This is a genomic window from Sphingobacterium composti (assembly GCF_009829075.1).
Taxonomy (GTDB): Bacteria; Bacteroidota; Bacteroidia; order Sphingobacteriales; family Sphingobacteriaceae; genus Sphingobacterium; species Sphingobacterium composti.
In genome coordinates this window covers 1-56977 of record NZ_WUQZ01000013.1, presented here as the reverse complement: position 1 = coordinate 56977, position 56977 = coordinate 1, and the positions used below count along the sequence as shown (strand labels likewise).

62 protein-coding genes and 1 rRNA gene (1 of these 63 cut by a window edge) are annotated in these 56977 nt (G+C 35.1%); 41 read left to right on the top strand and 22 right to left on the bottom strand.

The genetic code is table 11. The annotated features are described in order from the left end of the window. Positions 1 to 590 carry the 3' portion of a thiamine-phosphate kinase gene (gene thiL, locus GOQ17_RS09960; RefSeq protein WP_159637208.1) on the top strand. It extends 451 nt beyond the left edge of the window, so the window shows 590 of its 1041 coding nt (coding positions 452-1041); its start codon lies beyond the left edge, outside the window; the stop codon is at positions 588 to 590. 41 nt (positions 591 to 631) lie between these two features. Next, positions 632 to 2590, top strand: a complete 1959-nt coding sequence (locus GOQ17_RS09955) for an acetoacetate--CoA ligase (protein WP_236537117.1) — start codon at positions 632 to 634, stop codon at positions 2588 to 2590. Here the strand turns inward: GOQ17_RS09955 and GOQ17_RS09950 are convergent. Together GOQ17_RS09950 and GOQ17_RS09945 are read right to left on the bottom strand one after the other, a co-directional pair. Next, complete coding sequence (locus GOQ17_RS09950) at positions 2576 to 2992, bottom strand: hypothetical protein (protein ID WP_159637206.1); 417 nt, start codon at positions 2990 to 2992, stop codon at positions 2576 to 2578. The two genes, GOQ17_RS09955 and GOQ17_RS09950, sit on opposite strands and share 15 nt — an antisense overlap. Positions 2993 to 3042: 50 nt before the next feature. Then, positions 3043 to 4650, bottom strand: coding sequence for an acyl-CoA carboxylase subunit beta (locus GOQ17_RS09945; RefSeq protein WP_159637204.1), 1608 nt, complete (start codon positions 4648 to 4650; stop codon positions 3043 to 3045). A 136-nt stretch (positions 4651 to 4786) separates the two neighbouring features. Here GOQ17_RS09945 and GOQ17_RS09940 point away from each other — a divergent pair, with 136 nt between their 5' ends. Genes GOQ17_RS09940 through GOQ17_RS09930 form a run of 3 tightly spaced genes read left to right on the top strand, consistent with a single transcriptional unit; the run spans position 4787 to position 7471 of the window. Next, positions 4787 to 5935, top strand: a complete 1149-nt coding sequence (locus GOQ17_RS09940; protein ID WP_159637203.1) for an acyl-CoA dehydrogenase family protein — start codon at positions 4787 to 4789, stop codon at positions 5933 to 5935. Then, positions 5928 to 6764, top strand: coding sequence for a hydroxymethylglutaryl-CoA lyase-like TIM-barrel protein (locus GOQ17_RS09935; protein WP_159637202.1), 837 nt, complete (start codon positions 5928 to 5930; stop codon positions 6762 to 6764). The genes GOQ17_RS09940 and GOQ17_RS09935 overlap by 8 nt, the downstream gene beginning before the upstream one ends. A gap of 5 nt (positions 6765 to 6769) precedes the next feature. Continuing rightward, complete coding sequence (locus tag GOQ17_RS09930) at positions 6770 to 7471, top strand: enoyl-CoA hydratase/isomerase family protein (protein WP_159637201.1); 702 nt, start codon at positions 6770 to 6772, stop codon at positions 7469 to 7471. A gap of 4 nt (positions 7472 to 7475) precedes the next feature. Here the strand turns inward: GOQ17_RS09930 and GOQ17_RS09925 are convergent, their stop codons facing one another. Next, a complete protein-coding gene (locus tag GOQ17_RS09925) occupies positions 7476 to 8252 on the bottom strand; it encodes a segregation and condensation protein A (protein WP_159637200.1) in 777 nt (258 codons plus the stop codon). Between the two features lie 146 nt (positions 8253 to 8398). Between GOQ17_RS09925 and dxs the strand changes: the two genes are divergently transcribed. Then, the gene (gene dxs, locus GOQ17_RS09920; RefSeq protein ID WP_159637198.1) at positions 8399 to 10327 is read left to right on the top strand and encodes a 1-deoxy-D-xylulose-5-phosphate synthase; all 1929 of its coding nucleotides are present in this window, start codon (positions 8399 to 8401) and stop codon (positions 10325 to 10327) included. 369 nt (positions 10328 to 10696) lie between these two features. Next, the gene (gene dnaA / locus GOQ17_RS09915) at positions 10697 to 12124 is read left to right on the top strand and encodes a chromosomal replication initiator protein DnaA (RefSeq protein WP_159637197.1); all 1428 of its coding nucleotides are present in this window, start codon (positions 10697 to 10699) and stop codon (positions 12122 to 12124) included. 111 nt (positions 12125 to 12235) lie between these two features. Here the strand turns inward: dnaA and GOQ17_RS09910 are convergent, their stop codons facing one another. From GOQ17_RS09910 to GOQ17_RS09885, 6 genes are all read right to left on the bottom strand, one after another. Next, entirely contained in the window at positions 12236 to 12628 is a 393-nt protein-coding gene (locus GOQ17_RS09910; protein WP_159637196.1) for a hypothetical protein, read from the bottom strand. Between the two features lie 173 nt (positions 12629 to 12801). Beyond that, the gene (locus GOQ17_RS09905) at positions 12802 to 13206 is read right to left on the bottom strand and encodes a DUF4890 domain-containing protein (protein WP_159637195.1); all 405 of its coding nucleotides are present in this window, start codon (positions 13204 to 13206) and stop codon (positions 12802 to 12804) included. 65 nt (positions 13207 to 13271) lie between these two features. After that, positions 13272 to 14309 carry a tetraacyldisaccharide 4'-kinase gene (gene lpxK, locus GOQ17_RS09900; protein WP_236537116.1) on the bottom strand — a complete coding sequence of 346 codons (1038 nt, stop codon included), beginning with the start codon at positions 14307 to 14309 and terminating at the stop codon, positions 13272 to 13274. Next, complete coding sequence (locus GOQ17_RS09895) at positions 14306 to 14764, bottom strand: gliding motility lipoprotein GldH (protein WP_159637194.1); 459 nt, start codon at positions 14762 to 14764, stop codon at positions 14306 to 14308. The genes lpxK and GOQ17_RS09895 overlap by 4 nt, the downstream gene beginning before the upstream one ends. Positions 14765 to 14787: 23 nt before the next feature. Continuing rightward, on the bottom strand, positions 14788 to 16170 hold the full coding sequence (locus tag GOQ17_RS09890; RefSeq protein ID WP_201288597.1) for a PSP1 domain-containing protein: 1383 nt from the start codon (positions 16168 to 16170) through the stop codon (positions 14788 to 14790). Between the two features lie 10 nt (positions 16171 to 16180). Beyond that, entirely contained in the window at positions 16181 to 17326 is a 1146-nt protein-coding gene (locus tag GOQ17_RS09885; protein WP_159637192.1) for a DNA polymerase III subunit, read from the bottom strand. 123 nt (positions 17327 to 17449) lie between these two features. Here GOQ17_RS09885 and dnaN point away from each other — a divergent pair, with 123 nt between their 5' ends. The 18 genes from dnaN to GOQ17_RS09795 all read left to right on the top strand — a co-directional run bounded on the left by dnaN (position 17450) and on the right by GOQ17_RS09795 (position 31596). Continuing rightward, positions 17450 to 18574: a DNA polymerase III subunit beta gene (dnaN, locus tag GOQ17_RS09880; protein ID WP_159637191.1), complete on the top strand. Its 1125-nt coding sequence runs from the start codon at positions 17450 to 17452 to the stop codon at positions 18572 to 18574. Between the two features lie 13 nt (positions 18575 to 18587). Next, positions 18588 to 19247: a DedA family protein gene (locus GOQ17_RS09875; RefSeq protein ID WP_159637190.1), complete on the top strand. Its 660-nt coding sequence runs from the start codon at positions 18588 to 18590 to the stop codon at positions 19245 to 19247. 27 nt (positions 19248 to 19274) lie between these two features. Beyond that, positions 19275 to 19916, top strand: coding sequence for a DedA family protein (locus tag GOQ17_RS09870; protein ID WP_159637189.1), 642 nt, complete (start codon positions 19275 to 19277; stop codon positions 19914 to 19916). Positions 19917 to 19967: 51 nt separating this feature from the next. Next, the gene (locus GOQ17_RS09865; protein WP_159637188.1) at positions 19968 to 20843 is read left to right on the top strand and encodes a YicC/YloC family endoribonuclease; all 876 of its coding nucleotides are present in this window, start codon (positions 19968 to 19970) and stop codon (positions 20841 to 20843) included. Positions 20844 to 20848: 5 nt separating this feature from the next. Then, positions 20849 to 21418, top strand: a complete 570-nt coding sequence (gmk, locus tag GOQ17_RS09860; RefSeq protein ID WP_159637187.1) for a guanylate kinase — start codon at positions 20849 to 20851, stop codon at positions 21416 to 21418. After that, the gene (gene nadD, locus GOQ17_RS09855; RefSeq protein ID WP_159637185.1) at positions 21418 to 21999 is read left to right on the top strand and encodes a nicotinate (nicotinamide) nucleotide adenylyltransferase; all 582 of its coding nucleotides are present in this window, start codon (positions 21418 to 21420) and stop codon (positions 21997 to 21999) included. Before gmk ends, nadD begins: the two co-directional genes overlap by 1 nt. 59 nt (positions 22000 to 22058) lie before the next feature. Further along, on the top strand, positions 22059 to 22247 hold the full coding sequence (locus tag GOQ17_RS09850) for a CsbD family protein (protein WP_159637184.1): 189 nt from the start codon (positions 22059 to 22061) through the stop codon (positions 22245 to 22247). A 76-nt stretch (positions 22248 to 22323) separates the two neighbouring features. Beyond that, positions 22324 to 23103: a 5'/3'-nucleotidase SurE gene (gene surE / locus GOQ17_RS09845; RefSeq protein WP_159637183.1), complete on the top strand. Its 780-nt coding sequence runs from the start codon at positions 22324 to 22326 to the stop codon at positions 23101 to 23103. After that, a complete protein-coding gene (locus tag GOQ17_RS09840) occupies positions 23103 to 23369 on the top strand; it encodes a hypothetical protein (RefSeq protein ID WP_159637182.1) in 267 nt (88 codons plus the stop codon). The genes surE and GOQ17_RS09840 overlap by 1 nt, the downstream gene beginning before the upstream one ends. 209 nt (positions 23370 to 23578) lie before the next feature. Continuing rightward, the gene (locus GOQ17_RS09835; RefSeq protein WP_159637180.1) at positions 23579 to 24454 is read left to right on the top strand and encodes a menaquinone biosynthesis family protein; all 876 of its coding nucleotides are present in this window, start codon (positions 23579 to 23581) and stop codon (positions 24452 to 24454) included. Between the two features lie 123 nt (positions 24455 to 24577). Next, positions 24578 to 27859 carry a preprotein translocase subunit SecA gene (gene secA, locus GOQ17_RS09830; protein ID WP_159637179.1) on the top strand — a complete coding sequence of 1094 codons (3282 nt, stop codon included), beginning with the start codon at positions 24578 to 24580 and terminating at the stop codon, positions 27857 to 27859. A 36-nt stretch (positions 27860 to 27895) separates the two neighbouring features. Then, entirely contained in the window at positions 27896 to 28354 is a 459-nt protein-coding gene (locus tag GOQ17_RS09825) for an SPOR domain-containing protein (protein ID WP_159637178.1), read from the top strand. A gap of 21 nt (positions 28355 to 28375) precedes the next feature. Beyond that, a complete protein-coding gene (locus GOQ17_RS09820) occupies positions 28376 to 29557 on the top strand; it encodes a M20 metallopeptidase family protein (RefSeq protein WP_159637177.1) in 1182 nt (393 codons plus the stop codon). A 6-nt stretch (positions 29558 to 29563) separates the two neighbouring features. Then, positions 29564 to 30127, top strand: a complete 564-nt coding sequence (locus GOQ17_RS09815; protein ID WP_159637175.1) for a thiamine pyrophosphokinase — start codon at positions 29564 to 29566, stop codon at positions 30125 to 30127. Between the two features lies 1 nt (position 30128). Next, positions 30129 to 30617 carry a GNAT family N-acetyltransferase gene (locus GOQ17_RS09810; protein ID WP_159637174.1) on the top strand — a complete coding sequence of 163 codons (489 nt, stop codon included), beginning with the start codon at positions 30129 to 30131 and terminating at the stop codon, positions 30615 to 30617. A 54-nt stretch (positions 30618 to 30671) separates the two neighbouring features. Next, on the top strand, positions 30672 to 30986 hold the full coding sequence (locus GOQ17_RS09805) for a rhodanese-like domain-containing protein (protein WP_159637173.1): 315 nt from the start codon (positions 30672 to 30674) through the stop codon (positions 30984 to 30986). A gap of 76 nt (positions 30987 to 31062) precedes the next feature. Further along, positions 31063 to 31359: a hypothetical protein gene (locus tag GOQ17_RS09800; RefSeq protein ID WP_159637172.1), complete on the top strand. Its 297-nt coding sequence runs from the start codon at positions 31063 to 31065 to the stop codon at positions 31357 to 31359. Continuing rightward, positions 31360 to 31596, top strand: a complete 237-nt coding sequence (locus GOQ17_RS09795; RefSeq protein WP_159637171.1) for a DUF6358 family protein — start codon at positions 31360 to 31362, stop codon at positions 31594 to 31596. Positions 31597 to 31638: 42 nt separating this feature from the next. On the opposite strand, the gene gcvT is transcribed toward GOQ17_RS09795, so the two are convergent. The 5 genes from gcvT to GOQ17_RS09770 form a co-directional block, all read right to left on the bottom strand. Beyond that, positions 31639 to 32718, bottom strand: a complete 1080-nt coding sequence (gene gcvT, locus GOQ17_RS09790; RefSeq protein ID WP_159637242.1) for a glycine cleavage system aminomethyltransferase GcvT — start codon at positions 32716 to 32718, stop codon at positions 31639 to 31641. Positions 32719 to 32840: 122 nt separating this feature from the next. After that, on the bottom strand, positions 32841 to 33536 hold the full coding sequence (locus GOQ17_RS09785) for a pseudouridine synthase (protein WP_159637169.1): 696 nt from the start codon (positions 33534 to 33536) through the stop codon (positions 32841 to 32843). After that, complete coding sequence (locus GOQ17_RS09780; RefSeq protein WP_159637168.1) at positions 33536 to 33904, bottom strand: hypothetical protein; 369 nt, start codon at positions 33902 to 33904, stop codon at positions 33536 to 33538. Before GOQ17_RS09780 ends, GOQ17_RS09785 begins: the two co-directional genes overlap by 1 nt. A 23-nt stretch (positions 33905 to 33927) precedes the next feature. After that, positions 33928 to 34419, bottom strand: a complete 492-nt coding sequence (locus GOQ17_RS09775; RefSeq protein WP_159637167.1) for a DUF4112 domain-containing protein — start codon at positions 34417 to 34419, stop codon at positions 33928 to 33930. A gap of 1 nt (position 34420) precedes the next feature. Then, positions 34421 to 35134 (bottom strand): SIMPL domain-containing protein, encoded by a 714-nt coding sequence (locus GOQ17_RS09770; protein ID WP_159637166.1) that lies wholly within the window; start codon positions 35132 to 35134, stop codon positions 34421 to 34423. Positions 35135 to 35273: 139 nt separating this feature from the next. Here GOQ17_RS09770 and GOQ17_RS09765 point away from each other — a divergent pair, with 139 nt between their 5' ends. After that, entirely contained in the window at positions 35274 to 35465 is a 192-nt protein-coding gene (locus GOQ17_RS09765) for a cold-shock protein (protein WP_132778007.1), read from the top strand. Between the two features lie 71 nt (positions 35466 to 35536). Here the strand turns inward: GOQ17_RS09765 and GOQ17_RS09760 are convergent, their stop codons facing one another. Continuing rightward, entirely contained in the window at positions 35537 to 35929 is a 393-nt protein-coding gene (locus GOQ17_RS09760; protein WP_236537115.1) for a DUF805 domain-containing protein, read from the bottom strand. 146 nt (positions 35930 to 36075) lie between these two features. Next, on the bottom strand, positions 36076 to 36798 hold the full coding sequence (recO, locus tag GOQ17_RS09755) for a DNA repair protein RecO (RefSeq protein ID WP_159637165.1): 723 nt from the start codon (positions 36796 to 36798) through the stop codon (positions 36076 to 36078). A gap of 301 nt (positions 36799 to 37099) precedes the next feature. Here recO and rpmB point away from each other — a divergent pair, with 301 nt between their 5' ends. The 5 genes from rpmB to rimO all read left to right on the top strand — a co-directional run bounded on the left by rpmB (position 37100) and on the right by rimO (position 40449). After that, the gene (gene rpmB, locus GOQ17_RS09750; protein WP_132778010.1) at positions 37100 to 37333 is read left to right on the top strand and encodes a 50S ribosomal protein L28; all 234 of its coding nucleotides are present in this window, start codon (positions 37100 to 37102) and stop codon (positions 37331 to 37333) included. Between the two features lie 72 nt (positions 37334 to 37405). After that, positions 37406 to 37588 carry a 50S ribosomal protein L33 gene (gene rpmG / locus GOQ17_RS09745; protein WP_002998409.1) on the top strand — a complete coding sequence of 61 codons (183 nt, stop codon included), beginning with the start codon at positions 37406 to 37408 and terminating at the stop codon, positions 37586 to 37588. Positions 37589 to 37635: 47 nt separating this feature from the next. Then, entirely contained in the window at positions 37636 to 37797 is a 162-nt protein-coding gene (locus GOQ17_RS09740; protein ID WP_149914076.1) for a DUF4295 domain-containing protein, read from the top strand. Positions 37798 to 37943: 146 nt separating this feature from the next. After that, complete coding sequence (gene ftsY, locus GOQ17_RS09735) at positions 37944 to 38906, top strand: signal recognition particle-docking protein FtsY (protein ID WP_159637163.1); 963 nt, start codon at positions 37944 to 37946, stop codon at positions 38904 to 38906. 205 nt (positions 38907 to 39111) lie between these two features. Beyond that, the gene (gene rimO, locus GOQ17_RS09730; RefSeq protein ID WP_159637162.1) at positions 39112 to 40449 is read left to right on the top strand and encodes a 30S ribosomal protein S12 methylthiotransferase RimO; all 1338 of its coding nucleotides are present in this window, start codon (positions 39112 to 39114) and stop codon (positions 40447 to 40449) included. A 476-nt stretch (positions 40450 to 40925) separates the two neighbouring features. Here rimO and GOQ17_RS09725 read toward each other — a convergent pair whose 3' ends face one another. Beyond that, positions 40926 to 41588, bottom strand: coding sequence for a response regulator (locus tag GOQ17_RS09725; RefSeq protein WP_159637161.1), 663 nt, complete (start codon positions 41586 to 41588; stop codon positions 40926 to 40928). Between the two features lie 104 nt (positions 41589 to 41692). Then, a complete protein-coding gene (locus tag GOQ17_RS09720) occupies positions 41693 to 42517 on the bottom strand; it encodes an N-acetylmuramoyl-L-alanine amidase (RefSeq protein WP_159637160.1) in 825 nt (274 codons plus the stop codon). A 151-nt stretch (positions 42518 to 42668) separates the two neighbouring features. On the opposite strand from GOQ17_RS09720, the gene rlmN reads away from it, so the two are divergent. After that, complete coding sequence (gene rlmN, locus GOQ17_RS09715; protein ID WP_159637159.1) at positions 42669 to 43724, top strand: dual-specificity RNA methyltransferase RlmN; 1056 nt, start codon at positions 42669 to 42671, stop codon at positions 43722 to 43724. Between the two features lie 39 nt (positions 43725 to 43763). After that, positions 43764 to 44447 (top strand): ComF family protein, encoded by a 684-nt coding sequence (locus GOQ17_RS09710; RefSeq protein WP_159637157.1) that lies wholly within the window; start codon positions 43764 to 43766, stop codon positions 44445 to 44447. 117 nt (positions 44448 to 44564) lie between these two features. Here the strand turns inward: GOQ17_RS09710 and GOQ17_RS09705 are convergent, their stop codons facing one another. Continuing rightward, positions 44565 to 44960 carry a VanZ family protein gene (locus GOQ17_RS09705; RefSeq protein ID WP_159637156.1) on the bottom strand — a complete coding sequence of 132 codons (396 nt, stop codon included), beginning with the start codon at positions 44958 to 44960 and terminating at the stop codon, positions 44565 to 44567. 166 nt (positions 44961 to 45126) lie between these two features. Between GOQ17_RS09705 and GOQ17_RS09700 the strand changes: the two genes are divergently transcribed. The 7 genes from GOQ17_RS09700 (at position 45127) to GOQ17_RS09670 (ending at position 53502) form a co-directional block, all read left to right on the top strand. Beyond that, entirely contained in the window at positions 45127 to 45471 is a 345-nt protein-coding gene (locus GOQ17_RS09700) for a PadR family transcriptional regulator (RefSeq protein WP_159637155.1), read from the top strand. A gap of 17 nt (positions 45472 to 45488) precedes the next feature. Next, positions 45489 to 47234: a PspC domain-containing protein gene (locus GOQ17_RS09695; protein ID WP_159637154.1), complete on the top strand. Its 1746-nt coding sequence runs from the start codon at positions 45489 to 45491 to the stop codon at positions 47232 to 47234. 185 nt (positions 47235 to 47419) lie between these two features. After that, a complete protein-coding gene (locus GOQ17_RS09690; RefSeq protein WP_159637153.1) occupies positions 47420 to 49831 on the top strand; it encodes a TonB-dependent receptor domain-containing protein in 2412 nt (803 codons plus the stop codon). Between the two features lie 70 nt (positions 49832 to 49901). After that, on the top strand, positions 49902 to 50489 hold the full coding sequence (locus GOQ17_RS09685; protein ID WP_159637152.1) for an LOG family protein: 588 nt from the start codon (positions 49902 to 49904) through the stop codon (positions 50487 to 50489). A 13-nt stretch (positions 50490 to 50502) separates the two neighbouring features. Next, the gene (locus GOQ17_RS09680; protein WP_159637151.1) at positions 50503 to 51246 is read left to right on the top strand and encodes an acyl-[acyl-carrier-protein] thioesterase; all 744 of its coding nucleotides are present in this window, start codon (positions 50503 to 50505) and stop codon (positions 51244 to 51246) included. A 52-nt stretch (positions 51247 to 51298) separates the two neighbouring features. Then, positions 51299 to 52129 carry an SMP-30/gluconolactonase/LRE family protein gene (locus GOQ17_RS09675; protein WP_159637150.1) on the top strand — a complete coding sequence of 277 codons (831 nt, stop codon included), beginning with the start codon at positions 51299 to 51301 and terminating at the stop codon, positions 52127 to 52129. 77 nt (positions 52130 to 52206) lie between these two features. Next, entirely contained in the window at positions 52207 to 53502 is a 1296-nt protein-coding gene (locus GOQ17_RS09670) for a UDP-N-acetylmuramoyl-tripeptide--D-alanyl-D-alanine ligase (protein WP_159637149.1), read from the top strand. Here the strand turns inward: GOQ17_RS09670 and GOQ17_RS09665 are convergent. The 3 genes from GOQ17_RS09665 to GOQ17_RS09655 all read right to left on the bottom strand — a co-directional run bounded on the left by GOQ17_RS09665 (position 53497) and on the right by GOQ17_RS09655 (position 56279). Next, positions 53497 to 54117, bottom strand: coding sequence for a trimeric intracellular cation channel family protein (locus GOQ17_RS09665; RefSeq protein ID WP_159637148.1), 621 nt, complete (start codon positions 54115 to 54117; stop codon positions 53497 to 53499). The genes GOQ17_RS09670 and GOQ17_RS09665 overlap by 6 nt on opposite strands. Before the next feature lie 123 nt (positions 54118 to 54240). Then, positions 54241 to 55920: a M56 family metallopeptidase gene (locus tag GOQ17_RS09660; RefSeq protein WP_159637147.1), complete on the bottom strand. Its 1680-nt coding sequence runs from the start codon at positions 55918 to 55920 to the stop codon at positions 54241 to 54243. A gap of 2 nt (positions 55921 to 55922) precedes the next feature. Further along, on the bottom strand, positions 55923 to 56279 hold the full coding sequence (locus GOQ17_RS09655; RefSeq protein WP_159637146.1) for a BlaI/MecI/CopY family transcriptional regulator: 357 nt from the start codon (positions 56277 to 56279) through the stop codon (positions 55923 to 55925). Between the two features lie 597 nt (positions 56280 to 56876). On the opposite strand from GOQ17_RS09655, the gene GOQ17_RS09650 reads away from it, so the two are divergent. Next, positions 56877 to 56977 (top strand): 16S ribosomal RNA (locus GOQ17_RS09650); the annotation flags it as partial.

The following is a 56977-nucleotide window of genomic DNA, read 5'->3' as shown; positions in this document are numbered from 1 at the left end:
CTGAAGAATCAAAAGTAACTTATCGTTCAGGAGCTAAAGAAGGTGATTTATTATGTGTTTCTGGTGATTTAGGTGGAGCATATGTTGGTTTGCAATTATTAGAAAGGGAGAAGAATATATTTTTAGAAAACCCTAATATTCAACCCGATCTAGAAGGAAAAGACTATATCGTAGAGCGTCAATTAAAGCCTGATGCACGTAAAGATGTAGTGGAATTATTGAGTTTTTTAGATATTAAACCTACATCAATGATTGATGTATCGGATGGTTTGGCTTCTGAAATCTTACATATTTGTAACGCTTCAAATGTAGGTTGTAAATTGTATGAGGAAAAAATTCCTTTGGATCCAATGACTTATGAGACAGCTCGTGAATTTGGTTTAGATCCTACTGTTTGCGCATTGAGTGGTGGTGAGGATTATGAATTGTTGTTTACTATTCCGCAAGCAGACTACGATAAAATTAAAGGTCAGTTGGATATTTCTGTAATTGGTTATATAACAGAGCCTTCTGCAGGAAAAGAAATGATTTCAAAATCTGGTCATGTGCATGAAATTAAGGCACAAGGCTGGAATGCTTTTAAAAAGTAAGCTAATAATTTAAGATATCAGAAAGGTCATTGTGAGTAGCAATGACCTTTTTTGTATATTTAGGTGTACCAATTTATAAACGCATGTCGACACCTTTGTGGATTCCATCACAGGAGTATACAGAATCTTCTAGTTTGTATGCTTTTCAGCAATATATTGAAAGTAAATTTAAGTTACAATTTATTAATTATCAGGAATTTCACTTGTGGTCTATTAATCATTTAGAACAATTTTGGCAATCTATTCTAGATTATTTCCAGGTATCCTATTCTGGAAATTGTAATAAAGTTTTATATTGGAATACTGCAGAAAATTTTATTGGAGCGAAATGGTTTGAAGGAATAGAGCTTTCTTATGCTGAACATATTTTCAAATCTTATAAGGAAAATGGAATTGCTATAAAATTTCAATCCGAATACGAAGATTATCAAGAAATTTGTTGGAAGGAATTACAAGAAAAAGTCAGTAAAATCCAGCAATATTTAGTAGACAAGGGTATTCAAAAGGGTGACAGAGTTGTTGGTGTATTAAATAATCGGATAGAAACAATTGCTATTTTTTTAGCTGTCAATTCCTTAGGGGCTATTTGGTCTTGTTGTTCTCCAGATTTTGGGGATAAAGCTATTATAGAAAGATTCGAACAAATCGAACCTAAATTACTTTTTATCGAAACCGAATATCAATACAATGATAAGAAGTTCTCTAAAAGGGAGACTTTTTATATGTTGGTAAGTAGGTTAATAACTTTGCAAGAGGTTATTAATCTGAATGATACTATGTGGAATACGGTATTGGATAATTATGCTCCCAAACCCTTAGAATTCGTTCGAGTACCTTTTTCACATCCAATTTGGATTTTGTATTCTTCGGGAACGACAGGAAAACCAAAGGCTATTACGCATAGTACGGGAGGAAATCTGTTAGAGCATTATAAAGCCTTGTCTTTACATCAAAATGTACAAGCTGGAGAAAACTTCTTATGGTATTCGACTACTGGTTGGATGATGTGGAATTACGCATTGTCATCGTTACTTTGTGGAGCGACACTATGCCTTTTTGATGGCATAATTAATCACAACAACCATCAGACATTTTGGAATTTCCTTAAGCAAGCTCAAGTTCATCATTTAGGTGCAGGAGCTGTTTATTTTAAATCAATTGAGCATTTGGACATCAAGGATTGCCAACCTAAAGTCATTGGTTCTACAGGTTCTCCTCTACCCGCTTCTACTTTTGAAGTCTTGCAAGCTAAATTTCCTAATGTGCATATTATTTCCTTGAGTGGTGGTACAGATGTTTGTTCTGCTTTTTTATCAGGAAATGCGATGTTGACTGTGTATTCTGGTCAATTGCAATGTAAGACTTTAGGTGCCGATATAGTGGCTTATAATGAAGAAGGAATAGAAGTAATGGATGAAGTAGGCGAATTGATTATAAAGCAGCCTATGCCTTCTATGCCTGTTTATTTTTTGAATGATGCTCGTAATGATAAGTACAGAGAAAGTTATTTTGAAAAATTTCCGAATGTTTGGGCACATGGGGATTGGATTAAAATAACTCGTGAAGAAGGAATACTAATTTATGGTCGTTCGGATGCTACATTGAATCGTGGAGGTGTGCGTATCGGAACAGCCGAGATTTATAATACTGTGAATGAATTGGGCGAGGTTAAAGATTCTTTAGTGATTACAACAGATGAGAAGGATGGTTCTTCTAAAATGTTGTTGTTTGTACAATTTGAAGACAATTTAAAATTAGATGAAGAAATCCAAACCAAGATAAAGGCTAATTTAAGAAAGCAATATAGTCCACGACATGTACCGGATTCTATTTTTCAAGTACAAGACATTCCTTATACATTGAGCGGTAAGAAGTTAGAAATACCAGTTAAAAAGATTTTTTCAGGAGTTTCTTTAGAAAAAGCAGTCTCCAAAGATATTATGCGTAATCCTGAATGTTTGGAAGAGTATTTTGTTTTATATAATTTATTGTTTGGTTAAATTATATTCATAAATTGTTCTAGAATTATTATACTTTATAGTCTTTTTTAAAATCAATTTTTTGTCTTTATAGGTACTAAAATATTCACCATTTAAGACAAGTCCTGGATCGAATTCTGTAGTCCAAGGATTTTTATCATCAAATAGTACAGTATTATCCTTTATAATATAAGTTCCACTTCCTCCTGCTGGTACTCTTGGATTTCTATTACCTGTAGATGTATACGTATTATCAATATTGAAAACAACTTCAATATCAGATGCCGATTGTTTTTTACCATCGTAATCAACAGTAAATGTTCCTTTATAAATACCAATTTCTAATTCTTGTATAGTATTGGAATTTTTCTTGCAAGATATCATTACAAGAAGTGTAAATAAAAATATTGCTAACCTTATCATAATTGTAAGTTTAATCATATAACGTATGATAAAAATAAATTGCTACAACCTTAAGTTTGTATCACACCCACATTATATCTCGGAATATCAGCGTTATGATTAGCGGCTTCTATTCCCATTGAGATGATTTTACGCGTTTTTTTTGGGTCAATGACGCCATCTACCCAAAGTCGAGCTGCAGCGTAATATGGACTTAATTGCTCGTTGTATTTATCTTCAATTTCTTTTAATAAGATTTGTTTTTCTTCCTCAGACAAGGTAACTCCTTTAACTTTCAAAGTAGCTTCTTGTATTTGTAATAAAGTTTTTCCGGCAGAAGCACCACTCATTACAGCCATTTGTGCTGTTGGCCAAGCATAGATTAATCGTGGGTCATAGGCTTTACCACACATTGCATAATTACCTGCTCCGTAGCTATTACCTATAATAAATGTAAATTTTGGAACAACCGAATTTGCCATTGCATTCACCATTTTTGCACCATCTTTAATTATTCCGCCATGTTCAGAACGCGAGCCGACCATAAATCCTGTGACATCTTGGAAAAACACCAATGGAATTTTTTGTTGGTTGCAGTTCATAATAAAACGAGCTGCTTTATCCGCCGAATCCGAATAGATTACCCCTCCCATTTGCATTTCCTGCGTTCCACCAGGTTTGTTCGCTTTCACAATCTCTCGCTGATTAGCGACTATTCCTACAGCCCATCCATCAATACGTGCTAAAGCAGAAATCAATGTCTTACCATAATCTTTTTTGTATTCTTCCAATGAGCCTTCATCTACGATGGCTTCCAAAATTTGAAGCATATTATAAGGCTTCAATCTGTCTTGGGGTAAATTTTGATAGATGGTCTCAGCTGCTAATTTGGGTAATTTAGCTTCAATTCTTGAAAATCCAGCTTGAGGATTCGCACCTATTTTATCTACTATATTTTTGATGGCATCCAAACATGATTCATCGTCGGGATACTTGTTATCTACTACTCCAGAAATTTCTGTATGTGTCGTCGCACCTCCTAAAGTTTCGTTATCAATGACTTCGCCAATAGAAGATTTAACCAAATAAGAACCTGCTAAGAACACAGAACCTGTTCCTTCAACTATCAATGCATAATCGGACATAATGGGTAAATAAGCTCCGCCAGCTACACAAGAACCCATGATGGCTGCAATCTGCGGAATACCCATCGCTGACATTTTTGCATTATTTCTAAAAATTCGTCCAAAATGTTCTTTGTCTGGAAAAATTTCTTCCTGCATTGGTAAGTAAACACCAGCAGAATCCACTAAGTAGATGATAGGCAAGTGATTATCCATAGCTATTTCCTGCGCTCGGAGATTTTTCTTGCCCGAAATTGGAAACCAAGCTCCAGCTTTTACTGTCGCATCATTGGATACTACGACAGATAATTTTCCTTTGATATACCCCAAAACAACAACAACACCTGCATTTGGACATCCTCCATGCTCTGCATACATATTATCTCCTGCAAAAGCTCCTATTTCTACATAAGACGAATCTTCATCCAAAAGGTAGATTACACGTTCCCAAGCCGTCATCTTTCCTTTTTCTTTATGCTTTTGAATTTTAGTAATTCCGCCACCTAGATGAAGTTTTTCGCGTTTTTCTTTTAATATGTCTAATAGTTTTTGCATACGTTATTTTTATTAAAATAAAAATTTACAGTTGTTTATCATATTTAATATTATAAATATGATAAAAATTAATATGTTTTTTACGATATTTATAATATCAGTAATTAGCTATATATAAACTTAGGTAAAATTCACGATGTACACGAATTATGAGACAGAGCAATTAGCTTTAGTACGCGATAGTGCTAGAGAGTTTGCAAAAACCCATATCAAGCCTTATGTAATGGATTGGGACGAAAGGCAACATTTTCCAATTGACTTATTTCATAAAATGGGTGAATATGGTTTTATGGGAATACTAGTTCCAGAAGAATATGGAGGTGCTGGACTATCTTATCAAGAATATATTACAATTCTGGATGAAATATCTAAAGTGTGTGGTTCTATAGGGCTTTCCGTTGCAGCGCATAATTCTTTATGTACAAATCATATTTTATCCTTTGCGAATGAGAGACAAAAGAAAAAATATTTGCCAAAGCTGGCCTCAGGAGAATGGATTGGTGCGTGGGGATTGACAGAAACTAGTTCTGGATCAGATGCTGGTGGTATGACAACTGTCGGGGTTAAAGACGGAGATTATTGGGTGATCAATGGTTCTAAAACATTTATAACTCATGCGATCAGTGGAGATGTAGCAGTAGTGATGGTACGTACTGGAGAAAGGGGAGATAAACACGGCATGTCAGCTTTTATTATAGAAAAAGGTACAGAAGGTTTTACTTCTGGTCAGAAAATGGATAAATTGGGAATGCGCGCTTCAGAGACCGCATTTTTGTTTTTTGATAATTGTCGGGTACACAAAGACCAAGTTATCGGTGAAGTCGGCAATGGGTTTGTTCAAGCTTTGAAACTGTTAGATGGCGGGCGAATTTCTATTGCAGCTTTGTCCTTAGGTATTGCACGTGGAGCATACGAATGTGCCTTGCGCTATGCGAATGAGCGTGAACAGTTCAATCAAAAGATATATGATTTTCAAGATGTATCTTTTACAATAGCGGATATGGCTACAAAAATTGAAGCTTCGGAGCTTTTAATTAGACAGGCAGGTTATTTGAAAGATAACAATCAGAAAGTTACGAAAGAGAGTGCGATGGCTAAACTTTATGCTTCGGAAGTCGCAGTAGAAGTAGCTAATCAATCTGTGCAGATTCATGGTGGATATGGTTTTACAAAAGATTATCCTGCCGAAAAATATTTTAGAGATGCTAAGCTGTGTACCATAGGAGAAGGTACAAGTGCTATTCAAAAAATGGTGATTTCACGAGAAATAAAAAAGGATGTTTGATAATATTTCAATAATAGACTGTCCTCGAGATGCAATTCAAAGTAGAACAGTTCTAATACGTCCTGAGAAGAAAATTGCACATATTAATAATTTAATAAAAAGTAATCTATTTGAATATATAGATTTCGGGTCATTTGTGTCCCCAAAAGCCGTTCCGCAGATGGAAGATACAGGTTATGTAGTTCAAGGTATAGAAAAGGTTAATAATACAAAGTTACTGGCAATTATAGCCAATAAAAAGGGTGCTGTGTATGCAAAAAAGTATGCTGAGATTGATTATTTAGGTTATCCTTTTTCGATATCAGAAACTTTTCAGAAAAGAAATACTAATTCTTCAATAGATGAATCTTTTGATACAGTAAAGTCGATAATAGATGCAATAGCTGGAAAACAAGAGCTCGTTGTTTATATATCTATGGCATTTGGGAATCCTTATGGTGATGCTTGGAATGAAGAATTGGTGTTAACTTGGATACATAAAATTAAAAATTTGGGTATAAATAGATTTTCAATTGCGGATACAACAAGTGAAGCTACTCCCAAATTGATCAAATCATTATTCAAAAATTTATACAAAGAATTTCCTAACTTGAATTTAAGTGCGCATCTTCATAGTAACCCAAATGAAACTATGGATAAAATAAATGCTGCTTACGATGGTGGATGTAGACGTTTTGAGGGGGCTTTTTTAGGTTATGGGGGTTGCCCATTTGCGAAAGATGAATTAGTAGGTAATATTCCCACTGAAATGTTATTAGAAAGATTCGATAAAAGTAACTCTATGGATATTAATAGATTAAAAATTAGTTTTTTCGAAATGATAAGTTAAAATCTATGTACAAATATATTAAGGTAGAGAAAAAAGAACATCAGTTTGTCTTGACATTGGCTAGACCTGCTAAAAGAAATGCGTTTACGCCGACAATGGTCAATGAGATTTATCATGCTTTTCAAGAGGCGAATGATGATAATCAAATAAAAATTGTCGTTATTAAAGCAGAAGGACCTATTTTTTGTGCAGGAATGGATTTAAAAACTTTTGAAAATCCTACACTAGATGAAATCAATCCTAATATCACCAATAAAATTATTTCGTTAGGTGAAGTCTTTGATAGTTTATTAAAGCCTTCTATTGCCATAATTGAGGGAAATGTAATTGCAGGTGGATTTTTAATAGTATTGGGTTGTACATATGTTTTTTGTAAACGAGATGTGCAGTTCAAACTACCAGAGCTGGAGATAGGTTTATTTCCTTTTCAAGTGATGGCAAGTCTATTGAAAGTAATGTCAGAAAAGCAAGCTTTACAACTGTGTCTACATACTGAATATTTTGTTGCTGAAAAAGCTAAAGAATACGGTATAGTCGATGGTTTTTTGGAAGAAACAACTATTGAGGTACTTACTTCTTCTTTTGCCAATAGATCTACAAAGGTGTTAAAGTTAGGTTTTGAAGCTACACGAAATCTTCCGACTATAGATTACAGCGAACGGTATAAATATTTAAAAGATGTATTGGATGATTTGAAAGAAAAATAAATAACTATTCTTCTTCTACCATAGATTCCTCAATTGCATTGGGATTTTTTGCGGCTACTTCAAAATTGTTGTACCCCAAACCTACTTCGATTTCTAAGAGCTTTTGTTGTAGCATTTCCAATATTGCTAAGAAATTGAACACAAACTGAACTTTATTTTCTGAGTTTTTTAAGATTATTTGGAAGTCTAATTTCTTATTTAAATCCAATAGTGCAGAAAGTGCATCTTTTTGTTTCTCTATGGTGTAAGGAAACTTAACTACGGTGTGTGTGACAGGAACGACGCGATGTGTAAAATGATACATCATTTTTTCGTATACCATCATCAATTTATACAAATCAAAAGAAGCTAATTCTTCCTCTGATATTTGTCTTTTGGTATGTTTTAGATCAAAAGCAATGTTTGCACGTTGATGTAACTTCTCTCTATTTGCTTCTAATTCTTTTAAATCCACACAAACATCCTTGAATTGTTTGTAAAGGATAAGTTTTTGAACTAATTGTTCTTTTAGGTCAACTTCATTTTCATTTTCGTCCAAATCAGGACGAGGAAGCAACATTTTGGCTTTAATACGCATCAAAGTAGATGCGACAAAGATAAACTCCGAAGCTAATTCAATATTAAGGGAATGCATCTTTTGGATGTAATCCAAGAAATCATCGGTAATCTTTGATATAGGAATATCGTGGATATTAAGCTCATCACGTTCAATAAAAAACAATAATAAGTCAAAAGGACCCTCGAATTGATCTAGCTTTATTTCGTAATTTGTGGCTTCCATATAATGAATCAAAAATACGCATTTAGTAATAATATTTCTTTTTAACGTGAAACTAAAACTTTGGGACTAGTTTTTTGTATATATATACGATAGTTAAAGGAATAAATTTGTTACTTTGTAACTTGTTTTCAAACTTATTTTAAGGTATGCAAATAGAAGCAGGAGCACTTTTAAAAAACATTCTTTATCCTTCGGATTTGCGAAAGCTTAAAGAATCGGATTTAGAAGAGGTTTGTAAAGAGCTCAGACAGTTCATTATTGATATAGTTTCTGTCAACGGTGGTCATTTTGCGGCAAGCTTGGGTGTCGTAGAGCTGACAGTAGCTCTTCATTATACGTTGAATACGCCTTATGATCAGATCGTATTTGACGTTGGTCACCAAGCCTATGGTCACAAAATATTGACAGGTCGTCGCGAACAATTCCATACGAATAGAATATTAGGTGGTATTTCGGGTTTTCCAAAACGTGGAGAAAGTGAATATGACGCTTTCGGCGTAGGTCATTCTTCTACTTCTATATCTGCTGCGTTAGGTATGGCTGTTGCATCTGCGTATAAAGGCGAAACAGATAGACAGCATGTCGCTATCATAGGAGACGGAGCTTTGACTGGAGGTATGGCTTTCGAAGCATTGAATCATGCTGGTATTGAGAAATCCAACTTGTTGGTTATTTTGAATGACAATTGTATGTCTATTGACCCGAATGTGGGGGCATTAAAAGAATATTTGACAAGTATTACCACTTCGAAAAGCTACAATAAATTCAGAGATGAATTAATTTCTATTCTAGCTAAAATTTCCAAAAATGGCCCAGATGCTTACGGATGGGCTAAAAAAATAGAACAAAGCATAAAAGGTACGTTGCTCAAAAATGCAAATCTCTTTGAGTCTTTAAATTTTAGATACTTTGGTCCTGTCGATGGACATGATGTAAATAAATTAGCGAAGACATTAGAAGATTTAAAAAATATAAGTGGGCCTAAGCTTTTACATGTGGTTACTGTAAAGGGTAAAGGATATTCACTTGCAGAGAAAGATCAAACAAAGTGGCATGCTCCAGGTCTATTTGATAAAATAACAGGAGAAATCAAGAAAACTGTATACGAAAGGCCACAACCGCCAAAGTACCAAGATGTATTTGGTCATACTTTAGTAGAGCTAGCTGAAGCTAATAATAAGATCATGGGAATAACACCAGCTATGCCTAGTGGATCTTCAATGAATATCATGATGAAAGCTATGCCGGACCGCGCTTTTGATGTCGGTATAGCAGAGCAACACGCTGTGACGTTCAGTGCAGGGTTAGCGACACAAGGATTAGTGCCATTTTGTAATATTTATTCTTCTTTTATGCAACGAGCATATGACCAAGTGATACATGATGTAGCATTACAGAATTTGAATGTCGTATTTTGTTTGGATCGTGCAGGGTTGGTAGGTGCAGATGGTCCTACACACCATGGTGCTTATGATGTAGCGTTTATGCGTTGTGTTCCAAATTTGACTATTGCAGCGCCAATGAATGAGGAAGAACTACGTAATATGATGTATACTTCACAATTGGATGATATGGGACCTTTTGTGATCCGATATCCTAGGGGAAATGGAGTAATGCCAGATTGGAAGCGTCGATTTAAAGCGTTGCCTATCGGAAAAGGTAGAAAATTAGTTGATGGCGAAGAAGTGGCTATAATAACACTAGGTCATATAGGTAATGAAGCTAGTAAAGCTATAATTGAATTGAATACAGAAGGAATTTATCCTGCGCATTACGATATACGTTTTGTTAAACCAATTGACGAAGATTTGTTACATGAGGTATTTCAAAAATTCAGTAAAGTCATCACGGTCGAGGATGGTGTCTTGCCAGGAGGTTTCGGGTCAGCTGTTTTAGAATTTATGGCAAAAAATAATTACTCAGCTCAAGTTATTCGATTAGGAATACCTGATGAAATTGTCGAACATGGCGAGCAATCTGAACTTTGGCGTATTTGTAATTACGATGCCAAAGGAATTTTTGAAGAGTGCAAAAAATTGGTTAAAACACTTCCTACGCAATCTCAAGTAGGATAATAGCTTAGTCATAAAAATATAATTGAAGAGCCACAAAATTTGTGGCTCTTTTTGTTTTAATATTATGAAAAATATTACTTAATTTAGGTGTAGAAAGTTTTCCACAGACCAATAAATAAACCGTAAGAATTACTTTGATTTCTAATGTATATTGACGTTATGAAAGTAGTGTGGAAAAGTTTGATTTGACATCAAAACATAAGCCTTTGATTACTTAAAAATCATTTAATTAATTGAATATCAATGAAGTGTATTTTTTTTATACTTTCACTTTTTTAGGTCGAAAATTTTTGTCATCTTCGTTGAAAGGGAAAGTTATAAACAATTTTTTTATCAATAATTGGTTATCAAGTTATTAACAATTTAAGAATGGAAAAAACGTATACAAGTGTTTGGAATAATTGTCTTCAAGTGATTAAAGACAACATTCCTGCGCAAAGTTTTAAGACATGGTTCGAGCCTGTGAAAGCGGTTCGATTGGAGGAAAACGTTTTAACTATTCAAGTGCCTAGTTTATTTTTTTACGAGTGGTTGGAGGAGCATTACGTAGGTATCTTACGTAAGACGGTGAAGAAATTTTTAGGTGAACAAGGAAGATTGGAGTATAATATTGTAGTAGAGAAGTCATCTGCCAATACGCCTTATACTACTAATCTACCATCTAATGGAAATGGTGCCGAAGGTAAGAAGCAGTCTATACCTGTCCCTGTAGCATTAAACAAAAATATAAAGAACCCTTTTGTCATTCCAGGACTTAAGAAACTACAAGTAGATCCACAATTAAATCAAAATTACACATTTGAGAATTTTGTTGAGGGTGAGTGTAACCGTCTGGCTCGTTCAGCAGGATACGCAGTAGCGAATAAGCCGGGAGGAACTTCTTTTAACCCATTAATGCTATATGGTGATGTAGGTTTAGGTAAAACGCACTTAGCTCAAGCTATCGGTAATGAGATTAAGAAAAATTTGCCAGACAAATTAGTCATCTATGTCTCTTGTGAAAAATTTTGTCAGCAATTCGTAGATTCATTGAAAAATAATACAATCAATGATTTTGTGAACTTTTATCAAGCTATGGACGTTATTATTATGGATGACGTACACAACTTTGCTGGTAAGGAAAAAACACAAGATATTTTCTTTCACATTTTCAATCATTTGCACCAGTCTGGTAAGCAGATTATCCTTACTTCGGACAAAGCGCCAAAGGATTTATCAGGATTAGAGGAGCGCTTATTGAGCCGTTTTAAATGGGGATTATCTGCCGATATTCAAGTTCCTGATTTGGAAACAAGAATGGCAATCTTGAAAAAGAAAATGTACTCTGATGGTATTGAGTTACCAGAGGCTGTAGTAGAATATGTAGCAACACAAATTGATAACAGCGTACGTGAATTAGAAGGTGCGATGGTATCGTTGTTAGCACAATCTACATTGAACAAAAAAGAGATAGATTTGAACCTCGCTAAATCTATGCTGAAGAACTTTGTGAAAAATACACATAAAGAAATTTCGATGGAATACATCCAGAAATTAGTTTGTGAGTATTTTGAAGTTCCAGTAGAGATGGTTAAATCTAAGGTGCGTAAGCGTGAAATTGTACAAGCGCGTCAAATCTCGATGTACTTAGCAAAGAATCACACTAAATCTTCGCTTAAGACGATAGGTAATTTCTTTGGGGGACGTGATCACTCCACTGTTATCTATGCTTGTCAAACTGTAGAGGATTTGATAGAAACGGACAAGAAGTTCAAGACTTATGTCCAAGACATTCAGAAGAAATTAAAAACTTCTTAGAAAGTGCTTTATATTTAGTGACAAAGAAAAGGCGGAAATTTATTTTCCGCCTTTTTGGGTAATTAATAAAAATTATTGATATTCTAAATAGCAATAAATTATTGGGAGTTTTTAATTGTTTCCTTCTTCGTTATTCTCTTCCTGTTGTTGTCCTTGCTCCTCTTCTTTTTTACCTTGTTGATCTTCGAGGTACTTAGCAAAAGCAATTTTTTGATCATCATTCAATTGTTCCGAAATCTTTTGATGTGCAGCTGCTTTTGTAGCGTCAATTTGTTGTTTTGCAACATCGGCTGTCAACGTCGTATCTGATTTAATAGCTTGTTTCGCATTTACTTTCTCCAACACGATAGTAAATATAGCCGCTTGTTGATCTTCATTTAATGTCAATACCTGTGTCAATTCATCAACTTTTTGTTTTGCTTTTGTTTCAGGATTTACGTCTTGTGCAAATGTTAATGTAATTGCGAATAAAAAGCTCAGACCTGTTAAAATTAATTTTCTCATAGCATTTAAAATTTATGTGTATACTCAATTATTAATTCATTCACTACTATAACTGTCAAAGGGGTGAAATGTTGTGTTTATTGTATCTGTTCTGTTACAATTTAACATGTTTTAACAAAAAAGGGCTTATTTCCACGAAATAAGCCCTTTTTAATATTGATAGATATACTAAACTAGTTATTGGAATTATTGGGACTTTGGCCTCTTTGACCTCCTGATCTTGGACCTCGTTGTTTAGCCAGCTCATCATATTTTTTTATTTGTTCTTCGTTTAAGAAAGTTTTAATCTTAACATTCTGTTTCTCACGTAATGCTTGAAATGATTTCATGTAAGCCTCACGATTGCCAGAATTAACAGCGTTATCTTTAAAAAGCTTTTGTTGCTCAGTGGAGGAACTCAAAATGTATTTGTGAATTGAATCTTGTTGTGTTTTTGAGAGATTAAGTTCTTTGGTCAAACGCTCTACTTGCATTTTGGCTATTTCTTCAGGGCTTCGTTGTTTACGTTGACCACCTTGTTGTGCATTAGCAAGTCCGAGGCTTAATACTAATGCTAAAACTGTAATAATGCTTTTCATAAGTTCAAAAATTTTGTTGATGTTAAGTTTATAATAGACCTTAGACGCAAGCATGAAACAATAGTTTAATTTAAATTTTGAGAAATGTAGTTCTCAATAAAATGATCGAAAGTGATTTGTTGGTGATCCGCAGATTGCAAATGAATTGGGATATAATATAACGGATAGTTATTAAAATAGCTTGTGTCGGTGCGTTGCATATCTTTCTCTGTCGTAAGAATTATTTTATTAGAAGAAGATAATGCGTCGAATTCTGTCTTAATTCTATCAAAATCAGTTGTTTTAAAATTGTAATGATCCGAAAATTTTACCAGTTTGACGGTATTACCTTTATTGATAAGGTATTCCACCAAAGGTTTTGGATTAGCTATGCCACAAAAAAGAACAATTTCTTTGTTTTCAAGTTTATCTTTTAAATACTCTCCTTGTGGATCTAATGGGGTATCATAAGCGATCTTGGTGTAGAAAATTGGAGCAGTATTATATTTTCTAATCAAATGTTCTATATGTTCTTTCTGCTTGCTTGTGATGTGTTCTGGACATTTTGTGATAATGATAAGATCTGCTCTTTTGGTCGAAGAAAAAACATCCCGGAAATCACCAGTGGGAAGCGTAAGAATAGGTTTCATTAAAGAGTTGAAATCAAACAAGAGAATAGAAAATCCAGGATTCAATTTTCGATGCTGATATGCATCATCCAGAATAATAACTTCATGATCATCTTGCAGTTGTTCAATTCCCGCACAACGATCCTCTTGAATAGCAACAGTTATTTCAGGAAACTTTGATTTGAACTGTAGAGGTTCATCCCCTACTTCTAATGCTGTAGAATTTAGATCAACATACCTAAAACCTTTTGTTTTGCGACCATATCCTCGACTTAGCGTAGCTATTTTATACTTATCCTTTAAGAGTCTTATGAGGTATTCTGTAAGTGGACTTTTGCCTGTTCCACCAATAGCAAGGTTTCCAATTACAATGATAGGTGTTTTGAAAGACTTGCTTTTAAGTATTTTTTTGTCGTAGAGAAGATTCCTCAGCCAAATTATACTATGATAAATAAGTGTAAAAGGTAGTAGTATCCAACGCAGTAGAATTATCATTTTTTAATGATTTTGATGCCGACATCAGCAACCTCAAGTAATGGGTTTACGCGCATGTTTTGTTCTAGACCAAAGGTGTATGTTCCAGTATCGGGAAACACAAAATCAGATTTAGCTAAATATTGAATTTCATATAAAGAGCCTGATAATTTACCTGTCCATTTTCCGTCTAGTTCTGCGAGTTTAATTTCTTTACGATATGCAGTATCTATTAAACTATTTCCTTTCTCATGAAGAAGAACATATATATTCGAAAAATCATAAAGATTAGTATGTCTTAAGTTGATGAATACATCATATTTGGCAGTCTTATCATTAATTTTAATATCAAATGAAGGTATTTGATTGTAATTCCAAGATCTATTTGCTATCTCTTTATTTTCTTCAAAATAAGCATCAGTTGTACAAGAAGAAGCACAACAATATATAGCTAACAATGTAAAAAACCGTTTCATACTAAAAAATATAGGTGGTGAAATTATTCACCACCACTGTGTTGTTTATTATCGTTTGATTTATTCCTATTTCGATTATTATTAAATCTCCGTTTTTTCTTTTGCTCAGGAGACTTTTGTGCATTCTCGATAGGTTTTACATCATTATTAACCTTTTTCTGATCTTTTGGCGTATTTCTGGGTCTTTGTTCTTTCGTGTTTTGAATAGGCAACGACCTCTCATTATCAGCCTTATTACCTACAGCTCCTTGTTTTGCTTTTGGTCTTTTCTTTTTGCGTTTTTTGGATTTGTCATCCAATCTTGTCAAGCTATCTTGTCCGACAACATTTTCGTAATCCAAAATCACAGGTTTAGCGACTTCTTTTTGAACTGGAGCAAAATCAAGACTATCTGGTTTATCTCCTTTTTTATTAATTTCGGATAGCTCTTTCACTTTATTAATAGGAAGTGGAATCCAGCTTTCAGCACCAGGATAAGAAAACCACATAATCTTTTTGAAGATGTCTGTTTTTTGCAAATAAGCGACACCGTTTCGAGTTTCTATACGGTCGACATCGTTTGGAATATCTTTTAATGCGTCCATATAACTGTCCAATTCGTAGTTAAGACAACATTTCAATTTACCACATTGACCTGCAAGTTTTAAAGTGTTCAATGAAAGGTTTTGATAGCGTGCCGCCGATGTAGAAACAGTTTTGAAATCTGTCAACCAAGTCGAACAACATAATTCACGACCGCAAGAACCAATACCACCTAAACGACTAGCTTCTTGACGCATTCCAATTTGACGCATCTCAATACGAATACGAAATGCCTCGGCCATTTTTTTGATTAATTCACGGAAATCGACACGTCCTTCGGCTGTGTAGTAGAAGGTTGCTTTTGTCTTGTCACCTTGATAATCCACATCAGAAATTTTCATGGAAAGACCCAAATCCAAAGCTAATTTACGTGCTTTGTGCATGGTTTCCCATTCCAATTCTTTGGCTGCATTGTATTTTGCGACGTCTGCTTCATTAGCCTTCCGGTAGATTTTCTTCTCAACGGTCTCTGGGTTGACATTGTTTTTCTTCAATTGAAGACGAACCAATTCACCAGTTAATGACACATGTCCAATATCATAACCTCCTGTCGAAGGCTCTACTACGACCATCTCGCCCATTTCAAGATAGATATTATCCGTATTGACAAAGTAATCTTTGCGCGATCCTTTGAAACGTACTTCTACTATATTGAATGGTTTATAATTTGATGGCAAATCCATATCGGAAAGCCAGTCATATACATCTAATTTATTACATCCGCTGGTCATGCAGGTACCGTTATTATTACAGCCTGCAGGTACTGTTCCTAATTTGCTGCTAGTACCACAACCTCCGCCAGATGAGCAACTGCCACATCCCATATTTTTCTTTCTATATATATTGAGTCCCTTTTGGGAACGTTTGATATTTGAACAATAAAACTAATTGCAAAGATAAATCTAAAAATAATATTTTAGGATTACCATTTCTTTCGATGCCATAATGTGTTTTTTCTAACAAATCGATAGCTTCTGTCAATTGTTCAAATAGGTATAATTCACTAAATTTTTCGACAAATTTGAGTTCCTCTTCTTTCAAAAATACTAAACTTCGCAAGCCTTGCTGCATCAACATGATTTGTCGAATCATATTAATAGCATAAAGTAAGAAACTTTTTTGATTTTCACGTCCTAATTTGGAAAGATTATCATCCGTAAGTTTCATTAATTCAGCACCTCTATCGGTCACAATAGCACGCATCCATTCTACGAACGTCACAAAATTACTATTATGCTCTTGATGAGAAAGAACATTTAAGGCTTCCTGTATATTGCCATCCGCGATGAAAGCAATTTCGTTGGCTACTGAATTTTCTAAATGATGTTGCTCTATTAGGTAGTTTTTTATTTCGTCGTGACCAATTTTGTTGATTTTGACCAATTGTGTACGAGAAATAATTGTACTTAATATTTTTTCCTGATTTTCTGCTACGAGTAGAAATAGCGTTTTGGCAGGCGGTTCTTCAATGAGCTTCAACAAAGCATTTCCTTCTTTGTCTAAATATTCTGGAAGCCACATAATCAATACTTTATACTCTGCCTCGAAAGCCTTTAAGCTTAATTTTTTGATAATATCGTGTACTTCTTTGATAGGAATATTTGCCTGTTTATTTCCTGCGTCTAATTGTTCACGCCAATAGTCGAGCCCCAAATAAGGGTTTTTGCTAATTCCTTCTCTCCATTCTTGCAATACATCAATGGCAACCGCCGTGTCTTTTGAAGGATAAAAAGGATAAGAAAAGTGCAAGTCAGGATGAATAAATCGTTGATATTTGTGACATGAGCTACATTCTCCGCAGCTATCATTCTCTTGCTTATTCTGACAATTTATATATTGAGCATAGGCAATTGCAAGAGCCAAAGAACCAGAACCTTCGGGGCCTAGAAACAGCTGAGCATGACTTACTCGATTGTTTTTAACCGAATTAATCAGATGATTCTTTACCTCTTGATGTCCTATTATATCTCTGAATTGCATAAATATTTCATCACAAATGTACTAAAATTAAAATTGTATAAATAATGGCTTACTGGCATTTGAGATTCGAATTTTAGATTTTAATTACGTAATATTGCATATAAGTAAAATATCGCAAAAAGCATGAGATTCATTGTATCCACTTCAGTCTTATTAAAACAACTTCAAGCCATCAGTGGCGCGTCAAGTAGCAGTACTGTTCTTCCGATTTTGGAAAACTTCTTGTTTGAAATAAAAGACAATATGCTGACTATATCAGCTACAGACTTACAAACAAGTATGGTTACTTCATTACCTATTGAAGCAAAAGAAGAAGGTCGAGTAGCGATGCCATCGAAAATTTTGATCGATACATTAAAAACATTACCAGATCAGCCTGTTGCTTTTTCTGTAGACACGAAAACACTGGCTATAGAGATTAGTGCTGGTGATGGTAAATACAAATTGAGTGGTGAGAATGCGGAAGATTTTCCAAAAATTCCTGTCGTAGAGAATGTTTCTACAGTGAAATTGGCTTCTTCTATTCTTTCTGAAGCGATAAATAAAACAATTTTTGCAGTTAGTAACGATGAGTTACGTCCTGCAATGTCGGGCGTATTAGTTCAGTTGAGTGAACAGAATATCACGTTTGTTTCTACAGATGCTCACCGATTGGTAAGATACCGTCGTACAGATGTTGGTGCAGAAAAATCTACTTCAATTATTCTTCCTAAAAAAGCGTTGACATTATTGAAGTCGTCATTGCCTTCGGATGATACTACGGTATCAGTGGAGTACAATAATACAAATGCATTCTTCCAATTTGGAAGCATCAATTTGATCTGTCGTCTAGTAGATGAACGATACCCGGATTACGAAGCGGTAATACCTCAGGTGAACCCAAATAAATTAACTGTAGATCGTTCATTATTCTTAAATATCTTACGTCGTGTAGTAATTTTTGCAAACAAAACTACACACCAAGTGCGATTGAAAATTAATGGTTCAGAATTACATATTTCAGCCGAAGATTTAGATTTCTCGAATGAAGCACATGAAAGATTGAGTTGTCAATTTGAAGGTGATGATATGGAAATCGGTTTCAATGCGAAATTTTTAGTTGAAATGTTGAATAACCTGAATTGTGAAGAGGTGGTTTTGGAAATGAGTAGTTCTAATCGTGCTGGTCTTTTAGTTCCTGCTGTTAAAACAGATAATGAAGAGATCCTTATGTTGGTGATGCCTGTAATGTTGAATAACTACAATTAATTTATAGCACGTTTTGGATTTCATATATTCTTTAGTAGATTTTATTCTTCACATTGATGATCATTTGATTCAGATTGTGAATGACTATAAGTATTGGACTTATTTAATTTTGTTTCTTATCATTTTTGTAGAAACAGGGGTAGTTGTGATGCCTTTTTTACCAGGCGATTCTTTGTTGTTTGCAGCCGGAATGTTAGCGGCACAGCCGAATGAATTGAATGTTTGGTTACTGATTGGTTTGTTGCTAATTGCTGCAATAGCTGGCGATTCATTAAATTATTCCATTGGCAAGAATTTTGGAATGCGTATTACAAAATTTAAGTTATTTGGAAAGCAAATGGTGACAGATGCACAAATCGAAAAGACACACTCATTTTATGAAAAATATGGTAGCAAAACCATTGTAATTGCTCGATTCGTGCCGATAGTGAGAACACTGGCTCCCTTTGTAGGCGGTATTGGTCGTATGAATTATGCTACTTTCATTACTTATAATGTAGTCGGAGCAATTTTATGGGTTGTAGGACTGACCTTAGCGGGATATTTTTTAGGTAATATTCCATTTATACGAGACAATTTCTCACAAGTAGTGATGGCTATCATAGTACTATCTGTACTACCAATAGTATACGAAGTGATAAAAGAAAAATTTTTTAACAAAAAGGAAGCCTAAAAAGCTTCCTTTTTGTTTTAATAGCATATGGAATTGATATCTGCTTTAATAGATTTTATATTGCATATTGATAAGCATTTGGTCAGTATCGTCAATGATTATCAATACTGGACTTATTTGATATTGTTTCTTATCATATTTGCGGAAACAGGATTAGTCATTACACCCTTTCTTCCCGGAGATTCAGTTTTATTTGCGATGGGAGCTTTAATAGCAAAACCAGAAACAGATTTAAATATACTTGTTATGCTACTGTTATTAATAGCAGCAGCCATTATTGGTGATTTTGTAAATTATGAAATCGGCAAGAATTTTGGAGTTCGAGTATTCAAAGAGGATGCTAAAATATTTAAGCTGTCTTATCTAGAGAAGACCCAGAATTTCTACGTGAAACACGGCAGTAAAACTATTATCTACGCACGCTTTGTGCCTATCGTTCGCACATTTGCTCCTTTTGTAGCGGGTATTACTAAGATGAGCTATAGTCATTTTGGTAAATACAATATGATAGGTGGAATTCTGTGGGTTTCAATATTCCTCTTTGCAGGTTATTTCTTCGGGCAAATTGAATTCATCCAGCATAATTTTTCATTAGTTGTGTTAGCTATTATTGGTATTTCCTTGCTCCCACCTATATTGGAGGTTTTTAAATCAAAAAGCAGAAGTTAATTGCTATTTGCAAATAATTTCCTTTTACTCTGATAATTCCTACCTTTGCATATGATAAAATCAATGACTGGCTATGGTGTTGGCACGCAGGAAAACGCGAAAGTCAAATACACTGTCGAAATAAAATCCCTTAATTCTAAATTTTTGGAACTAAGTATACGTCTTCCCAAAGTCGTATCGGATAAAGAATTGACACTTCGTGGAGAGTGCAGTAAGCTTATCGAGCGTGGCAAAGTCAATGTTATGATTTCATCAGAATACACAGACCAAACAGCTAAGGCGTCATCTATTAATGCAGAATTGCTCAAAAAATATTACAATCAGTTAAAAGATATTGCATCTGAAGTTGGCGAAAGTAGTTCTGCGTTATTTAATCTAGCGCTTAATATGCCTGAAGTTATTTCAACAAATGATGATGAGGTGGATGAAGAAGAGGGTAAAGTCTTGATGGATGCTTTTTATAGTGCGGTTGATAAATTTAATACTTTTCGCGCCGATGAGGGACGAATCTTAAAGGGTGATTTAGAAAAACGTGTTGACCTCATTCTCGCATACTTGACAGAGGTAGAAGCTGTCGAAGGTGATCGTATTCCTTTGATTCGTGAGCGTCTAAGCCAATATATGGAAGATGCTGTCGGTAAAGAAAATATTGACAAAAATAGATTCGAGCAGGAGATAGTATTCTATATCGACAAATTGGATATTACAGAAGAAAAAGTCAGGTTAAGAAGTCATTGTAATTACTTTATCAAAGCGTTGAATTCAGATGATTCTAATGGTAAGAAATTAGGTTTTATCTCCCAAGAAATGGGTCGTGAAATCAATACGCTTGGCTCAAAAGCAAATAATGCGGATATACAGCAAATTGTCGTTCGCATGAAAGAAGAACTGGAAAAAATAAAAGAACAACTACTAAACGTACTATAATAAGCATGAGCGGAAAGCTAATCATCTTTTCGGCACCATCTGGGGCTGGTAAAACAACGATTGTAAAACACTTATTAAGTAAATATCCAGATAAATTTGAATTTTCTATCTCGGCGAGTACACGTGCTCCACGTGGAGAAGAAGTAGATGGTAAGGATTATTACTTTATTTCTCAGGAAGAGTTTTTACATAAAGTTGCAAAACAGGAATTTATCGAATTTGAAGAGGTTTATGCAGGTACGTATTATGGCACATTGCGCTCGGAAGTAGAAAGAATTTGGGCTTTAGGCAAGCATGTAATCTTTGATATCGATGTGGTTGGTGGCTTGCGATTGCGTTCTAAATTTCCAGAACAAGCGTTAGCTATTTTTGTGAATCCGCCTTCATTAGAGGTTTTGAAAGAACGTTTAGCAGGTCGAGGAACAGACTCAGAAGAAAAATTGCAAGAACGTTATGCTAAAGCCGAGCATGAACTAAGTTTTGCTGATAAATTTGATGTTATTCTTAATAATTTTGAATTAGAAACAGCTAAAGCCGAAGCAGAAAAATTAGTGTTAGATTTCCTTTCTAAATAATGGCGAATAAGAAAATTGGTTTATTTTTTGGCTCTTTTAACCCTATTCACATTGGGCACTTAATCATTGCTAATTATATGGCTAATTTTACCGAGCTCGATGAAGTTTGGTTTGTGGTTTCACCTCAAAACCCTTTCAAAGAGAAGAAATCTTTGGGCAATATGTACGATAGGCTTGAGATGGTTAATCTGGCGATTGAAGGTTCGGACAAACTTCGTGCGTCTGATATAGAGTTCAATCTACCACAGCCTTCTTACACGATTGATACGCTTGTTTATTTGCAAGAGAAATATCCCAATCGTGATTTTGTCTTGATAATGGGAGAGGATAATCTTGAGGGTCTAATGAAATGGAAAAATGCAGAGATTATTTTGCGTGATTATCAGATTGTCGTTTACCCAAGACCAGGGTACGATGGTGGCGAATTGAAAAACCATCCATCGGTGACAATGACCGATACTCCCGTGATGGAATTGTCCTCTACTTTTTTGCGTCAGGCTATCAAAGAAAATAAAAACATAAAATATTTCACTCCAGATAAGGTTGTAGATTTTATCGATAAAAAGGGTTTGTATTTGTAAACAAATTTTAATTCTGATTGTTATACTAATTCACTAACAATAAAATGGAGGTAAAACACATGGATAAACTAGATTTAAAAGGTAAGTGGAACGAAATGAAAGGTAAAATCAAGCAAGAATATGCTGATTGGACTGATGATGATTTAAAATACGAAGAAGGAAAAGATGAAGAGTTATTAGGACGCCTTCAACAAAAATTGGGTAAAGCTCGTGAAGAGGTTGTCGATTGGTTGAAAGGTTTAGGTTAATCATTTTTTCTTCAAAAAAATAAAGCTCCGATACTGAATTTAGTATCGGAGCTTTATTTTTCCTTAACTTTACATTATGACAAATAACAAGCCGACCATATTGGTAGTAAATGACGATGGTATTACCGCACCGGGTATTAAGGTATTATTGGAAGAAATGCAGAAATTGGGCAATGTCGTCGTGGTAGCGCCTGATGCACCACAATCGGGCATGGGCCATGCAATTACCATTGGTAAGCCTTTGCGTCTTGATAAGATAGAACTGTACGAAGGTGTAGAAATGTACAAATGTTCGGGTACACCAGTGGACTGTGTGAAATTAGCTGTTGACCGTATTTTCAAAGATAAAAAACCTGATTTGTGTGTTTCGGGTATCAACCATGGATTGAATTATTCTATCAATGTATTGTATTCCGGAACGATGTCAGCTGCTGTAGAGGGTGCTATTGAAGGGATTCCATCGATTGGCTATTCATTGGATGATTTTTCACATGGAGCAGATTTTTCACACACGAGACCTTATTTGTTGAGCATAGCGGAACAAGTTTTACAAAACGGATTGCCAAAAGGCACCTTATTGAATGTCAATTTTCCACATATTGAAAAAGGAATTCAAGGCGTGAAAATCTGTCGTCAAGCCAATGGTAATTGGGTGGAGGAATTCGAATACCGTAAAGACCCACACAATCGTGATTACTACTGGATGACTGGTCGTTATGATTGGGTTGACCGTGGTGAAGATACAGATGTGTTTGCTATCAATAATGGATATGCGTCGATTGTGCCAACGCAATTTGATATGACTGCTCACCATGCAATTCCAGAACTTAACTCTTGGGCTTTTGATATAAAATAATGCAGCAGAACTCCATATTTACGGGCGTCATTTTGGGAAGTATAGCGCCTTTAGCGGCATATCTTATGATGACTTATACGAGCTTTCAACAACAATTTTTTGCAGAAAAGCCCATTGCATTATATGTGATTGCCACGGTTATTAACTTAATAATTGTGCGTTTTGCTTATCGTGGAGGTAAGGAATCCTTAGCGAAGGGAATCGTATTGATTACATTCGTTGCTATGTTGGTTTTGATTTTCGTCACTAAGTTGAAAGTAGGATAATACTAATTGACAATTGATAATTATTAATTGTCAATTAGTGGGGTTTCTCCTAACGTCGAAATGACAGTATTTTCACGTCATTTCGAACGGAAATAAGTGTAGAGAGAAACCTAATAATTTTAAAACTGTCATTCTGACCAAACCGAAGAATCTGTAAGTAAAAGGATTCCTCTATTGTCGGAATGACATTATAAATAAAATATATTACCATGAAATTAAGTTTAGGGTTTTCGCCGTGTCCGAATGATACATTTATTTTTGATGCATTGATTCATCATAAAATCGATACAGAAGGATTGGAATTTGAAGTCGAGTATCATGATGTCGAAACCTTAAATCAAAAAGCTTTTAACAAAGAACTAACGATAACCAAACTCAGTTATCATGCTTTTGCTTATGCTGTAGAAGATTACGAGTTGCTAGATGCTGGTTCAGCTTTGGGTTTTGGCGTAGGACCTTTGTTGATTACCAAAAATCAAGAATTAGCACAAAAGTTTTCTGCTTATGCAGGAGACGATATGCCCGAAGAATTCAAAACCCTAAAAATTGGAATTCCAGGGAAATACACCACCGCTAACTTTCTATTAGGATTGGCTTATCCGGAATTGCAAAACAAAGAAATTTTAGTTTTTTCGGATATCGAATCGGCTTTATTAAATGGCAAAATTGACTTAGGATTGATTATTCACGAGAATCGCTTTACTTATCACGATAAAGGATTATTTAAAGTCGTGGACTTAGGCGACTTTTGGGAGAAAACGACAGAAAGTCCGATACCACTGGGAGGTATTGTCATTAAACGTGACTTACCACAAGAAATCAAAGAAAAAGTCAATCGCTTAATCCGTCAAAGTGTAGAGTATGCTTTTGAAAATCCAAAATCAGGAATTGACTATATCCGTTCGTACGCACAAGAAATGGAAGAAGCGGTCATGTATAAGCATATTGAACTCTATGTAAATCAATATTCTGTCGATTTAGGTGAAATTGGTAAAAAGGCAATAACTTCAATGTTTAATCGTGCATATCAGTTGAATATTGTCCCTAAAACGGAAAAAAATGTTTTTTTGAAAGGAAATGATTAAAAATCTTATATAAGATTAAAAGTTATCATTACGAATAATTAAATTTGCCCGACGAGTGCCAAAATGTCCTGAATAAGAGTTTGGTTTCAATTTTGCGCATGTGAAAAGAGATAAAATAAAATTATGTTAAAATTCTTAAGTAAATTATTTGGTAGCAAGTCAGAACGTGATATCAAATCTATACAGCCAATAGTCGAGAAGATTAAAGGAGAATATAGTAAGCTAACCAATTTGTCACATGACGAGCTTCGTGCTAAAACAATTGAATTTAAAAGCCGTATCCAAGAATATTTAAAAGAAATTGACGCGGAAATCTCCGAACTGAAAGGCAAAGCTGATGACCAATCAGTGGATATTTCGGAAAAAACTGAGGTTTACGAGAAAATCGATAAATTAAAGAAAGATCGTGATAAAAAGCTTGAGGAGGTATTAGCAGATATCTTACCTGAAGCTTTTGCTGTTGTTAAAGAAACGGCACGTCGTTTTACAGAAAATGAAGTTGTAGAGGTAACTGCGACTGACTTCGATAGAGAATTAGCAGCTCGCAAGCCAAATGTAACTATCGTGGGCGATAAATCACACTGGGCAAACAAATGGTTGGCTGCAGGCAATGAAGTTACCTGGAATATGGTTCATTATGACGTGCAGTTGATAGGTGGTATCGTATTGCATCAAGGTAAAATTGCGGAGATGATGACGGGCGAGGGTAAGACTTTGGTAGGAACATTACCAACTTACTTAAATGCATTGTCAGGTCAAGGGGTACATATCGTAACGGTAAATGATTACTTAGCAAAACGTGACTCCGAATGGAATGCGCCAATTTTTGAATTCCATGGTTTGTCTGTAGATTGTATCGATAAGCACCAACCAAATTCGCCTCAACGTCGTAAAGCTTACCAATCTGATATTGTTTACGGTACGAATAACGAATTTGGTTTTGACTACTTGCGTGATAATATGACGCAAACACCAGATGCTATGGTGCAGCGCAAATTACACTTTGCGATGATCGATGAGGTGGATTCAGTATTAATCGATGATGCACGTACACCATTGATTATCTCAGGTCCTATCCCAATGGGTGACCAGCATGAGTTTTACCAATTGAAACCACGTATTGAGCGTTTGGTTAACGCGCAAAAAGCATATATTAATACCGTATTCAACGAAGCGAAGAAAGCAATTGCTGCAGGCGATACAGACCCTGAAAAAGGCGGTTTAGCTTTATTCCGTTCGTATAGAGGTTTGCCGAAAAATAAAGCATTGATAAAGTTCTTGAGTGAAAATAATCACCGTCAAATCTTGCAAAAAGTAGAAAACTTCTACATGCAAGAGCAAAATCGTCATATGCCAAAAGCAGACAAGGAGCTTTTCTTTGTTATTGACGAGAAAAATAACCAAGTAGAACTTACGGAAAAAGGTATTGAATTAATCACTGCTCAAGGCGAAGATCCGAGTTTCTTCATCTTGCCAGATGTAGGTACCGAAATCGCTGAAATAGAAAAATCAGATGCTTCTTTAGAAGAAAAAGCAGCTCGTAAAGATGAATTATTGCGTGATTATTCTGTTAAAGCAGAACGTATTCACTCGATTAATCAATTATTGAAAGCTTATACGCTATTTGAAATTGATGATCAATATATCGTAGATGATGGTAAGGTTAAGATTGTTGACGAGCAGACAGGTCGTATTATGGACGGTCGTCGTTACTCAGATGGTCTTCACCAAGCAATCGAAGCGAAAGAAAATGTAAAAGTAGAAGATGCGACACAAACGTACGCTACAGTTACTTTGCAAAACTACTTCCGTATGTACCACAAATTAGCAGGTATGACGGGTACTGCATCGACAGAAGCGGGTGAGTTGTGGGAGATTTACAAATTAGATGTGGTTGAAATTCCTACTAACAGAGGAATTTCACGTGAAGACAAGCAAGATTACATTTACCGTACTGCACGTGAGAAATATAACGCCGTAGCTCAAGAGATTCAAACATTGACAGAGGCAGGTCGTCCAGTATTGGTGGGTACGACTTCTGTGGAGATTTCAGAATTATTGAGCCGTATGTTGAAATTGCGTGGTATCAAACATAATGTATTGAACGCGAAATTGCATCAACGTGAAGCAGAAATTGTAGCAGAAGCCGGAAAACCAGGACAAGTTACAATTGCTACTAACATGGCTGGTCGTGGTACGGATATTAAATTGACCGAAGAGGTAATCAAAGCGGGAGGTTTAGCGATCATAGGTACAGAGCGTCACGAATCACGTCGTGTTGACCGTCAGTTACGTGGTCGTGCAGGTCGTCAAGGTGATCCAGGTTCTTCTCAATTCTTTGTATCATTAGAAGATCCGTTAATGCGTTTATTCGCTTCTGAGCGTATCTCAAACATCATGGTGAAAATGGGTGTTGAAGATGGCGAAGTTATGCAACACAGCATGTTGACAAAATCTATTGAGCGTGCACAACGTAAGGTAGAGGAAAACAACTTCGGTATTCGTAAACGTCTATTGGAATATGATGACGTAATGAACTCTCAACGTAATGTAATTTATACTAAACGTAAGAATGCATTATTTGGAGAGCGTCTGGATGTTGACTTGAACAATACTATTTATGATGTTGTCGAAGACATAGTTATCTCAGCAAAGGAAGATGGTTCGTATGATGAATTCCAAATCGAAATAATTCGAATATTCTCAGTTGATCCTGCTATTACAGCTGAAGAATTTGCATCAGCGAGTGTAGATACATTGACGGACAAATTGTTTACTCAAGTCATTACACATTATCAAAATAAAGCTAAAACCATCGCTTCTCAGACATTACCTGTATTAAGAAATGTATTGGCTGAGCGTGGAGATATGGTCGAAAATATTGTAGTTCCTTTTACAGACGGTATTCGTGGCATTCAAGTTTCAACTAATTTGAAGAAAGCTGTTGAGTCTGAGGGTGAAGATGTATTTAGATCATTTGAAAAAGGCATAGTTCTTGCTTTAATTGATGAAGCGTGGAAGGAACATTTGCGCGAAATGGACGATTTGAAACAATCTGTTCAGAATGCTGTCTATGAACAAAAAGACCCAATTATTATTTATAAAATGGAAGCATTTAACTTGTTCAAAGCAATGTTAGCTTCTATGAATAAAGATATTGTAAGTTTCTTGTTCAAGGGTGAGATTCCAGGTCAACAACAACCTCAAAACATTGAGGAAGCAAAACCTGTACCTGCTCAACCAGCAAACGTAGTAGCTACAAAACAGAGTTTGGATTCTCCTACTGGTGTTTCAGAAGAAGATGTTGCGGTTACGCAGCCAATCCGTAAAGAGCAAGCTATAGGCAGAAATGACGAATGTCCTTGCGGATCAGGATTGAAATACAAAAATTGTCACGGTAAATAATCGTAGACAATTCTATTAAAGGAGTTTAAATTAGAGATGTTGTATCAAAAGGGATTGATTTTAGTAAGTGCTATTTGCTTGATGTTTATTCAAGCTAAAGGTCAAGAAAGTAATAGTGTGATTGTTCAGCAAGATTCGCTTATTACTTTGTTGCAGAACTTTAGAGCCGCACATGAAATCAATCCTACAACAGCTCGTCTCATTAGTCTGGGGACAAAGCCTGTTGATAAATCTAAAGCCACGCGCGTAAAACGAAAGGGATTTAGAGTTCAAATATATGCTGGATCTAATCGTAGTGATGCCTATGCTATGCAAGCAAGATTCAAAAATCAATTTTCGGATATGGATACGTACATCAGCTACTCTGAACCTAATTATAGAGTAAAAGTTGGTGATTTTAGAAGTAGAGCTCAGGCAACCGAATTTATGAATAGCATCCGCTCCCTATACAAAAGTGTCTTCATTTTCCAAGAAGATATTTGGGTTTGGGAATAATCAATTAAAAATATAGCCAATATGAAGCATGAAATAAAACAGTTGGCAAAGAAATTCTTTTCCGAAACGATTGAAAACCGCCGCCACCTACACCGTAATCCTGAGCTTTCTTTCGAAGAATATAATACTTCTGCTTTCGTTAAGTCTGAATTAGATAAATTGGGTATTCCTTATGAATCTATGGCAAACACGGGAGTTGTAGGTTTGATAACAGGAGATCTGGCATCAGACAAAGTCATTGCTCTTCGTGCGGATATGGATGCTTTACCAATCACTGAGGTGGAAGGTAGAAGTTATGGTTCTCAAAATGTAGGTGTGATGCATGCTTGTGGTCACGATGTACATACATCCTCATTATTGGGTGTTGCAAGAATTTTAAATGAATTAAAACCACATTTTGGCGGACAGATAAAGTTTATTTTTCAACCTGGAGAGGAAAGATTACCTGGGGGAGCTTCGATTATGATCAAAGAAGGAGTTTTAGAGAACCCAACTCCCGAAGCGATTTTTGGTCAGCATGTGATGCCATTCATCGAGGCTGGTAAAGTTGGATTCCGTTCAGGACAATATATGGCATCTTGTGATGAGTTATTCATGACCGTGCGTGGAAAAGGTGGACACGGCGCACAACCACACCAAAATATAGATCCTATCGCCATTACAGCGCAAATCATTTCTGCTTTGCAGCAAGTAGTTAGTCGCTATGCCGATCCTCGTATTCCAACAGTACTTTCTTGGGGTAAAATCGTTGGCAATGGTGCGACTAATATTATTCCTGATGAAGTTTATCTAGAGGGTACATTCCGAACATTCAATGAGGAATGGCGTGCAAAAGCTCATGAAAAAATGGTGAAAATAGCTGTTGGTATTGCTGAGAGCATGGATGCAACTTGCGACTTTGAAGTACGAAAAGGCTATCCATACCTCGTAAATGAACCCTCGACTACAGCGGCGGCACGTGAGGCGGCGGTAGATTATTTAGGAGAAGAGAATGTTGTTGAACTAGATTTGTGGCCTGCAGCTGAAGATTTCTCTTATTATTCTCAAGTGGCTAATGCTTGTTTTTACCGTTTAGGAACAGGTAATAAAGCAAAGGGTATACAGTCTGCTGTGCACACGCCTACTTTTGATATTGATGAAGATGCTTTAGAGCTAAGTATTGGTTTGATGGCCTATATCGCTTATTCTAAATTGACTAAATAAATTTTCATGTCTTCTCATCATATTGTTCGTGAAAATCAAGAGCCTGCTCTTTTGGTAGCAGAGTTTAATGCTCTACCTGAAGACTATTTTGGGCAACTACTCGAGTGGTCCCCTACTATTATTACGAATTTTGAAAATCTAGATTATTTCCTTTCTCAGGGAATTAAGATTGATGTTTTATATGAGCAAGGAATAGAAGCTATTTTTCAGGAGGAAATTAAGATTATTTCTCGGGAAAAAGATTTTTTGGAAGATACATTGTCCTATCTGATAGAAAATAAATATAAAGCCGTAAACATTCTGTTAGGCGAATTGGATTCTACTATTATTGAATTTGCTGATAGAATCAATATTGTTGTTTTTACTAATGGTGTACGTTACGCTGTTGTGAGGACATATTTTGAAAAATGGAAAGCAAAGGGTGAAATTATGTTTCTAGACATTTCCATATTAAAGTCTTTTACTGGTTTGAGACACTTGAAGGAAAATGTGTTTGAAGTGTTTGAAGATGGATTTGTGGTAGTAGAGATGAATACAGATGATTTTGTTTTCGTAGGAGAATCTATATAATATGATAGAAATTCGTAAAGCAGAACTTGGCGATGCAATAATCATTCATCAACTAGCGCATCGGATTTATTTTCCAACTTATACAGGCATATTGAGCGAATCTCAAATGGTATTTATGTTGGAAAAGAGCTATACTGAGGTTGCTCTGCAAGAATCCATGCAGGCAGACCAAAAGTTTTTTCTAGCTTATTCAGATAATTTACCGGTAGGTTTTATGGCTTTGCGTGAGAAGGATGAAAACATTTTGAGAATAGAGAAGTTATATCTATTAACCGAATGCCAAGGTAAAGGTTTTGGAAAAAAACTAATTGATTTTGCAATAATGGAAGCATTGAATATGGGTAAGATTATTGTAGAGTTGAATGTTAACCGAGGAAACAGCGCTACTTCTTTTTATCACAAGATGGGCTTTGCAGTTGTGGAAGAGGAGGATATCCCTTATTATGGTTATGTATTAGATGATTTCATTATGCAAAAGAAAATTGCATAACTAATACAGATTCCTTTTGGAGAAATATTATATTTGATATTAAAATAAAAAGTCATGAAAGAAGTTACAGTTCTAGAATTAAAAGATATGATGGATCGCAACGAGGAATTTCAATTAATTGATGTTCGCGAGCCTTTTGAATATGAAGTGTCAAACCTTAATGGTCTTAATATTCCGTTAGCGGGAATTTTAATCGAGTCAGATAAAGTATCTAAAGATATACCTGTTATCATTCAATGTCGTTCGGGCAAGCGTAGTGCTCAAGCTGTCATGCTTTTGGAACAACAAGGATATACTAACTTATCAAATTTGCAAGGTGGCATACTCGCGTGGAAGGAAGAAATCGATCCAGAATTGGACGTGTATTAATCAATAGGACGTCAAATAATAAGAATCAATCAGAGAGACGGAAAATCGTCTCTCTTTTATTTTGTACTTTTGTGAGATGAAAAACTGGCACACACAGACTTTGCAGGCGTTTTATTTTAGTCTCATGTTTTATATAGGCGCTACTATTCTACTTTTATTAAAAGCTAGTATTGCTCCTATCCTATTTAGTTTTTCATTGTTGGTTTCGATGATTTGGGTATTTTTAGTGTTGAGAGAAATTTTGCTTTCTACACGTATTACCAATCTCGAACGTTTGATATTAGTGTTTTTTATTATTCTGCTCAATATTTTTTCTGGAATAGTTTATTTCTTATTACTACGTAAAAAAGTAATTGGAGATTTAAATAATTAAATGATGATGAAGAAACAATTTATACTTAATCTTTTACTTAATCTTGGGATTATCTTTTTGGTCATGAGTGGTATTTCCGCTTATCAAAGTGGAAATATGTTGATTCTAGGTCTTGCTATAGCCATATCGATTGTATTGATATACTTGAAAGTTGTCTTACTGAAACATGTAAAATCTGATTTTGTCAAAAAGCAAGAAGAAAGGCAATCTGTTGCTAAGAAAAGTAAAAAGGGTTAATCGATAGCGATTAACCCTTTTTAATGATATTCTGCCTTTAGATTATTTCACAAAAGGACCTTTTTTCACTTCCGCTTTTATTTTTTGGTTACGGATGTTGATATAAATTTCAGTTCCTGCTTTCGAGAATTCCGTATTGACATATCCCAAACCTATAGATTTTTTAAGTGTTGGCGATTGTGTTCCAGAAGTAACACGACCGATTACATTACCTTCAGCATCAACAATTTCGTAATCATGACGAGGAATACCTCTTTCGATCATTTCAAAACCTACTAATTTTTGTGCTGTACCATTTTCTTTCTCCGCTTTTAAGTTTTCGCTGTTCACGAAATCTTTAGTGAATTTAGTTACCCAACCTAATCCAGCGGCTAAAGGCGATGTCGTGTCATCAATGTCGTTTCCATATAGACAGAATCCCATCTCAAGACGTAGCGTATCACGTGCACCTAAACCTATTGGTTTGATTCCAAATGCTGCGCCCGCTTCGAAAATAGCATCCCATACTTTTTGAGCATCTTTATTTGCTACATAGATTTCAAAACCTCCAGCTCCTGTATATCCTGTTGCAGAAACAAGAACATTTTCTACGCCAGCGAATGTACCTTTAGCAAATGAATAATATTCCATTGATGCTAATTCAATGCTCGTAAGGCTTTGTAAAGCTTGAGCCGCTTTAGGTCCTTGTACAGCGAATAATGAAGTCTCATCCGATATGTCCTTCATCTCAACACCGTAAGTGTTGTATTTGCTGATCCAATTCCAGTCTTTCTCGATATTAGAAGCATTTACCACTAATAAATATGTAGTATCGTCAATTCTGTAAGTCAAAAAATCGTCAACTATGCCGCCATTTTCGTTTGGTAAGTATGCATATTGAATTTTACCGTCGTATAGCTTTGAAGCATCATTTGATGATACTTTTTGGATTAGATCTAGTGCTTTCTCCCCTTTCAATATAAATTCACCCATGTGACTCACATCAAATACGCCCACAGCTGTACGCACAGTTTCGTGTTCGTCATTGATGCCAGAATATTGAACAGGCATATTAAATCCTGCGAAAGGAACCATCTTTGCTCCTAAAGAAATATGATGGTCTGTTAAAACTGTATTTTTCATCATCAAAATGCTATAAAAAGTTTTTGTAAAAATAGCTAATATGTTGGTATTTTACGGCTTGTTTTTAATAATATAATAAATTCTGCCTATATACATTTGCAAAAACGAAAAATATTCGTCGTTTAGCGCACAGGATCTGATTGCATGCCTAAAATCTCCAAAACCCGTTTGAATTCTGATTTTATATTCGCTTTAATTTCTATTTTTTCATCAGTCCATGGGTGCACAAACTTCAATACAGATGCATGCAACATCATCGTATCCATTTCAAATCTCTCCTTCCACATTTTATTCTGCTTATTGCATCCATGTGGTCTATCGCCAATAATGGGATACATAATATGAGCAAAATGCCTACGGAGTTGGTGCATTCTACCCGTTTCAGGATTGGCTTCTACAAGCGAATATCTCGATGTAGGGAATTTTCCTTGTGGAACATGTATCTCAGCGGTGGCAATGCGTTTGTAATGTGTGATTGCTTCCTGCGAAGTCCCATTTTCTTTTAATAATGGATAATCAATTGTTCCTTCTTCTGGACAATAGCCTCTTAATATGGCTAAATATCGTTTGTCCATTTTCTTGTCTTGAAATAAAGATTGAGTTTTTTGATCAGTTTCTTTGTCCAAGGAGAACAATAATATTCCCCCAGTTTTGCGATCAAGACGATGCGCGGGGTAAACAGCCTGGCCTATTTGGTCTCTCAATAATTGCAGCGCAAATTCCGAAGCATCATTTGCAATGGAAGAACGATGTACTAATAATCCGTGTGGCTTGTTGATAGCAATTAGATGTTCGTCTCTATACAATATTTCGAGCATTATAGATTTTTAAGTAACCCCACTATTTCATCTGCTTTTTTATCTATTTCTGGACTCAGCCAAACTTTGGTAAAAGCTCCCCCTCCTATTGGCGTGTCTTCACCTTGCCATCTTATTTTTACCAAAGAGAATAAATAATAATTCTCAATAATCACGTTGTTCTGCACAAATTCTTGCACAACACGATCTCCAAATAATGCCATACCCAGTTCTATAGCATCTTGGTTTTCGTATTTGAGCTGGCTCTTCAATAAAGATTTGGCTTTATCTTTTACCGCAGATTCAAATTCTTCTTTCTTGGGATTGGTCAATATCGCGCCAATCATTATTCCTATAAGCACTAACGCAAATATTCTCGTTTTGGACATGGAAAAAGTTTATGTAATGAGTATTAGAATAAATTACCCAATGCAGTGAATAGCCATTCGGCTATCAGCCACATAAAGTAAAATACAGCAACACACAAAAATACTATAATAATGAATATAGTTATCAATAATCCTTTTGCACTTCCTTGATGCTTGCCTTCAAAATAATGTTCCTTGAGTAACCGAACGTTTTTTTTGTTTGCTTTATTGAAAAAGTCAAATACATAACCAAACAAAGGAATAGCCCCCATTATAGCGTCGTATAATACGTTTAAAAGCATTTTGACCGCTACTTTGGAGCCCGCACCATTGCGTAGCATAATTATCACGAGGACAATTGACATGCCGAAGGACACAAATTGTCCTGCATAAGGTATTAAATTCAAAAGAGGATCCAAGCCAAACTTGAATCCTCCGATACTAAATTTATTGTCCAGAATCGTAGATATCTGCTCTATCCAAGCAAAATCTTTTTCTCTCTTCTGGCGTATAAGGTGCTTGTTAGTCTCTTTCAATCTATTTCAATTCAAATACACCATCAATATAGCAAGTCAATTTGATTGGGCGAATATCCAACGACAATTCATTTGACTCTGCTCCTGCGCTATCCATCATTGCTGTTTTCGCATACATGCGAGGTTGAGGTATTAACTCTGCAAAATTAAAATTGCTGTTATCATTAATCACTAACACCTTCCCTACTGAGCCACCGTCGGCCGCGGCTAATATTTCAGCATTTTCGCGCGCATCTTTCACCGCTGCAGTTTTTAATTCTTTCTCTATTTCGCGTTTCTGTGTATGGTCATAGCCCGATATTGAAGTACTTTGCAAACCTTGTGGATCAACTTTGTCCAGCATAGCGTTCAAACCATTCAGGTTCGTTACTTTGATGCGGTATTGACGTGATTGAAGCATTTCATTGTTCTTCTTCTTATTGTCGTAATTGTAGCTATAAATATTTTGAACGGTGAAATCTTCTTTTTTAACACCATTAGCCATAGCTGCATCAAATAGTTGTTTTTCAATAGTTTCAATAAAAACTTTCTTTTTCATATTTCCATCCATATAGAATTCTTTAAGCGAAATAGAAAGATAAATAATGTCTGGTGTTACTTCTTTTTCAGCATAGCCTTTAGTCGCTACTTTGCGATATGATTCTATATTATTCGATTGTGCGTTTGTCATTATTATAGTTCCTAATAACACTGCTATTGTTAGTAATTTTTTCATAAATCGTTTGAAATTAATATTTTTTACTATAACGCATAGACAAAGAAAGTGCCACAATGTTTAATCTTTGTCCAAAAAATAATCTTGGAAAATATTTTTAAAATCATATCTTTAGATATAAATTAAATCTAATACAGTAATGCAAGAAGGTAAAGTAAAATTCTTTAATGAGACCAAAGGTTTCGGTTTCATAGTACCAGCTTCAGGTGAAAGTGAAATTTTTGTTCACGTTTCAGGATTAGTTGACAAAGTTCGTGAAGGTGATGACGTATCTTACGAAGTAGAACAAGGTCGTAAAGGTCTTAACGCGGTAAATGTAAAAGTTATCTAATAGATTCTAAATATATTTATTGTTAAAAAAGCTCGAAATCGTTAATTTCGAGCTTTTTTAGTTTATTGCATTTAACTATTTGTAAATGGATTGTGTGAATTTCTTTGATCTGCAAAAGGATCGTTATTTTCACCACCTTTTGGATCCGCGCCATATTCATTAGATCCAGAATCTCCTTCTTTTACAGATAAATAAATGAAGATTATCCAACCAATACAGCAAACAAACCACCATAAAATATTCCAGCCTGACTTGCCTATATCATGCATTCTCCTAACACCGACAGCTATGGTTGGGATTAATACCGCAAGAGAATAAAAGCCACTCAAATACCCTCCTTTTTGATAGCTTTGTACCCATTCCATGCCTGGAACATTGACCGGCTCGGCTTGGTAGGTGAAACCAAGCATACTGTCGAGTAAAGACAAACCCCATGAAATAATAATATTGAATAATATGAACATCCAAAATTCTTTTCTTCTGGCACGTCCGCTGAAGTTGGCGTAATTATCTCTTACGACCTTTAGATACCATTCCATAATTAAGTTCGATTAGTTAAAAAAATACTTTTTGTTAATCAAAAATAAGATATTTTTCGATTTGGTAAAGCCTAATGAAATATTTCCTCGAGAATTTGTAGAGAATTTACCGTTCCGAAGTTTTCGGTATGTAGTTTATAGAAGTTGATGATTTGTGACAATAAATAAATACGGTCTTCGTGCTTCATTTGAATTAAATGCGACTCTTCGTAAGAAATATTTAGTATCGTATGAAACATGTGGGTGTGTGGCTCCTGTAAGGTATAAGTATGTGCGGGAGCAAAGTTGGTAAATATGCCGTCTACCAAGTCAAAATACGCCAAATGCTTTTCTGAAGCTGTAGGCATATAGCCCAAAAATCGACTCAATTTCATCAAAAAGCAAAGATGGAAATTGTGTATAGGTTTCTCCGTTTGGTCGAGCCAAAGAATAGATTGCTGGATAAATCCAAAAAGTTGAGGTTCGGGTTGTTGCTGTTTTAAAACTTTGTACAATATTTCGTTCAAAAAGAGGGCGATTGAACTCTTGGCAATATCCAAAGGTATTTGTTGTAGAGCCGGTGAAGAAGTCGCTTCTTTAATCCGTTGTAATGCGCCAGATTCTTTGTAATAGACAACCATATCAAGTAGATGTAGCGGTTGCAGCATATTGATATGAATCTTGGCTTTGGGTTTACGTGCGCCATTGATGAGGTACGATTGTAGTCCAAACTCTTCTGTAAACAGCTGTGCCACTACACTATTTTCTGAATAATTTGTAACCTTTAACGCAATCGCACGTGTCTTCTGAAGCATGATTTCCCCTACTCTATTTTTTGACTAAAGTACTAAGTTGTGCTAGTATACACAAGATAGATTTTATGATGTTCTTGAAACTACAATGTGAATTGTTGATAACTATTTTATAGTAAAGCAATATGAGATAAATATTAAAAGCTCTACATTTGCCTATTCCTACCCTTTTTGTATTATTTTTAAAAATAATTCTACCCATATTGTTGTAGATTCCAAAAGAAATTTAGATATTTGCAAACTCTTTGCAGAGAGTGCAAAAGAGAATTGGTGTATAAATAGACAACATTAAAAATAAATAATCATGTCAAGAATTTGTGATTTAACAGGCAAAACGGCATTAAAAGGAAATAACGTATCTCACTCGAACGTTAAGACTAAACGTAAATTCTATCCTAATTTACAAACTAAACGTTTTTACATTCCTGAAGAAGATCGTTGGATCACTTTGAAAGTGTCTACGGCTGCAATTAAAACAATTAACAAAAACGGTATTACTTCGGTAATCAATAAATTTATCAAAAAAGGATACGTTTAATAGATAATCCGCCTGTTAATTTAAAAATATTCATGAACTAATAGTCCGTGAGGATTAAACAAAGTAAAAACAATGGCTAAAAAAGGAAATAGAGTACAAGTAATCTTAGAGTGTACTGAACACAAAGAAAGTGGTCTTCCAGGGATGTCACGTTACATCACTACAAAAAACAAAAAGAACACAACAGAGCGTTTAGAGTTGAAAAAATTCAACCCTGTATTGAGAAAAGTAACTGTTCATAAAGAAATTAAGTAATTAATTTTTGAATTCGTGTAAGCGGTTCAATATAAAAACATAATACCATGGCAAAGAAAGCGGTAGCATCATTACAAAAAGGTGGTGGTAAAGAATTTACAAAAGTTATTATCACTGCAAAATCTGCTAAAACTGGAGCTTATACTTTCAAAGAAAGTATGGTACACAACGACAACGTAAAAGATGTTGTTGCAGCAGCTTCAAAATAAGCAATCAAGATATTCCTTTTTTAAAGTTTTTCTTTAAAAAAAACTGAAAGCCGTTTTGGTATACTCACCGAAAGGGCTTTTTTAGTATGGCAAGATTTCAGTATATTTGAGCTTGAATTTTAAGCATTACTTATCACCAGTATTTCATGGGTTTATTTGATTTTTTCAAGAAGAAACAAGAGGCGCCAGAAGCGCAAGAGGCTTTGGATAAAAGTTTGGAGAAAACTAAAGAAGGTTTCTTTTCAAAAATTACGAAGGCAGTAGTTGGTAAATCTACTATTGATGATGATGTATTGGACAATCTCGAAGAGGTGTTGGTTACTTCTGATGTAGGTGTAACGACTACTTTAAAAATTGTAGAAAGAATCCAAGAGCGTGTTGCACGTGATAAGTATGTAGGTACAGATGAATTGAATCGTCTATTGAAAGAGGAAATTCAAGCTCTTTTAGCAGAAAACAATAGTAACGATTTTGAAAGCTTCGCATATAGCAATCACAAACCTTATGTGATTATGGTCGTAGGGGTGAACGGTGTTGGTAAGACGACTACAATTGGCAAATTGGCGCATCAACTGAAAGAAGCAGGAAACAAGGTTGTACTTGGTGCTGCTGATACTTTTAGAGCTGCTGCCGTCGATCAAATCAAACTTTGGGGCGAAAGAGTAGGTGTACGAGTTGTCGCGCAAGCGATGGGTTCAGATCCGGCTTCAGTAGCTTTTGATACGATTCAGTCGGCTGTTTCGAATGGTGATGATGTAGCTATAATTGATACTGCGGGTCGTCTGCATAATAAAGTGGGCTTGATGAATGAGCTTGGTAAAATCAAAAATGTGATGCAGAAGGTCGTTCCTGGCGCTCCGCATGAGATTTTGTTAGTGTTAGATGCTTCGACTGGTCAAAATGCAATCGAGCAATGTACACAATTTACACAAGCAACTGATGTGAATGCTTTGGCATTGACAAAATTGGACGGTACAGCAAAAGGTGGTGTTGTAATTGGCATTTCAGATCAGTTCAAAATTCCTGTAAAATATATTGGTGTAGGAGAGAAGATAGGTGATTTGCAGCTTTTCAACAAACGTGAGTTTGTAGAGTCGCTATTTAAATAATATTTGAATAAGTCTCTCCAATTACTCCGTCATTCTAATGAAGTGTAACGCAATGAGAAATCGCATCTGTTTAGATTTCTCCTTTATGTCGTAATGACGAAAGATACTTTTACTACCTTTCAAGAAAGAAAATCTGTCTTAAAAATAATTTTTTGAAACATAAATTGTGCACTAATTCATTAATCCGCACAATTCAATCATAATAATGAAAACTAAACATAGTAAATTCGAACCTGTCTTAGCAAAACCTCGTGTGAACGTAGTTACATTGGGATGTTCGAAAAATATTCACGATTCGGAAGTGTTGATGGGTCAATTGAAAGGAAATCAAATTGATGTCGTACACGAATCGAACAATATACAAGCAAATGATATCGTAGTTATTAATACTTGTGGTTTCATTGATAACGCAAAACAGGAATCTATTGATACGATTTTGCAGTTTTCAGAACTTAAAGACCAAGGTAAAGTAAATAAGGTGATTGTAACGGGCTGTCTTTCTGAGCGCTATAAGCCAGAATTGCAGTCTGAAATTCCTAATGTGGATGCTTATTTCGGAACGAATGATCTGCCTGAATTATTATCTACAATTGGTGCTGATTATCGCCACGAACTGTTAGGTGAGCGTCTATTGACTACGCCTTCTCATTTTTCGTACTTCAAAATTGCGGAAGGATGTAACCGTCCATGTTCATTCTGTGCGATACCTTTGATGCGTGGTAAGCATGTTTCCAAATCTATTGATGATTTAGTCAAAGAAGCTAAATTTTTGGCTTCTAATGGAACGAAAGAGCTTATTCTTATCGCACAAGATTTGACGTATTATGGTTTGGATATTTACGGTAAACGTAATCTTTCGGATTTGTTGCGTCACCTTTCGGATGTAGATGGCATCGAGTGGATTAGATTACAATATGCATATCCTTCAGGTTTTCCAATGGACATATTGGACGCTATGAATGAACGTAGTAATATCTGTAATTACCTAGATATGCCATTGCAACATATTTCCGACAATATGTTGACATCTATGCGTCGCGGTACTTCTAAGCAAAAGCAAATCGACTTAGTGAATAAGATTCGTGATAAAGTGCCTGATATTGCTTTGCGTACAACTTTGATTTGTGGTTACCCGGGTGAGACAGAGCAGGATTTCCAAGAAATGCTAGAATGGGTAGAAGAAACTCGTTTTGACCGTTTGGGATGTTTTACGTATTCCCATGAGGAAAAAACACATGCACATACCTTACAAGATGATGTTCCTGAAGAAGTAAAGCAGGAGCGTGTTGAAGCTATAATGGAAGTGCAACAAGGTATTTCATACGATATTAATCAAACCAAAGTTGGTAAAGAATTCAAAGTTTTAGTAGATAGAGTAGATGGAGATTATTTTATAGGACGTACAGAGTATGATTCACCTGAAGTGGATAATGAGGTCGTATTGAATGCGAAAGAAAACTATGCCCGTATTGGTGATTTTGTACGGGTGAAGGTAGATAGAGCCGAAGATTTTGATTTGTATGGGACGATTGTTAAAGTATAAATGAAATAATCTTAAAACTCATATTAGTTAGCACATAACGTTAACAAAATAATAAAGGAGCAACCAAACTGTTTGCTCCTTTTTACTTTAGGAATTAAATTATTAATTGGGATTATTAACTTCAGTTCGAAAAGCCCCCCAAAAAAATCACACACTTTAAAAGGGGGCTTAGTTTGATTGATTTGGAAAACTTAACTTTAAAAGTCCAATTCCTTACAATCAAATTTATCTACCTATCTAAATTTCAAAATTTACTTGTCTGTATATCATATGGATAAACAACTATACAAATAGACGATAAGTTTGCTTATTTTACAACATCTAAACAAGTGATTTTATTAAATCACTTGTTTAGGGGATGCTTAAAAAAGCTATATAAGTACTTTTCTTTAAAAATATTATTTATACAAAGATTGTTTTGAGGCAAGTGGCATTTGAATCCAGTATTTAGATCACGTAGTTTTAATTAGTAAGATCTAAATAAGATTATTTTTATTAGCAAAGGTTATTAATTCAGTAATTTTTTTTACACCGCACTTCGCCATAATATTTTTGCGATGTGTATCTACTGTATTCACACTTATAAAAAGAGAATTGGCAATTTTACTGCTTGATTGACCTTCTGCAATCAGTTTAAGAACTTCTCTTTCGCGATTAGATAAATTAATCTCACGATTAGTTAATTTTTCTTTGTGATTGTCAGCGTTCGTTAAAAATGCATCCAAAACCTTTTTTTGAACATTTTCGTCTAAATAGTTCTGACCATTATAGACTGTTTGAATAGCCGTGACAAGTTCTTGCTTGGCAATATTTTTTAGCACATAACCTTTAGCACCTAGATTTAATGCTTCTCTAATAAGGTCTGTATCATCATAACCCGTAAGCATGATAATTTTTTGATTTGGATATTTTGAGAGGATGGTTTTTAAACATTGAATACCATCAACCATTGGCATATTAAAGTCTAATAAGATTACATCAGGCTTTTCAATTTCTATTGTTTCCAATAAAGAATAAATATGCAAACAAGAACTGATTTTACCAAAGCCCTCTACTTTAGATAATATTAGTGTAAGTCCTTCAACGATAATTCGTTGATCTTCCACTATAAGTATATTAATCTCGTTTTGCTTATGCATGTTTTTCATTAGTCTTGCTCAAAGATAGCAAGTAAATTTAAATATTATAATCGTGAATTTATATTATTTCTTAGAAATAAATCATGAAACAAATAGTCCATATCTTATAAGTATTTCTTAAAAATTGAATACAATATTTTTAAGTCTTGCTCATTCAAATTAGCCGTATTCGCATCTCTTTGAATATAATGATGTTTAAAACCCTTGATCGCTGCATCGAGGTTTTTGACATCGTATCCAATGACACGGAGAGCTAGTCGGACATCAAAGTTTGCTGGAGGAGTCTCTAAATAATCATCATACCAGTATCCAAACCCCGCATCTGCTAACTTTTTCCATGGGAATCTTGAGGGGTCATTTTTGCGTGTTGGCGCATAGTCCATATGCCCTATAAAATTGGCTTGAGGTATCTTATAACTTTCTTTCAAATAGCTTAGTAAACTAATCAACGCTTCAATTTGAGCATCAGGCCATGGATCCGAGATGCCATTATTATCCAGTTCTATACCAATAGATGAGGAGTTAAGGTCGGTATCATTTCCCCATTTACCTGCTCCAGCATGATGTCCACGATACAGATCATTGACCATTTGAACGATTTTCCCATCTCTTCCTATTACATAATGAGAACTTACGCCTGCACGTGCGCTATGAAACGTTTTAACAGTTTGAGCTAAAGAATCTTGAGCTGTGTGATGAATCATCACGTAATTAGGTTTTCTTGTGCCAAAATTAATCGAACCTATCCATTCTTTCTCTGTAGCATTTATTTTCTCTAGTTGCGTAGTAACAGGAGCTTCACGATATAGTTGTGCAAATTCTTTTGCTTTTTTCTTATAAACTTTTTCTGTAGCGGCATATTTGCCTCCTCCACATGAAGCGGCTAAAATCGCAGTAAACATGAATGGTACAAAAAGTGCTTTTCTCATTGTTTTAAATAGAATATGATGCAATATAACGAAGTCACATGAATTTGAAATAATAATTATGAGATAAAATTTTCAATGCATTGAGCGTCATATAAATGTTATACTCCTGCAAAGGAATTATGCAGAAAAAAAAATTAGCTATCTTTGCACCGTGAATACGACAACAAAATTGATAGATATACGTAGTCTTTCCCTTGATCAGATCAAAGAGAAATTAGTTGAAATGGGAGAGCAAGCTTTTCGCGCTAAGCAGATCTATGAGTGGCTTTGGCAAAAATCAGTTATTGATTTTGAGCAGATGAGCAATTTGAGTAAAGCTTTGCGAGATAAGCTAAAAACAAATTTTTCTATCAATTATGTACAGGTTAAGAATTCTCAAGTTTCTTCTGACAAGACCATCAAAAGTAGTTTTGTGTTGTATGATGGAAACATTATCGAAGGTGTTTTGATACCAACACCTGAGCGCATGACCGCTTGTGTAAGTTCGCAAGTAGGCTGTAGTTTAACTTGTAAATTCTGTGCAACTGGGTATATGGATCGTAAGCGTAATCTAAATGCAGACGAAATCTACGATCAAGTGGTGTTGATTGACAAACAAGCTAAGGAAAATTACGGTATTCCACTTAGTAATATTGTATATATGGGAATGGGAGAGCCTTTGCTTAATTATTCAAATATGATGAAATCTATCGAAAGGATTACTTCTCCCGATGGATTGAATATGGCCGCTAAACGTATCACGGTATCAACAGCAGGAATTGCCAAAATGATTAAAAAGTTGGGCGATGATAAAGTTCGTTTCAATTTGGCTTTGTCACTTCATGCTGCTAATGACGACAAGCGTAATGAAATCATGCCTATCAACGAACAAAATTCATTGATGGCATTAGCTGAAGCGTTACGTTATTATTATTCTAAAACAAAAAATCCCATAACTTTCGAATATATTGTTTTTGACAATTTTAATGATGAGTTACAAGATGCAAAAGAGTTAGCAAAATTCTGTAAAAATGTGCCTTGTAAAGTAAATATCATTGAATATAACCCAATATCTCTGGCTAATTTCGAAAATGCGGAAGCCGACAAAATCGATGCTTTTGCTAATTATTTGAGAAGCCAAGGCGTAATAACGAATGTTAGACGTAGCCGTGGTAAAGATATTGATGCTGCTTGCGGTCAATTAGCTATAAAAGAAAAATCAAATTAATTTACTAACTTAAAGAATACTAACTAATTGTATTCTTTTATGGAGTTGAAGAATTGTTTCAACGATTTTGTGCATTTGTTGTTTCCACGGCTTTGCGCAGCATGTAATTCAACCTTGTATGCCAATGAAGAGGTGCTGTGTACCAATTGTATGTTTCATCTTCCTTTTACCGACTTTCATCTAGATGCTAATAATGAGACAGCTAGGCAACTTTGGGGAAAAATAGAATTTGAATCGGCATTTTCCATGCTTCATTTGGCAAAATCTTCGTGGGTCGAAACGTTATTACATAAACTTAAATACAAGAATCAGCCGGAGATAGGTGTTTACTTAGGTAAACTGTACGCTAAGCGAATTGGTGAGTTTATCTCAGGTATAGACCTCATTGTGCCAATTCCCGTTCACAAAGCCAAATTAAGGAAAAGAGGATATAATCAAGCAGCGCAATTTGCTATTGGGTTGAGTGATGGTTTTAATATTCCTTGTAATGAGCAATTGCTCCTTCGTCATATATTATCTGTAAGTCAAATTGAGAAGTCTCGGACAGAACGCTATGATAATGTGAAAGGTGAATTTTCTCTACATTCAAAAGTAAATGTTAAAGATAAACACATTCTTCTGGTGGACGATGTATTAACAACAGGAGCTACAATTTGTGAAGCGGGACAATTGTTAATTGAGAATGGAGCAAAAATTTCTATAGCTACTATTGCTAGAGCGTAAACGTTAGTTATCTCCTTTTGGGTGTGTATGGTTTAGGGCAACCACAATTGTTAACACCGCAGGATTGCATACCAATTGTGATTGTTGCTAAGATTATAATTAAAATTATTAGCTTCTTCATTTCTTAACTCTTTTGCTTTTTCTATATAGTAATAAAAAGGCAAACGTAGCCATTCCAATTCCTATGCAATCCGCATAAATGTCGTACATATCTGCTGTTCGACTAGAAACATGTTTCTGTGCTTCCTCAGTTAGAAATGCAAATATGACTGTACTGACTACTACTTTTGCTATAGTAATCCATATGTTCCCTTTCCATTGTGATTTCATCGCTGACTCCCAGTACAATAGTATAGCGAGAACAAAGAAAATTCCTATATGCACAACCTTATCTATGCCCGGAAAAAGTTCATATTTACGTACGTCAGGTAATTCGTTAGGAGGTAATAATAAGAGGATTAACATAATAACTCCCCATACTATAGCCCAGATATAGCTAAAAAAATATTTCATCGACGCAAAAGTGTTATAAATCAATAAGAAATCCTAATAAATCCTAAATTTTAATAGTTACATCTCAACAAGATAAAAATTATATAATTGAATTTCAGTGTGTTATAAATTTATACACTACTGTGTATTGCAAAGTACCATCTAAAGGATATAACTTTGTATTATTATGATAGCGGAAAATACACAAACGCAGATGCGGAAAGGTATACTTGAATATTGTATTCTTTCAATTATTTCTAAAGGAGAAATATATGCATCCGATATAATAGCGGAATTAAAACGCGCACAATTGTTGGTGGTGGAGGGAACCTTATACCCTTTGCTTACTAGGTTGAAAAATAATGGGCTTTTAAGCTATAATTGGAAGGAGTCGACTTCAGGTCCTCCCCGCAAATATTATCAAATTACACCTGAAGGACTTGAAGTACTGCATAAGCTGGATAACACGTGGAAGGAATTGGTTTATGCTGTAGAAACATCATTACAAGGCAGAAATGAATCTAAAAACTAACGCAAATATCTATTACCATGAACAAAACAATCATAATAAACATAAATAGTATAGTCTTTCATATAGAGGAGGAGGCTTACGAAACATTACGCTCATATATGATCGACATCAAAAAGCATTTTGGTAAATCTTCTGATAGTCAAGAAATTCTTCAAGATATTGAAAACCGTATTGCTGAAATGTTTTCTGAAAAAATCCAAGTAGGACGTAAAGAAGTGATCTCCCTGGATGATGTAAATCATGTAATCAGTCAAATGGGTAAGGTTAGTGATTTTGAAGATGAAGCTGAAGAAGAAACTTCTACAGATCAAGCCGGGTTTGAAGAGTCTACACAATCTCAAGAGCCGCCAATATCTGTTGTAGACAAAAAGCTTATGCGTAATCCAGACGACAAAATTTTTGGAGGCGTATGTAGCGGTTTGGGGGCATATTTTAACATGGATACGAAATGGATGCGCTTGATATTTATTTGCTTCTTTCTGTTTGGTGGATCGGGGATTATGCTGTACATCATCTTATGGATCGTAATGCCATTGGCTGTATCAAGAGCGGATAAAATGGCAATGAAAGGAGAGTCACCTACCTTACAAAACTTTAAAAAGAGTTTTGAAGAAGAGATACAAGGGCTGAATCCACATTTCTCAAAAGCCAAATCAGAAATTGCTAGAGGAACATCTGCTGTAGGAAGTGGCATTTCAAAATTAGGTAGAGTTTTCCTTCGTTTTATTGCCTTCATTATTTTGATAGTTTGTGCATTGACAATTTTCGGATTGGCTATAGCGTGCGTTGGATTTATCACCGGTGTATTGGGTTACCAACGTGAAATGGTATTTCCGGGGACCGAATTTTTGAACACACCACAAGCCATTGTTGCATTGATCGCAGGAACCTTAGCCATTGCTATTCCTTTCCTCGCTTTATTACAGTTGATGCTTCGTGTGCTGTTTAAGACACAGCCATTGAATAATTATCTTTCTTTAGGTTTGTGGGCTACATGGATTTCTTCTATTATTGCAGTGATTTTCTTCTGTTTTATTGGTGCGCAAGAATTTAAGGAGTCTAGCACCATTAAAGTTGAAAAGCCGCTAACTGCTCAAAAGGTATACTACATCGCCGAGAAAGATATTCGATTAATAGAGGCTTCTGAAGTAGACAAAAATGGTAAGAAATTTCAAATTGAATTGAAAGGGAAGAATTTAGAGTTTCTTTTGCGTAGTGATATTAATATCAGTTTTCAAAGTATTGATTCTTTAGCAAAGCCTTATATTCAATACAACTATTTTGCACGCGGTAAATCTTATCAGGCTGCAACCACCAATGCTGCGGAAATTTATTATTTGGCATCCCAACGCGATGATAAGATAGTTTTTGATTCACACTTTAGTGTTGGTCCGAATAAAAAATATAGAGATGAATCCGTATCGGCGATTCTTTATCTTCCACAAGGATCTCGTGTTGTTATTGATAAATCAATAGAGTATAAGCTGAGAAATCTATCTTTTTGGGATTGTCAACGAGCATATGATTCCGATGAAGATATAAAAAGTACCGAGTGGATAATGGGTAGGACAGGATTACAATGTACGCCAAAGTTTCAACCAATAGTGAAGAAGTCAGAGGAAAATAAAGCCGTTGAAGATTTGGTTAAGCAAGCGGAGAAGCATGCAAAGGATGCAGAAGAGCATGCGCGCAAAATTCAAAAAGAAGCGAAAGCAATGGCTGAGCGCATAGAGGTATCCGTAAAAGAATCATCTACGAATTAAAAATACTCTTTTTGTAGCCTTTTAAAATAAAATTAACAGGCTACAAAATTTTTCACCGACCAGATTTGCTCCTTCACCGAAAATCTTCATCTATTAATCTAATACACATTCTCTGGTTTGTATTTTCATTCTAATTTTGAAGCAAAGAAAAAAACTAGAATATTATACAAAAGCTAACCACACCCATGAAAATACTTCTTCGAATTTTAGGATGCATGATCTTATTCACGCAAATTGCAGCAGCTCAACAAAAGACTATTAGCGGTTACATCAAAAATGCGGATAACGCACCAATTGCAAATGCGTCAGTATACTTGGTGACAGAACCTAACCGCGGATTTATAAAATCAACGATAACCGATGAGAAAGGAAAGTTTCAATTATTAGGATTTCCAAAAGGAACATTTAGAATTGAAGCAACCGCGGTAGGTTACGCTAAAGGGGATTCTCCGGCTTTCCAAACTGAAGAAAGCTCTCTTACCATAGATGATATCATCCTCCAAGTAATGACAAAAGAATTAGAAGCCGTAAGTGTCCAAGGGCAATTGCCTCAAATTCAACATACAAATGGCCGATTAGTGATGAATGTAGAAAACTCATCAATTAGTGCCGGAAACAATGCGTTGGAAGTGTTGAAGCGTGCTCCAGGAGTTGATGTCGATAAAGACGATAATATTTCATTAATGGGGCAGCAAGGGGTGAATGTTACGATTGATGGTCGTCAAACTTACATGACAGGTGAACAATTGGCAACATTCTTAAAAAGTACGGATGGTAGTCAAATCAAAAGCATTGAACTCTCGACGACTCGCTCGGCTAGGGATGATGCAGAAGGCACTGCGGGTGTGATTAATATTGTAATGAAGAAGAACCGTTTGGAAGGATTCAATGGTTCATTTATTGCAAGTGGGGCAAGAGGAGAAAAAAATAGAGGTAATACTTCTTTGAGTGTGAATTATAAAAAGAATAATTCGACTTTCTTTACAAACTATTCCTACACGGACAATAATTACAATGAGAATATTCGTATCACGCGTATAATACCAAATGAAGGTGCCGATACATACTTTGATCAAACATCAAAATTCCAAAATGCGGATAAAACGCACAATTACAAATTGGGCTTTGAACAAAAAACCTCTGCGCGTAATACCTTTATGGTCCAATTCAATGGCGCTAACAATAAAGAGGATCAGCTTACTCCGGGGACAACATTGATGTCTCAACCGAATAGTTCTGTGGACTCTGTAATGGTGTCTGAAAATAATAATGACGAAAAATTTAATCGTTATTCTGTGAATATTAATAATGAGTTTGTCATAGATACTACAGGTAAAAAATTGACTGCAGATTTTGACTACAGTACATTCAAGACCAATTCGATATTAAACTATGGGTACTTTTCTTATTTCGGAGATAGAGAAACATTAATGTATGATCCTGAATTTGAAAGAAGTACTTTCGGCGTGGACATCAAAATTTTAGCTACGAAATTAGACTATACCCAAAAACTATGGAAGGGTAATGTGGAAACGGGAATTAAGTACAGTAATGTGCAGTCTGATAATGACGTGTTGTTTGAAAATCTAATTGGCTCTAACTGGCAAAACAACCCTAATCGTTCGAATATTTTTAATTACAAAGAACAGATCGCTGCAGGATATTTCGATTACAGCACAAACATTAATAAGTGGGGGATAAAAGCAGGATTGAGAGGCGAATATACGATCTCGGATGGTCACTCTATAACGCAAAACAAACAAGTAAAACGTGATTATTTTGATTTATTCCCTTCCGGATCGTTGTCTTACAATGCACATGAAAATCATGTTTTTGCGTTAAGCTATTCTCGTAAAGTTTCAAGACCGAACTATCGCAATTTGAATCCTTTCGAATATTATGTAGATAAAAGAACATATAATAAAGGAAACCCTTATTTGAATCCACAATACACGGACGGAATCTCATTCAATTATACCTTGTATAAGCGATTTAATATTGCCTTAGGACACGACATTACGAAGGGCGCAATGGTAGAAAGTCTTGGACAAGATACGCTATTAAAAACAACTTGGATTATTCGTGAAAATTTGGGGGAACAAACGACATCTTATATTAATTTGTCTATTCCTTACCGCATAGGCAAAGTATGGACCATGTTTAATAATATAACTGGTATATATATGCATTTCAAAGGACCAATCTCAGGACATGAAGTGAACTTAGGCTCTGCATTTATTCAAGCTAACATGAATAATAATTTTAGAATCAACAAACAAATTTCTGCAGAGTTGTCTGTACGTTATAATTCGCCATTCATCTATAATATGTATAAAATTCAAACACGCTGGGGTACAGATGTTGGGTTCACGTATAATCTTAAAGATGAGAGAACATCTTTGAAATTGGCAGTGACAGATGTATTCCATACAAATCACAATAATGTTTTTACAGATTTTAAGGAGTTTAATTCTAAAATATATCAATACAGAGATTCGCAAACGGTACGTTTGACACTAAATTATAAATTTGGTAATCTCAAACAATCAATTCGTCGTGTGAACGATAGTAGTGAGGAAAAAGAAAGGGCTTTGTAAGTAAGTATTTTGCGATAAAGATGACCGTAGATTGAAAATATCTGCGGTCATTTTTATTTAGCTTTGTAATATGAAATTCAAGAATATAGCAGTCTTTTGTGCGTCTAGCCCAGGGTTTGATGCGGTTTGGACACAAAGAGCTTATGATTTAGGAGAGCATCTAGCTAAGGAGGGAATTACATTAGTATATGGTGGAGGTCGTGTAGGATTGATGGGTGCAGTAGCTGATGGCGCTTTGATTAATGAAGGTAAGGTTATAGGCGTGATTCCTCATTTTCTGAATAGCAAGGAAATCGGGCATACAGGTGTAACAGAATTAATCGCTGTAGATACTATGCATCAGCGTAAAACTTTAATGAATGATTTAAGTGAGGGTTTTATAGCATTACCAGGAGGTTTTGGTACAATGGAGGAATTGTTCGAGGTTATTACATGGGGACAGTTAGGTTTACACCAAAAACCTGTTGGACTTTTGAATATCAATGGCTTTTATGATCACCTAATTGCCTTTGTCCAAAATATGGTGGATGCAGGGTTATTGAATAAGCAAAATCAAGAAATGCTATTAGTAGCAGATACAGCAGAGGAATTACTCGAAAAAATGGAAAACTACCTTGCGCCTGTTGTTCCAAAATGGTTAAGTAAAGAAGAAAGCTAAGGAGGAGTAAATCATGCCGATATCTAAAGATTTTAAATCAATTCATCAAGTCAAATGGGAAGTTTACTTTTCTCAATGTTATCCTAATGGTGCGTTAAAGTTTCCTGAGTTAACTAATATCTTACAACTAACAGCTGCTGCTCATGCGGATTTAGGCGGTGTCGGTTTTGAAGATTTATCGCAATATAGTCAGTCTTGGGTAATGAATCGTATGCGCATTGAAATTGAAGAAATGCCAAATTTCTCACAAGAGATTGAAGTCAAAACATGGATCGAAGAACTTAAAGGATTCAAATCAACCCGTAATTTTGAAGTTTCACGTGGAGGAAAAAAACTGATTGGTGTATCCACTTTGTGGGCAATATTTAATTTAAAAATGCGTAGACCAGACTTTTTACTTTTTGACACCTCATATATAGAACAGTATCCAGAATTACATGCCACTGAAATACCAAATCAGCGTATAGATTTATCTTTTGAGACATCGGATTGGTATGAACATCAAGTTCAGTTTTCTGATTTGGATATTGTCAATCATGTTAATAACACCAAGTATCTGGAATGGTGTATAAATCATCTAGAGCCGAGCATTATTTTAGACAATAAAATTAGAGCCATTGATTTGAATTATATAAAAGAATTAAGTCTTGGCGATCGAATCAATATTGAAAAGGCAAAATTCGGTAATAGCATTGGATTTAAAATCAGTAAGAATGAACAAATTTGCTTTGCATGTGTTTTTGAATTAAGCGCTTAGCAAATCTTTTTGATTTCGTATATTTACTTTTATCAACCAATAAAAACAGAAAATGAAAAAATTTAATCTATTATTAATGTTATGTGCCCTTCTTGGAGTACAATTAGCATTTTCACAAGACAAGAAAATAGAAGTATTATGGGAATCTAAAGAACAACTTCCTACTCCAGAGTCGGTATTATATTATGCTAAAGATAATGTGTTGTTTGTGTCATTAATTGATGGTTCAGGAAGTGAGAAGGATGGTAAAGGCGGAATTGCGCAATTAAATACCGATGGAACTATCAAAAATGCCGCATGGGTTACAGGATTGAATGCTCCTAAGGGTTTGGCAATTCATAAAGGTTTATTGTACATCGCAGATATTACAGACGTGATTGTCGTAGATGTGGTGACGGGTAATGTGATTGATGAGATTGCGGTGGAAGGTGCTACTTTTTTGAACGATGTAACTGTAGATAATAATGGTATTGTTTATATTTCTGACACTAGAGAGAATAAGATTTTTCAATTACGTAATGGAAAAGTTTCTTTGTATTTAGATAATGTTCCCTCGGTGAACGGTTTGAAAGCGGAAGGTGGTAAACTTCTTGCTCTTACTGGAAAAGAATTTTGGTCGATTGATGCAAATAAAAAGGTAACAGTTTTTACAAAAGGTTTTGATCAAGGTGGTGATGGTTTAGAGCCAGTTGGCAACGGAGACTATATAGTCACTTGTTGGGTCGGTTTAGTGTATTATGTAAAAGCCAATGGAGAAATCCAAAAAATGCTTGATGTGCAGGGTAAAATGAATACTGCTGATTTAGGATATAACCAGAAGGAAGAGGTTCTCTATATTCCTACATTTAATAGCAATAGCGTAGTCGCATATAAATTGAAATAAAAAACGGAGCTTTGCTCCGTTTTTTATTTATACAAGATTTAAGATTATTACATTTGTCTTAACAAACATTGTTGGTTATGCAAATTGAATCTCTTTACAACATCTATAAACAATATCCATTTATATCTACGGATACCCGAAGTATCAAAGAAAATAGCATTTTCTTTGCGCTCAAGGGTGCGAATTTCAATGGAAATGCATTTGCTTCACAAGCTTTAGAGCAAGGAGCGGCATATGTCGTAGTTGATGAAGAAGAATTCATTCAAGGAGAAAAATATATATTAGTTGATGATGTTTTAAAAGCCTTACAAGATTTGGCATTATTTCATCGTAAACAACTTCAGATTCCTGTGGTCGGTATTACAGGCACAAATGGCAAGACTACTTCAAAAGAATTGGTGTATTCTGTTCTTTCACAACAATTCCGTACTTACGCGACGCAGGGTAATCTTAATAACCACATTGGTGTACCATTGACGTTATTGTCAATCGATGATTCTTACGAAATCGCTATTGTAGAAATGGGTGCAAATCATGTTGGCGAAATTGAGTTTTTATCCAATATTGCTCTTCCTACACATGGATTTATTACTAATGTTGGAAAAGCGCACTTAGAAGGATTTGGTTCTTTCGATGGAGTGAAGAAGACAAAAGGAGAGCTGTATGATTTTATCTCTAAAACAGGAGGAACATTGTTTTTACAGGCAGACAATGAGCATTTAGTAGGAATGGTTGCTCAGTGCTCATTCGCAAAAGTGGTAAAATATGGTTTTTCTGAAACTAACGAAATTATAGGCAGGCTAATAACTGCAAATCCTTATTTGTCCATTGGGTGGAGACAATTAGGTTCTTCTGAAAATTTTGAGGTTACAACTAACCTTACAGGTTCTTATAATACCGAAAATATCTTAGCTGCTATAGCAGTGGGATTAGAATTTGGAATAAATCCTCAAAAAATCAAAGAAGGCATATCTTCTTATGTACCTAAAAATAACCGTTCTCAAATCACAAAAACTTCACGCAATATGATTGTTGCGGATTTCTATAATGCTAATGCAAGCAGTATGTCGGCTGCATTGGATAATATGGAAGTCTTGACCGCAGAGCATAAAGTCGTTATTTTGGGTGATATGTTTGAGTTGGGCAATGAGTCCTTTGAAGAACACAAAAATCTAATTGCAAAGGCAAAGAACCTAGGTTTTGAAAGGTTGATTTTTGTTGGAAAGGAATTCTTTAAACATAAAGACATCTCAGCTGAATTTTATGAGACAACGGAAGAAGCTAAGGCTGCGGTTGCTAGTATTAACGACAGTTTCATTTTGTTAAAAGCCTCTCGGGGAATGGCTTTTGAAAAATTATTAGAAGTTTTATAAGTCGTTGTCTTTTTTCATATCGACAACAGGCAAAGACAGATTGTGTTTTACTGATATTATTCGAATCACAAATACAAGAGATGCGCTGATAAAGGCATTCCACCCATTGTCAACTTGCAAATAGTTAAGTAAAACAAACAATAGTGCCCCTGACAAGCAAGCAGAAGCGTATATTTCTTTGCGCAATATTAGGGGAGTTTCATTTAAAAGTACATCGCGAATCACACCACCCATAGCAGCTGAAAACATCCCTAACATAATCGCTGCGATACTGCTTGATTCATAGTCCAATGATTTTTGCGTTCCTACGACCGTGAAAAATCCAATACCAATTGCATCAAATAAGGTTAGTGTTTTTGCTAAACTATAAAGTTGTTTGTTGGCTATAACCGAAATAAACACCCCAAAAAATATAGCAAGCAAGTAATTGCCGTCCTCCACCCAAACAGGTCGTATATTCAGAAAAATATCGCGAAGGGAACCACCGCCAATAGCGGTTACGAAAGCCATAAATGTAGAGCCGAAAATATCTATACCTTTTCTATGCCCAGCCATCGCGCCAGAAATAGCAAACACCATAGTGCCCAAAAGGTCAATAGCATAGATGATATTCATAAAAAAATCCTATATATAACAATAATACATAAAAACAGTAGTAAAAGAAAGCCGAATCTAATTCTATAGAGTCGGCTTTCAGGTACATATCACAGATACGTACTATTTTATTTCAATTTTGACTTAGTTAGAGTTATGTAGTTTTTCCAAGTCTTGAATCTTTCTTTTCCATTCTGGAGAATTAAATGTTTCTTCTAGAATCTTTTGCGTTTTAATTTCGATTTTAGCCATTTTATCTTTCCATTCTGGAGAATTAAATTTTTCCTCAAGTATTTTTTGCGTATTAATCTCTATTTGTGCTATTTTGTCTTTCCATTCTTGAGAGTTAAACTTCTTATCTAATTTTTTTTGAGTGATAATTTCAATCTTGTTCAATTTATTTTTCCACTCTTCAGAATTAAAATATTCATCTAAGCTTTCTTGAGTTTTAAGCTCTATTTTAGCCATTTTCTCTTTCCATTCTGGTGAGTCAAAGTATGCACCGATGTTTTTTGAATTCAAATCCAAATTACTAATCATATCTTTCCATTCTGATGATTTGAAAGTCTCATCGGTTTGTTTTCGAAATTTTTCTATTTCTTCTAGTTGCTTTTTGCGCTCTGCTGTATTCAAGTAATCTTGTACTTCCTTATTATCGGTCAGAGTTACTTCTGAAGTGTCCGTTTTAATAATTATTTTTTTCTTCTTTATAGTCTTTACATCTTCAATAGTATCCAAAGAAGTTGTTATGGCGATTGATTTTTCTATTCTAGTATCAATAGTTTCTTGATTTGGTGACTTTTTGCTTATTTGTTGCTTGCCATCTATTGGGTTCACCCACGCGATAAATATAAATGTAACCGAAGCAACCAATATGGTTAACATTTGATGGTTGAAATGTGTTTTTTTAGTTTCCATGATTTGATTGTTTATTCTTTTTATTCTGTTAAGTAACGTGTTTTTGTTATTTCCAGACAAAGCCATTGTCAATTTCGGGGCGAGTTCTTGACGTAATAATTCAATTTGCAAGAGTGTTCGTGAGTAGCTTATTGGGTTATTGATTCGATTCGTAACGAAATCGTCGCACGAATGCTCTCTTTCTAAGTTGATTCTTCTGCTAATCAGCCACATAAAGGGGTTGAAAAATAGGAGAGTTTCGATTGATACAAGAATAAGATTAAATAAATAATCATACCTTTTGATGTGTGCAATCTCATGAAGTAAAATGGCTTCAGCATCTTCTACTGAAATTTTGTTTATATATGCTGTCGGGAATATAATGATTGGTTTAAGAAAGCCTATTGTGATTGGGGCAGTAATATGATCTGATGACTTTAGTGTTGTTTTGTCTGATATATTATTGTTTGATTTTATTTTTTCGAAGACATTAATCCACTCTAATGGTAAAAATGCTGAGCTAGATTTTTTTAACCTATCTAAGAATTGGAAGCTGCGTAAACAAAGAATAATCTGAGTTATTATCCCTAATGTATAAAGACTAACAATGTATGGGAAAAACTGAATAATAGATAAGCTGTCCGACTGAAGATTATTCAAATGGATGAAGAATTGTTCTTTTTTGATAATCTCAGGTTCTAATGTATTTGCTGTAGAAATGTGAAAATACTTTATAAACGTATTAATAAAGCAGCCCAATAGTAGCACTTGTGCTATATAGGATAGTTTATATTTATTATCCGCATTTATTTTAGGGAAAAATAAAAATGCGCTCGATAAAGCAATATAGATTGCTGCGCCATGCCAAAGGGAATGGAGGATGCTCCAACCTATAGCATTGTTGAAAAGGTTTATAATATTTTCCATAATTATTGTAATTTATCTAGGTATTCCTTTATCAATTCTATTTCCTCTTTACTCGCCTTATGAGTTCCAAGCGCTTGCATTACAAGTCTTGATGTATTGCCTTTATAAATATTGTCAATCATTCGGTCAAGAAATTGTTGCTCTATAGTTTCTTTATTTATAGTCGTACTATACAAATGGCTTTTTGAACTGGTATCACGAATTACCATGCTTTTCTCCAGCATGATTTGCATGAGTTTTAATGTTGTAGTATAGCCTATATCTTTCCTTTTTAGGGACTCATGAACTTCTCTTACTGTACAAGGCTGTTTGTCCCATAGCACTTGCAATATCTCTAATTCGCTTTCAGTTGGTTTCATAATCTCTTCACTTATCTACGAATAATTTCGTACTTCAAATGTACGAAGAGTTTCGTATAACAAAAATTATCATCCAATATTTTGCAAAATTTAACATTTGGCAGAATTCTCTTCCTGTTTTTCAATTTTATTCTCCATTCCCACAACCACTTAGGATAAAACTAAAAAATAAAAGCTCAGAAAGCTTGGAGAGAAGCTAAAAACTTCCCTATCTTTGCACCACTCCGCAAGGGAGTAACGGTTAGAAATAACCATGAAATGCGAGGTTAGAGATAGTTTAAACTGAGAAATCGGGAAAAACGAAAAGAAAAAAAAACTTCAAATAAAATTTGCGGTTTAAAATAAAGTTTCTACCTTTGCAGTCCCGTCGGAAACGAAGGGAAAACAAAAAAAGATAAGTACAGCAGAAATGCTCGAAATATAAGAAGAAGCGCGATGCGGATTCGATAGAAGTTCTTTAAGAAAATGATCATGTAGCGTAACGAGTAGTTTGAGAAAACGAAAGTTAACAAATCAAACCTTAGTCAATAACTAAATAGATATTAAAAAGACAATTCTATTTATATTATAAATAGTTAGAGTCAAAACTTCATTTTTACAATGGAGAGTTTGATCCTGGCTCAGGATGAACGCTAGCGGCAGGCCTAATACATGCAAGTCGGACGGGATCTAAATCTAAGCTTGCTTAGATTTAGTGA

Excerpts from the sequence above, each read along its gene's own strand:
- GOQ17_RS09760 (WP_236537115.1), bottom strand. The coding sequence starts at position 35,929 with ATGTTCATATTATTCAATATTATTATTTCATGGGGTTTGTCTTTACTC.
- dnaN (WP_159637191.1), top strand. The coding sequence starts at position 17,450 with ATGAGATTCATTGTATCCACTTCAGTCTTATTAAAACAACTTCAAGCC.
- GOQ17_RS09890 (WP_201288597.1), bottom strand. The coding sequence starts at position 16,170 with ATGGGATGTGGCAGTTGCTCATCTGGCGGAGGTTGTGGTACTAGCAGC.
- nadD (WP_159637185.1), top strand. The coding sequence starts at position 21,418 with ATGGCGAATAAGAAAATTGGTTTATTTTTTGGCTCTTTTAACCCTATT.
- GOQ17_RS09805 (WP_159637173.1), top strand. The coding sequence starts at position 30,672 with ATGAAAGAAGTTACAGTTCTAGAATTAAAAGATATGATGGATCGCAAC.
- GOQ17_RS09865 (WP_159637188.1), top strand. The coding sequence starts at position 19,968 with ATGATAAAATCAATGACTGGCTATGGTGTTGGCACGCAGGAAAACGCG.
- GOQ17_RS09765 (WP_132778007.1), top strand. The coding sequence starts at position 35,274 with ATGCAAGAAGGTAAAGTAAAATTCTTTAATGAGACCAAAGGTTTCGGT.
- GOQ17_RS09840 (WP_159637182.1), top strand. The coding sequence starts at position 23,103 with ATGCAGCAGAACTCCATATTTACGGGCGTCATTTTGGGAAGTATAGCG.
- GOQ17_RS09700 (WP_159637155.1), top strand. The coding sequence starts at position 45,127 with ATGATAGCGGAAAATACACAAACGCAGATGCGGAAAGGTATACTTGAA.
- GOQ17_RS09655 (WP_159637146.1), bottom strand. The coding sequence starts at position 56,279 with ATGAAACCAACTGAAAGCGAATTAGAGATATTGCAAGTGCTATGGGAC.
- rimO (WP_159637162.1), top strand. The coding sequence starts at position 39,112 with ATGAAAACTAAACATAGTAAATTCGAACCTGTCTTAGCAAAACCTCGT.
- dxs (WP_159637198.1), top strand. The coding sequence starts at position 8,399 with ATGCAAATAGAAGCAGGAGCACTTTTAAAAAACATTCTTTATCCTTCG.
- GOQ17_RS09705 (WP_159637156.1), bottom strand. The coding sequence starts at position 44,960 with ATGAAATATTTTTTTAGCTATATCTGGGCTATAGTATGGGGAGTTATT.
- GOQ17_RS09795 (WP_159637171.1), top strand. The coding sequence starts at position 31,360 with ATGATGATGAAGAAACAATTTATACTTAATCTTTTACTTAATCTTGGG.
- GOQ17_RS09690 (WP_159637153.1), top strand. The coding sequence starts at position 47,420 with ATGAAAATACTTCTTCGAATTTTAGGATGCATGATCTTATTCACGCAA.
- rpmG (WP_002998409.1), top strand. The coding sequence starts at position 37,406 with ATGGCTAAAAAAGGAAATAGAGTACAAGTAATCTTAGAGTGTACTGAA.
- GOQ17_RS09810 (WP_159637174.1), top strand. The coding sequence starts at position 30,129 with ATGATAGAAATTCGTAAAGCAGAACTTGGCGATGCAATAATCATTCAT.
- GOQ17_RS09835 (WP_159637180.1), top strand. The coding sequence starts at position 23,579 with ATGAAATTAAGTTTAGGGTTTTCGCCGTGTCCGAATGATACATTTATT.
- GOQ17_RS09955 (WP_236537117.1), top strand. The coding sequence starts at position 632 with ATGACCTTTTTTGTATATTTAGGTGTACCAATTTATAAACGCATGTCG.
- GOQ17_RS09870 (WP_159637189.1), top strand. The coding sequence starts at position 19,275 with ATGGAATTGATATCTGCTTTAATAGATTTTATATTGCATATTGATAAG.
- recO (WP_159637165.1), bottom strand. The coding sequence starts at position 36,798 with ATGCTTCAGAAGACACGTGCGATTGCGTTAAAGGTTACAAATTATTCA.
- secA (WP_159637179.1), top strand. The coding sequence starts at position 24,578 with ATGTTAAAATTCTTAAGTAAATTATTTGGTAGCAAGTCAGAACGTGAT.
- GOQ17_RS09800 (WP_159637172.1), top strand. The coding sequence starts at position 31,063 with ATGAAAAACTGGCACACACAGACTTTGCAGGCGTTTTATTTTAGTCTC.
- rpmB (WP_132778010.1), top strand. The coding sequence starts at position 37,100 with ATGTCAAGAATTTGTGATTTAACAGGCAAAACGGCATTAAAAGGAAAT.
- GOQ17_RS09660 (WP_159637147.1), bottom strand. The coding sequence starts at position 55,920 with ATGGAAAATATTATAAACCTTTTCAACAATGCTATAGGTTGGAGCATC.
- GOQ17_RS09895 (WP_159637194.1), bottom strand. The coding sequence starts at position 14,764 with ATGAAACGGTTTTTTACATTGTTAGCTATATATTGTTGTGCTTCTTCT.
- GOQ17_RS09820 (WP_159637177.1), top strand. The coding sequence starts at position 28,376 with ATGAAGCATGAAATAAAACAGTTGGCAAAGAAATTCTTTTCCGAAACG.
- GOQ17_RS09720 (WP_159637160.1), bottom strand. The coding sequence starts at position 42,517 with ATGAGAAAAGCACTTTTTGTACCATTCATGTTTACTGCGATTTTAGCC.
- GOQ17_RS09925 (WP_159637200.1), bottom strand. The coding sequence starts at position 8,252 with ATGGAAGCCACAAATTACGAAATAAAGCTAGATCAATTCGAGGGTCCT.
- GOQ17_RS09710 (WP_159637157.1), top strand. The coding sequence starts at position 43,764 with ATGGAGTTGAAGAATTGTTTCAACGATTTTGTGCATTTGTTGTTTCCA.
- GOQ17_RS09940 (WP_159637203.1), top strand. The coding sequence starts at position 4,787 with ATGTACACGAATTATGAGACAGAGCAATTAGCTTTAGTACGCGATAGT.
- GOQ17_RS09910 (WP_159637196.1), bottom strand. The coding sequence starts at position 12,628 with ATGAGAAAATTAATTTTAACAGGTCTGAGCTTTTTATTCGCAATTACA.
- GOQ17_RS09885 (WP_159637192.1), bottom strand. The coding sequence starts at position 17,326 with ATGCAATTCAGAGATATAATAGGACATCAAGAGGTAAAGAATCATCTG.
- GOQ17_RS09850 (WP_159637184.1), top strand. The coding sequence starts at position 22,059 with ATGGATAAACTAGATTTAAAAGGTAAGTGGAACGAAATGAAAGGTAAA.
- GOQ17_RS09675 (WP_159637150.1), top strand. The coding sequence starts at position 51,299 with ATGAAAAAATTTAATCTATTATTAATGTTATGTGCCCTTCTTGGAGTA.
- surE (WP_159637183.1), top strand. The coding sequence starts at position 22,324 with ATGACAAATAACAAGCCGACCATATTGGTAGTAAATGACGATGGTATT.
- GOQ17_RS09785 (WP_159637169.1), bottom strand. The coding sequence starts at position 33,536 with ATGCTCGAAATATTGTATAGAGACGAACATCTAATTGCTATCAACAAG.
- lpxK (WP_236537116.1), bottom strand. The coding sequence starts at position 14,309 with ATGATAATTCTACTGCGTTGGATACTACTACCTTTTACACTTATTTAT.
- GOQ17_RS09780 (WP_159637168.1), bottom strand. The coding sequence starts at position 33,904 with ATGTCCAAAACGAGAATATTTGCGTTAGTGCTTATAGGAATAATGATT.
- gmk (WP_159637187.1), top strand. The coding sequence starts at position 20,849 with ATGAGCGGAAAGCTAATCATCTTTTCGGCACCATCTGGGGCTGGTAAA.
- GOQ17_RS09740 (WP_149914076.1), top strand. The coding sequence starts at position 37,636 with ATGGCAAAGAAAGCGGTAGCATCATTACAAAAAGGTGGTGGTAAAGAA.
- GOQ17_RS09685 (WP_159637152.1), top strand. The coding sequence starts at position 49,902 with ATGAAATTCAAGAATATAGCAGTCTTTTGTGCGTCTAGCCCAGGGTTT.
- GOQ17_RS09950 (WP_159637206.1), bottom strand. The coding sequence starts at position 2,992 with ATGATAAGGTTAGCAATATTTTTATTTACACTTCTTGTAATGATATCT.
- GOQ17_RS09680 (WP_159637151.1), top strand. The coding sequence starts at position 50,503 with ATGCCGATATCTAAAGATTTTAAATCAATTCATCAAGTCAAATGGGAA.
- GOQ17_RS09945 (WP_159637204.1), bottom strand. The coding sequence starts at position 4,650 with ATGCAAAAACTATTAGACATATTAAAAGAAAAACGCGAAAAACTTCAT.
- dnaA (WP_159637197.1), top strand. The coding sequence starts at position 10,697 with ATGGAAAAAACGTATACAAGTGTTTGGAATAATTGTCTTCAAGTGATT.
- GOQ17_RS09770 (WP_159637166.1), bottom strand. The coding sequence starts at position 35,134 with ATGAAAAAATTACTAACAATAGCAGTGTTATTAGGAACTATAATAATG.
- gcvT (WP_159637242.1), bottom strand. The coding sequence starts at position 32,718 with ATGAAAAATACAGTTTTAACAGACCATCATATTTCTTTAGGAGCAAAG.
- GOQ17_RS09935 (WP_159637202.1), top strand. The coding sequence starts at position 5,928 with ATGTTTGATAATATTTCAATAATAGACTGTCCTCGAGATGCAATTCAA.
- ftsY (WP_159637163.1), top strand. The coding sequence starts at position 37,944 with ATGGGTTTATTTGATTTTTTCAAGAAGAAACAAGAGGCGCCAGAAGCG.
- GOQ17_RS09905 (WP_159637195.1), bottom strand. The coding sequence starts at position 13,206 with ATGAAAAGCATTATTACAGTTTTAGCATTAGTATTAAGCCTCGGACTT.
- GOQ17_RS09825 (WP_159637178.1), top strand. The coding sequence starts at position 27,896 with ATGTTGTATCAAAAGGGATTGATTTTAGTAAGTGCTATTTGCTTGATG.
- GOQ17_RS09695 (WP_159637154.1), top strand. The coding sequence starts at position 45,489 with ATGAACAAAACAATCATAATAAACATAAATAGTATAGTCTTTCATATA.
- GOQ17_RS09665 (WP_159637148.1), bottom strand. The coding sequence starts at position 54,117 with ATGAATATCATCTATGCTATTGACCTTTTGGGCACTATGGTGTTTGCT.
- GOQ17_RS09930 (WP_159637201.1), top strand. The coding sequence starts at position 6,770 with ATGTACAAATATATTAAGGTAGAGAAAAAAGAACATCAGTTTGTCTTG.
- GOQ17_RS09815 (WP_159637175.1), top strand. The coding sequence starts at position 29,564 with ATGTCTTCTCATCATATTGTTCGTGAAAATCAAGAGCCTGCTCTTTTG.
- GOQ17_RS09725 (WP_159637161.1), bottom strand. The coding sequence starts at position 41,588 with ATGCATAAGCAAAACGAGATTAATATACTTATAGTGGAAGATCAACGA.
- GOQ17_RS09670 (WP_159637149.1), top strand. The coding sequence starts at position 52,207 with ATGCAAATTGAATCTCTTTACAACATCTATAAACAATATCCATTTATA.